Below are 56,577 nucleotides of genomic sequence, written 5' to 3'. Positions count from 1 at the left end.
AACTACAGCGCGGTCCGGGACGTCTTCCCCCCGGGGTCCGTCTTCAAGACGATCACGGCGGCGGCGCTGCTCGGGAGCGGGCTCGACCCGGCGGCGGAGGTCCGGTGCCCCGGCACGTACACCATCCCGTTCCACGCGCCCTTCAAGAACGACGGCGAGGTGGACCGCGGGCTCATCAGCTTCACCGACGCGTACGCGTACTCGTGCAACACGACGTTCGTCGAGCAGGCCACCACCAGGCTCACCGCGGACCAACTGCGTGAGACGGCGGACGAGTGGGGGTTCAGCCGGCAGATCGCGACCGGCATCGGCGGCACCTGCGGGGCCATGCAGGAAACCGACGATCCCGACATGTTCGGCCTCGACGCGATCGGCCAGGGCCAGGTGGTCGCGACGCCGCTGTGCATGGCCGCGCTCGCCGCCGCCGTGCAGAGCGGCACCTGGCGCTCGCCCCGGCTGCTGTCGGACGCGGAGGTGCGCCGGATCGACGGCATCCCGCACAAGGACGTGCGGATGGACGAGGGGATCGTGGCCTCGCTCAGGGACATGATGGCCGCCGTGGTCGATCACGGCACGGCGAGCGACATGGGGCTGCCGGCGGGCGTGGCGGGCAAGACGGGGACGGCCGAGGTGCCGGACGAGGAACTGTCGCACGCGTGGTTCATCGGTTACCGGGACGACCTGGCCTTCTGCGTCTTCGTCCGGCACGGCGGCTCGGGCCGGCAGGCCGCCGTCCCCATCGCCGCGCGTTTCTTCAGCGGCCTCTGAGCTGCGAAAGGCCACCTCCGGCGGACGCCTCCGCCTTTTCCCTCAAAGGCCCCCGGCCCCTGACTGCGAGCACCTTGGGGTCGGTGAGAAGGCGACCCTAACCTACGGTACCGTAGGTTTCATGACGACCATCACCGTCAAGCCCAGGCTGCGAGGCTGGTTGCACACCGGGGCGCTGCCCGTGACGCTGGTCGCGGGGTTCGTGCTCGTGGCGCTCGGCCCGACCCTGCAGGCGCGGGTGGCCTCCGCCGTCTACGCCATCACGTCCGGTCTGTTGTTCGGGATCTCGGCGACCTATCACCGGGGCACGATGGGGCCGCGGCTGGCGGAGTTCCTGCGCCGGTTCGACCATGCCAACATCTATTTGATCATTGCCGGCACGTACACGCCTTTCGCCCTGCTCGCGCTGGACGGGGTGGCGAGGATCGCGGTGCTCTCCGTGATCTGGGGCGGCGCGCTGGCCGGGGTGCTGTTCCGGGTGTTCTGGATAGGTGCGCCGCGCTGGCTCTACACCGTCCTCTACCTGGCGCTGGGCTGGACCGCGATCTTCGTGATGCCGCAGTTGCTGGATGGCGCGGGCGTGGCCGCCGTCGTGCTGGTGGCCGTCGGGGGCGTCTTCTACTCGGCCGGGGCCGTCGTGTACGGCCTGCGCCGCCCGGACCCGTCGCCCCGCTGGTTCGGCTTCCACGAGGTGTTCCACGCCTTCACCCTGGCGGCGTACCTGGTCCAGTACATCGCGGTGTCGATTGTGGTTTATTCGCACGTGTGATGAACCTTGGGGCAGAGCAGTACATCTCGGTGACCACGTACCGGAGGGACGGCACCCCCGTCGCGACTCCGGTGTGGGCCGTGCAGGACGGTGACGCGGTGGTCTTCTGGACCGTCGCCGACTCCGGCAAGATCAAGCGGATCCGGAACAACCCCGAGGTCAGCGTGGCCGGGTGCGACGTGCGGGGCAAGGTGAAGACCGAGCCGGTCAAGGGCCGGGCCGTGGTGCTGGACGCGGCGGAGACCGAGCGGGTGCGCGGGCTGCTGCGGCGCAAGTACGGCCTCATGGGGCGGATCACGCTGCTCGGCAGCAGGCTCCGCAGGGGGAGCACCGGCACCGTTGGAGTGCGGATCACCGACATTTGACCCCACACTGGTCTGATTTCGGGCATTACCTGGAAATTAGATCAGTATGGGAGATATCACACGGTCGTGGTGGCTTCTACTCATACGCGGCCTAGCCTCGCTGATCTTCGGCATCCTGGCGCTGATCTGGCCGGCGATCACGCTGCTCGTGCTCGTGATCTTCTTCGGTGCGTACGCGCTGGTCGGCGGTGTGGCTGAGCTGTTCGCCGGGTTCCGGCACGGGGCCGAGTCGCGAGCCTGGCTGATCATCTCGGGAATTATCGGGATATTGGCCGGCATCGCGACATTTATCTGGCCGGGCATCACGTCACTGGCTCTGCTCTACGTCGTGGCCTTCTGGGCCATCTTCGCGGGCGTCTCGGAGATCATCGCCGGCATCAAACTCCGCAAGTCCATCGACAACGAATGGATGCTCATCGTCGGCGGTATCCTGTCGCTGATCTTCGGCATCCTGCTGCTCATCTGGCCGGCTGCGGGACTGCTCAGCCTCGTCTGGCTGGTCGGCATCTTCGCGATCCTGCACGGCATCGCCATGATCGCTCTGTCGTTCCGCGTGAAGAACTTCACTCGCAGGGTAGGTATGCCGTAAATTTTGCGTAGATGCCCGTGTTCCTCAAGAGGAACATCCGGTCAGACCGACGCACGTGGAGTCTTCATGGACGTACACGCCCGCCTCGCCCGCCACCTGCTCGTCGACGGATACCGGCTCGTGCTCGATCTCGAGCTCAGCCGCGGCTCCTGGCTCGTCGACGCCCGAAACGGCCGCCGCTACCTCGACTTCTACACGTTCTTCGCCTCGGCCCCGCTCGGGGTGAACCCGCCCTTCGACCCCGACTTCGCTCTCCTGCTCGGTCAGGTCGCCCGGAACAAACCGGCGAACCCAGACATCTACACCGAGCATCTGGCGGACTTCGTCGACACCTTCGTCCGCGTGCTGGGCGACCCCGACCTGCCGCACCTGTTCTTCGTCGAGGGCGGCGCCCTGGCCGTCGAGAACGCGCTCAAGACCGCCTTCGACTGGAAGAGCCGCCGCAACGAGGCCGCCGGACGCTCGCGTGAGCTGGGCACCAAGGTCCTGCACCTGGCCAAGGCCTTCCACGGCCGCAGCGGCTACACCCTGAGCCTCACCAACACCGAGCCGGGCAAGACCGACCGCTTCCCCAAGTTCGACTGGCCGCGGATCGACGTGCCCGCCATCCACTTCGGAGACGTGGAGGCCGCCGAGGAGCGCGCGCTGGCCCAGGCCCGTGAGGCGTTCGAGCGGAATCCGCATGACATCGCCTGCTTCATCGCCGAGCCCATCCAGGGCGAGGGCGGCGACAACCACATGCGGCCCGAGTTCCTGCAGGCCATGCAGCACATGTGCCATGAGTACGACGCCCTGTTCATCCTTGACGAGGTTCAGACGGGCGGCGGGACGACCGGGACGCCGTGGGCGTACCAGCAGCTGGGTCTCGCTCCGGACGTGGTGGCCTTCGCGAAGAAGGTGCAGGTGGGCGGGATCATGGCGGGTAGCCGGGTCGACCTGGTGCCGGACAACGTGTTCCGGCAGAGCGGGCGGATCAACTCGACCTGGGGCGGCGGCCTGGTGGACATGGTGCGCAGCCGGGGCATCCTGGAGATCGTCGAACGCGACGGCCTGATCGCCCGCGCCGGCGCCCTCGGCAACGTGCTGCTCGAAAGCCTCACCAAGCTGGAGGCCGAGCGCCCCGAGTCGATCTCGAACGTCCGCGGCCGGGGCCTGATGTGCGCGTTCGACCTGCCCGACCAGGCCGAGCGCGACGCGCTGGTGACCCGCCTCAGGGAGGAGCACGGGGTGCTGGTGCTGCCCTGCGGGCCCCGTTCGGTCCGCCTGAGGCCCGCGCTGAACATCCCGGAGGCCGACGTCGACCACGGCCTCCGGGCCCTGTCGGCGGCTCTTACTGCGTGACGCTGGTGGCCGCGCGGCGCGGCCCGAAGTAGCGCCAGAAGAAGTTCAGCAGAACGGTCATGCGGTTGCGCCCGCCCAGCAGGTACGCCACGTGGACGAAGATCCACGCCAGCCAGGCGGGCAGCCCGTACATGATCAGCCCGTTGGACAGCTGCAACACGGCCTCCGCCTTGCCGACGGTGGCCATGATGCCCGGATCGTGATACTTGAACGCCGCCGGTGACCGCCCCTGGTGCACCGCGACGATCTGCCGCCCCACGTGCTCGCCCATCTGGATCGCCGGCTGGGCGAGCTGGGGGAGCGGATTGGGCGGCCCCGCCAGGTCGCCCGCCACGAAGATCTCGGGATGGTCCGGTACGTTCAGCGCCTGCGTGACCGTGATCCGCCCGCCCTTGCCCTGCGGCAGGCCCCAGTCGCCCGCCTGCTTGGGCGCGGTGACGCCGAGCGCCCACACGGTGACGTCGGACGGCAGCCGCGTGCCGTCCGACAGCACCACGGCGTCCGGCTCGACGGACGCCACCGTGGCGCCCAGCCGCAGGTTCACCCCCCTCTTGCGCAGCGCGGCCGCCGCCCTGTCGCGCAGCCGCGGCTTGTACGGCGCCAGCACGTAGTCGAACCGCTCCACCAGCGTCACGCTGGTCTGCTCCGGCTTGATCTCGGGATGCGTCAGCGGCAGCGTGCGCCGCCGCAGCTCGGCCAGCGTGCCCGCCATCTCGACCCCGGTCGCGCCCGCGCCGACCACCACGACGTGCACGCTCTCGCGCCGGCCCGCCGCGGTGTCCTCCAGGTAGTCCTGGAACCGGCGGCGCAGCACCGCCGCGTCGCCGAGCGAGTAGATGGGCAGCGCGTTCTCCTGCGCGCCCTCGATGCCGAGCCAGTTGGTGGTGACGCCGGTGCCCAGCACGAGGTAGTCGTACTCGATCCCGCTGCCGTCGTCGAGCTCCACCCGCCGCTCGCCCGGGAGGATCTTGCTCAGCGCGGCCCGCCGCGCCCGCACGTTGGGCCACCTGGCGGCGAACGTGCGGATCGGGTACGACACGTCCGCGCTGCCCATGCTGGCGGTGGCCACCTGGTAGAGGAGGGGTTGGAAAGTCGCGTACGGGTTGCGGTCGATGAGCGTCACCAGCGCTCCGGCCTTGGCCAACTCCTTGGTGGCGGCCAGCCCGGCGAATCCGCCGCCCACCACCACGACTCGCGGTCTCTGAACCATGCCATGGGGTCTGCCCCTGAATGCGCTCACGGAACCGGCGGCTCAGGCCTGTAGACGGCCCGCCGGATCGGGAGGCGGGTCGCTCGTGACGGGGTCGCGGAAAGCGGGCTACTCCTGGCGGGACCGCCACAGGCCGATGGCGGTGACCCGGGAGTCCACCCCTAGCTTGGCGTAGATGCGATTGACGTGGTTCTTGACCGTCTTCTCGCTGAGGAACAGCCGTTGAGCGATCTGCCCGTTGGACTGACCGGTGGCGATCAGGTCCATGACCTCGGCTTCACGCTTGCTCAGGGACGTGAACACGCTATCGAACGCTGCGTCGTCGACTCTCATCCGGCCTCCGGGTGGCGCGCAGACGGTCAGATCGCCGATGGCCCCCGCGCTTCCGGCGTTAGCGGTAGACAGCGAGCATAACTCGCAATGTCATGATTTGGGGCCGTTGTTGGGAGAAAACGACAACGGCCGGCCCCGAAGGACCGGCCGTGCCTCGTTGGGGTGAGTGAAGGGACTTGAACCCTCGACATCCAGGACCACAACCTGGCGCTCTGCCAACTGAGCTACACCCACCATGGCCACCGCTGTGTGGTGGCACAGGAAAAGTGTAGCGGGGTTCGGGAGTCTTTACGCCACTCCTTTAGCCGCTGACACGCTCAGCCAGGGATCTCGCGGTCGCCGAATCGGGCCCCGGCTGGGCGACGAAGATCGCCGCGCGGTAGTAGCGAAGCTCCCTGATGCTCTCCGTGATGTCCGCCAGAGCCCGGTGTCCGCCCTGCTTCTCGGGTGCCGCGAAGTAGACGCGGGGGTACCAGCGGCGCACCAGCTCCTTGATCGACGAGACGTCGACCATCCGGTAGTGCAGATAACCATCGACCCCGGGCATGTCGCGCGCGATGAACGTGCGGTCGGTGCCGATCGAGTTGCCGCACAGCGGCGCCTTCTTCGCCTCGGGGACGTGCCGCCGGATGTAGTCGAGCACGACCGACTCGGCCTCCGCCAGCGTCACACCGCCCGCCAGCTCGGGCAGGAGCCCCGAGGCGGTGTGCATCTCGCGTACGACCTGCGACATCTGCTCCAGCGACTCCGGCGGCGGCTTGATGACCACGTCGACGCCCTCGTCGAGCTGATTGAGCTCGCTGTCGGTGATGACGCACGCCACCTCGATCAGCGCGTCGCGACCCAGGTCGAGCCCGGTCATCTCGCAGTCGATCCAGACCAGCAAGTCACTCATTCGATCTCCTCGCCCAGCGGCTCGGAGCAATCCGCCCGCTTGTTACCCCACCAGCCTAGTGCCACTGATTAGGCGGGCTTGAGCGAGCCGAGAACCTTGGCCAGCACGTCGGTGCCCAGATTGTCGGGAATGGAGGCGTACATGATGGCCGGACGCTGCCCGTCGCCACGGTCCATGAGCACGATCGCGCCGTTCTCCTTCTTCCATTTGTAGCCCTTCTCCTCCGAGACCTTGGAGAAGTCGAGCTGGAACTGCAGCACCCAGGCGTCCTTGTCGCCGATCTTCATCGCCTTGTCCTCCACCACCTTGGTCTCGTGAGCGACCTGGTAGAACTTGGTGGAGAAGTCGACGAACACCGCCTTGGCCGTGTCGCCCATGCCGGAGGCGCCGGAATAGGGATAGAGCTCGTTGAGCAGGCCCGTGTAGATGTTGCCGATCCAGTCGCCCTCGCCGTCGTACTTCGCCTGCGAGACGGCCTGCGCCCCGCCCGACCACAGCTGCTGGGTCGGGGCCGGGTTGGAGCCGTTGACCTCGGCGGACTTGGGCACCGTCCAGCTGTCGGGCACCTGGAAGGACAGGCCGGCCTTCGGGTCGGTGATGCGGCCGCCGACCGGCTGGGGCAGCTCGGTGACGCCCTGGGAGGGCGGCTCGTTGGACGGGGGCTCCTGGCTCGGCGGGTCCTCCTGCTCGAAGGTGTCGGCCGGTGTCGGCAGCGACGCCGTCGGGCTGGTGCTCCGGTTGACGAAGAAGATGCCGGCCACCACGATCAGCGCGACCACCACCAGGGCCGCCAGACCCCCGAACACCCAGGGCAGCGGGTTGGACTGCTTGGGCGGCGGGCCGTAGTTCACGCCGGGCAGGGGCGGGCCGCCCCACTGGGTGGGCGCCGTCGGCTGGCCGTAGCTTCCCTGCCCGTACGTCGGCTGGCCGAACTGGAGCGTGGGGTTCGCGGGCGTCGCCGACCAGTCGGGGCTCGGCTGTGACTGGGGCTGGGGCTGGGGCTGCGACGGGGGCTGCGGCTGCGGCCCGGAGGGCTGCTGCGGGGGTCCGCCCGGCCCGGGCTGCTGCTGCGCATGGAGGGCGTCGGTCCACTGGGTGCCGTCCCACCAGCGGAGCTGGGGCTCTCCGTACGGGTCCGGGTACCAGCCCGCGGGGGTCTGCGTGGTCATGTTCGCCAGATTAGTAAGAACCTCATTGATATGCATTGTCGCGAGGGCATCAGCACTTGTACGTGAAGCTGGCCTTGTCGCTGCGGACCGGGCCGGGCGTCAGGATCCGCAGCGTGGCGGTGGCCTTGACGTTGCTCCTGCCCTGGAGCGTCCACCGGAGCGGCACCTCGTACGTCGTCTGGTCCGCCTTCGTGCGCAGCGTCCCCCTGACGACCTCCTTGTCCAGGTTCTTGCGCCACTCGTAGGTGATCTCGCCAGGCGCTCCGTTGGTGACGACCGTTCCGGTGATCAGGACGGCCTTGTCGCAGCCCTGGGTCTTCTTCGGCGCCACCACGTCGATCGACTCGACCGCCAGCTCCGGCGTCTTCCCCACGTAGAACCAGGCCAGGACCGCCCCCGCCATGATCACCGCGAAGAGGGCCGCGGAGGTGATCGTGCGCCGCCGCCGCGCCCGCGAGGCCTTGGCGAGCCTGACGCCGGGACGGTGCTCGGTGGCGGCCTGGTCGCGCCCGGCCCGCCAGATCCGTTCGGCCGTCGTCTCCGGCCGCTGCTCCTGCGTGCCGATCCCCGGTCCGAACTGCACCGGCCCCGACGACCGGCCCGGGACGTGCAGCAGCGTGACGATGTCGCCCTCGTCCCTGGGCGGCAGGACGGGCGGCGGCGCGTACGCCCGTGCCTGGGCGAACGCCGACCTCCCGCGGGCGGCCTGCGCCAGCTCCTCCCGGCCGGTGGCCTGGCCGGCAAGCAGGTCGCGGGCGGCGGCCAGGCCCAGGGTCCCGGCCGTGGCCGCGGCGCGTTCGAACAGCTCGGCCTCCTGCCGGCCCTGCCCGAACGAGGCGGCCAGCCCGCGCGCCAGCGACGCCCACCCGGCCGCGTCCCGCTCGCGAGGCGCGACCCGGCCGCGGATGGCGTCGGACAGCCCGCGCTCGGACAGCAGCGGGGCCCCCTCCGCCGTGATCACCACGGTGCCCGGGTGCACGGACCCGTGCGTGACCCCGGCCGCGTGCAGCGCGATCAGCGTCTGGGCGGTCTCCACGAGTACGGACGCCGCACCCGCCGGGCCGATCGGCCCGGCGGCGAGCAGATCGGACAGAGTGGGGCTGACCGCCTGCGCGGTGAGCAGCCACACCTGGTCGCCCGCCGCCACCACGTCGGCCACCGGGATCAGCCCGGTCAGCCCGCCCAGCACCAGCCGCTGGTCGGTCATGACCGCGTGCACCACCCGGTCACGCACGCCGGGCAGGGCGATGATCTTCGGGTCGAACAGCAGCGCCCCCGCCCTGCGGCCATCGGGTGAGATCGCGTCGATCCAGTTGCCGAGCTCGGTCATCCAGGTGTGTTCAGTGAGCCGGAAACCGGCGATCCCGTGTCCAGGGTTGTTCATCCGCCGTCCCCCCGGCGCGTCTCAGCGCTTCCTTCTGTGGCGTCCCGCCATACGGCGTCTCACCGCAAGTGTGACCGGAACCGCGCCGGACGTCATCAGGCCGAAGGCGACCAGCGCGGCCTGCGCGTCACTCCCGCGATCGATCCGAGGCTGTTCCGGCGACGGCTCCCCTTCGCCTCCGCTTCCGCCCTCGCCGCCGTCGCCGGGAGGCGAGCTGGGCGTCGGGGCGGGCCGGGTCGGCCGGGTCGGCGGGGTCGTGGTGGCGGGAGGAGGCGTCGGGGTGGGCGCGGCCGTGGTCGGCGGGATGTCGCCCTCGGGGTCGTGGGGTGTGCCGGTGATCCGGGACTGCTCCGGAGACGGGGTCGGGGTCGGCTTCTTGATCTTGGGAGGCGTCTTGACGGGGGTGGCGACGGCCTTGGGCGTGGGCTTGCGCGTCGGCCGCCGCGTGGGGCGCGTGGTGGCGGTCGGCTGTACGGGCGGCGGCGCGGCGCTCTGCGTCGGCGTCGCCTCCGGGGTGGTCGCCTCGGCCGAGGGAGTGGGCGTCGGCTCCTCGTCGGTCTCCACGGGCTCCGGCGTCGCGGGCACGGCCGTGGTCGGGGAGACCGTACTGGTCTGCGCCCGCAGCACCGGCGTGTCCGACGAGGCGTTGGCGATGACCACGACCACCGCCACCAGCACGCCGACGGCGGTCGCGCCGATGGCGATCTTCGCGGGCAGCTTGCCGAGGACGCGCGACGGGTCGCGGAACCGGGTCTCGGCCAGCGAGGTCTGCGTCTGGGCGGGCTCGTCGAGGGCGGTCGGGAAGAGCAGGACCAGCAGGCCGGCGAGCGCGGCCAGGCGGCGGCGTCCGCGCTCCTCCCAGTCGGGCCCGTACCCCTCGGCCGCGACCGCCTCCAGCTCGCTCAGGAACGCCTCCGCGGACGGCGGCCGCTGGGCCGGGTCCTTGGCCAGGCCGCGTTCGACGAGGCTCTGCAGCGGCGCGGGCACCTCGTCCACCGGCGGCGGCGAGCTCTGGTGCTGGCGGGCCAGGGCGGCGACGTTGGGGGCGCGGAAGGGCCTGGTGCCGGTCAGGCACTCGAAGAACACGACGGTCGCCGCGTACACGTCGGTAGGGGGCGCGGGAGGACCGCCCGCCCACTGCTCGGGCGCCATGTACGGCGGCGTGCCCGCGGCGCTCGCGCCCTCGCCCGCCTTGACCGCGATGCCGAAGTCCACGAGCTTGCTGGTGCCGTCGCCCTGGACCATGACGTTCTCGGGCTTGAAGTCGCGGTGGACGACGCCGAGCGCGTGCGCCGAGGCCAGACCCTGGAGCGAGCCCTTGAGGACGGTCAGCGCCGCCTCAGGGCCGGTCGGGCCCTCGGACCTGAGGATCTCGCGCAGCGACACCCCTCTGATCAGCTCCATGACGATCGCCGCGCCCCGGCCGGACTCGACGTAGTCGATCAGCCGGGCGTGGTACTGGCTCTGGAGCGTGCCGAGCAGCCGGGCCTCGTGCCGGAAGCGCGCGACGAACCCCACGTCGGTCTTCAGTTCGTCGCTGAGGTACTTGATCGCGACCTCGACGCCGTCGAGGTCGCGCCTGGCCAGGACCACACGCCCGGACGCACCCGAGCCCAGGTCGCGGATCTCGGTGTAGCCGGGGACCCCCCACTGGCCTTCACCGTGCATAACGGTCTCCTCTGGAGTCTGCCGGGCCCCCACCCTCATCAAACGGCCGTAGCTTAACCAGAGGGAACCGCTTTCCCGCTACCGATATCCCTATTAGTCAACAATGTCACCCAATGTTGTCGTCTGTGCCGGGGCTAGGTGTCTTGCTGGGCTCCTCCTCTTTGGGAGGTTCCTCCTCCCTTGGGCACTCCTGGGTGGCCCCGCTCGCGCTGTCGCTCCCGTTGCCGGCCGCCGGGTCGGTGGAGGCCGTCACGGACCACTTCGTGCCGCAGGGGAGCTTGACGGAGTGGCTCAAGGTCCTGGTGTACGACGTGTCGCCGGACAGGGTGACCGACTCCGTGCCCCCGCCCTCGCCGGCCGAGAACGACACGACGAGGCGTACCGGCTCGGTGCTCGACGTGGTCACCGAGACGGTCGCGACGAGCCCGCCCTCGCCTTGACCGGCCCTGACGATCGAGACCCGCTCCACCCGCGGCGGGCAGGGCACCGAGGCCCGCGCGGTGGCGGTCCGGTCACCGGCGCGCACCCGCACCGACAGGATCGCGCCGCACGGGCGGGACCTGAAGGTGTGGGCGAACGAGCGCGCATAAGAGGTCCGGCCGGACAGGGTCGCGGAACGGGTGCCGACCGGATCGCCGTTGACCGCGAACTGGGCCTCGACGGGGATCTCCCCGGTGCCGCTCGCGGTCACCCGCACCGCCGCTTCCGCGGTGCGGCCCGGCGCGTCCGGCAGGTCCAGAGAGACGCGCAGGCCGGTCACCCTCGTCGGGCAGGGCGGCACGGCCAGCGAGGCCGTCCTGGCGCCTCCTGGGGCCGCAGGAGAGGTGGCGACGGTCAGCGTCACCGTCCTGCCGCACGGGCGCTCGCCGATGGACCAGGAGAGCGTGCGGGTGTAGGACCTGGCGCCGGCCAGGCGCAGGCGCTGGGTGCGGCCGCCCGCGCCGGGTGCCGACCAGGTCGCGGTGGCGATGACGGCGGCGGTGCCGTCGGTGCGTACGGTGACCGTGGCGGTGGCGTCGCCGTCCTCGTCGACCGTGAGGCCGCCCACGTTCACCCCGAGCACGTCGGTCACGGGCTCCGGGGTGGGAGTGGGAGTGGGGGTGGGCGTCGGAGTCGGGGTGGGGGTCGGGGTGGGAGTCGGCGTCCGCTTGGGGGTGGGGGTCGGGGTGGCCTTCTTGGTGGGCTTGGGCGTCTTGACCGGTTTCGTGGCGGTCGGTGTGTTGACCGGGGTCTTCACGGGGGTGTGTATGGGCGTCTTTATCGGGACGACCGCCTTGGGGGTGCTCGCGGGCGTCGCCTTCGGGGTGACCTCAGGTGTGGTCTCGGGCGTCGGCTCCGGCGTGGTCGGGGGATCGGCCGCCGGCTCCGTCGTGAACTGCGAGGGCGGGACGGCCGCCGCCGCGCCGAGTTCCTCCGTGGGCGGCGACTGGCGGTTGGCCAGCACGACCACCACCGCCACGGCGGTCGCCACGGCCACGGCGCCGGCCATGGCCATGCGTGCCGCGTTCGAGCGCAGGCCGCGGAAGACCGTCCGGGCCAGCGAGGTCGTCACCTCGGGGACGGGCGTCTGCGCCGTGGGCAGCAGCAGGGCCAGCAGGGCCACGAGCGCGGCCAGGCGGCGCTTTCCGCGCTCCTCCCAGTCCTCGCCGTACGCGGCCCTGGCCATGGCCTCCAGCTCCGCCACGAACGCGTGCGCGCTCGCCGGTCGCCGCGCCGGGTCCTTGGCCAGCCCGCGCCTGACCAGCTCGCGCACCGGCTGCGGCGCGTCGTGGAACGGCACAGGGGCGTGCACGTGCTGGTAGCCGAGCACGCTCGGCTCGGTGGAGCGGTAGGGCCGGTGCCCCGTCAGGCACTCGAAGAAGACGGCGGTGGCCGCGTACACGTCGGTCGCGGGCGAGGCGGGCAGCCCCTCCCACAGCTCGGGCGCCATGTACGGCGGCGTGCCCTCGGGGTGCGTGAGCGTGCCCTGCCGAACCGCGATGCCGAAGTCGACGAGCTTGCTGACCCCGTCGTCCCTGACGATCACGTTCTCGGGCTTGTAGTCCCTGTGCACCAGCCCGAGGTCGTGCGCCCTGGCCAGCCCGAGCAGCGACCCCTTCAGCACCACCAGCGCCGCCTCGGGCTCGGTCGCGCCGTTCTCGCGCAGCAGGGCCCGCAACGAGACGCCGTTGACCAGCTCCATCACGATGGCCGCGCCACCGGTGTCCTGGACGTACTCCCACATCGTGGCGATGTTCGGGTCGCGCAGGGTGGTCAGCAGCCGTGCCTCGGCCTGGAACCTGCCCAGCGCGGCGGGATCGCGCAGCAGTCCCTCGGAGAGGTACTTGATGGCGACCTTGACGCCGGTCTCGTCGTGGACGGCCATCGCCACGCGCCCGCTGGCGCCCGCGCCGAGTTGCTTGACTTCCGTATATCCGGGAGCGCTCCACTCCATCGCCGTCTCCCATCACCATCAGGAGCAGGTGTTGCCTGCTCAATGGAACTACTCCCGATGGAGGATGTGAACAGGCGCGTCGATACCTTCTGGGAGCATCGGATCTGGCTCGGGTTCGCCCCACGTGGTGACCAGGGGCAGCACCCCGGCCCAGACCGGCAGGTCGTAGTCCTCTTCCTCGTCCTTGGGCGCCCCGCGCCTGATCTTGACCGACGCCTCCTCCAACGACAGGGCCAGCACGGCGGTGGCGGCGAGCTCCTTGCGGTTGGGCTGCCGGACGTAGTCCCACTGTCCCGGCGCGAGCTGCTCCGACAGGGCCCGCAGCCCCGCCATCCGCTCCTCCGGGTCCGTCACGAGCCTGGCGCGGCCGTAGATGACCGCCGAACGGTAGTTGACCGAGTGGTGGAAGACGGAGCGGGCCAGCACGATCCCGTCCACGTGCGTGACCGTGACGCACACCTCGCCGCCGTCGGCGGCGCGCAGCGTCGTGGCCCCCGTGGAGCCGTGCAGGTAGAGGGTCTCGCCGATGCGGCCGTAGCCCGTGGGCACGACCATGGGGTGGCCGTTCACGACCACGCCCAGGTGGCAGACCAGACCGGTGTCGAGCACCTCGAAGAGATCGTTCCTGTCGGTGCTGCCCCGCTCCTTCGAGCGGCCGAGCGTGGTACGGGAAGTGGTGGAGAGCATGATTCGACCGTAACCAGGAAGTGGACCTATTCTGTAGGGCCACTATCGAGCCCTTCGCGGAGACCACTTCCGTGCGTACCCATGTTGACCTGCCCGTTTCCCTTTCCCGCGACTCGGACGCGCCGCTGACCGCGCAGCTGGCCGACTGGCTGCGGCGCGCCATGCTGGACGGCACGCTGGCGCCCGGCGAGCGGCTGCCGTCCACGCGTTCCCTGGCGACCCAGCTCGCGGTGAGCAGGACCGTGATCACGGAGGCGTACCAGCAGCTGTACGCGGAGGGGTGGCTGGACGGGCGGCACGGCTCCGGGACGTTCGTGGCCGACATGGAGGTGGCCCCGCCGCCGCGCGAGCAGACGCCGTACGTGCCCGCGCCGCCGCCCGCCCCCGCCGACTGGATCGACCTCACGCCGGGCCAGCCCTGGGTGCGCGACTACGACCTGGCGGCGTGGAAGCGGGCCTGGCGCAGGGCCGCCGACCTGCCGCCGGGCGCCGATCCCACCCCGTACGGCCTGCCGCGCCTCAGGGAGCTGCTCGCCGACCACCTGAGACGGGCCAGAGGCATGGCAGTCGGCCCCGAGAACATCCTGGTCACCCGGGGCACCGGCAACGGGCTCGACCTGTGCGCGCTGGCCCTGCTCGGCAACGGCACGCGGGCCGGCGTCGAGGACCCGGGCTACCACGTGGCGCGCACGGTCTTCGCGGCCAGGGGCGCCCAGGTGGTGCCGTGCCCGGTGGACGAGGACGGCGTGATCGTGGACGGGCTGCCCGGCGACCTCCGCGTGCTCTACACCACGCCCGCGCACCAGTACCCCCTGGGCGGGCGGCTCCCGATCCCGCGCAGGGAGCGGTTGCTGGCCTGGGCCAGGAGCACGGGCGCGACGATCGTCGAGGACGACTACGACGCGGAGTTCCGTTACGACGTCGCCCCGCTGCCCGCCCTCTACGGCCTGGACCCCTCGCGGGTCGTGCTCCTCGGCACGCTCTCCAAGACGCTCGCGCCCGACGTGGGCGTCGGCTGGCTCGTCGGCGATCCCGAGCTGGTCGCCGCGATCGCCCGCCTGCGGCGCAGCGTCGGCGACCGTACCAGCGGGCCCGTCCAGCAGGCCGTGATCAACCTGCTGGAGTGCGGCGACCTCGACCGGCACCTGCGCAGGATGCGCCTGGAGTACGCCCGCCGCCGCGCCGCGGTCGTCGAGCTCCTGGGGCCCGTCTGCCGCCTGCGCGGCGACACGGCCGGGCTGCACGTGGTGGCCGAGCTGCCGTCGTCGGTCGAGCCGTACGTGGTCGAGCGGGCCAGGGAGCGCGGGGTCCTGCTCGACTCCATCGGCCGCCACCACCACGGGCGGGCGCGGCTGCACGGCGTGGTGATCGGCTACGGCTCCGCCACGCTCGCCGACGTCCGCCGCGGCTGCCGCATCCTCGCCGACCTCATCCGCTCCACCCACCCCCACTGACCCCCGCCCACTCCTCAAGCGGCCCCGGCCCTCCGCTCCCCGAGGGACCCCAGCCGGAGTGCGGCGGGTCACGTCGGGTGCTCAGGGTGGATTTGAGTAGCCGAGCTCTCGCCCCCCACCCCACCCCCGAAGCATGCTGAACCCCATGAAATGGTGGCTACTCCTCGCGTCCTTGATCGTCACCCTGCTCACCGTCTGGCTGATCCTCTACGCGGGCGTGGCGCCGTCCACGCTCCTCTCCCTGGGCGCCGGCGCGATCAGCCTGCTCTGGCTGGTCGTCGTCCTGACCGTCCCGTGGAACCTGTGCCTGGCCGCCCGCCACGTCCTCCACGAGATCCAGGTGTCCAGGGAGGCCGGCATCGAGGTGGCCCAGCACCGCGAGGACGAGGCGCGGCGCATCGCCCGGCGCATGCTCGTGCTCGCGATCTCCGGCCACGTCGTCTCGGCCGCCGTGATCGCGGTCGTCACGTTCTTCGCAGGAGCCCAGCTCGGCTACTACTTCTCCGGGTTCTACCTGCTCGCCACCGCTTTCCGGCCGATCACGGCGTACACGAAGCACCTGCGTGACCGGGTCAGGACGCTCGGGCAGGAGGTGCGCTACCCGCGCGCGGACGTGATCTCCCTGCGCGACCGGGTCTCCGAGCTGGAGACGGTCATGAAGGGCCTCAAAAGGGACATCGACGACCTGAACGCCGCCCGCCAGGGCTTGGAGCTGGCCGACCACGATCTGGGCCGCCGGATGACGCTCATGGCGCGCCGGTTCGACGAGACCGTGGACGGGTTGAACGACAACCAGGAGGTGATCACGGGGCTGAAGGCGTTCCTGCGGCTGATCAGGGCGGACCCTGCGTAGGAGGCTCGAGGTCGCGCAGGACGGGCAGGGCGCGGGAGGCGTACACCGGGTCCACGGGCAGCACGTGCCGCGCCCACCAGCGCGCGGGGCCGGGGTCGGGGGAGGGCTCGGTGAAGGCGGGGGCGTAGTCGTCGTACGGCGGGTCGTACAGGTAGCCCGTGGCCACCCCGCGCCGCTCCAGCTCGGCGATGGCCGCGTCCCTGTCGCGCACCAGGAGCGGCACGCGGAACAGCGGCCGGCGCACGTCGTCGCGCACGGCGGGCGCGACCGTGGGCAGCTCGGCCAGGGCCGCGACGCCCGAGAGTCGCCGTCCGCGGTCGGCGGAGACCTTGGCCAGGCGCCTGGACTGGTACCAGCGGGCCACGCGGCCGCGGCGGGCGCGGTAGTCGTGCAGGTCGGCGCGTACCCAGGGGTCGAAGGGCGGCAGCTCGGGGATCCGCTCGAGCGCCTGCTTCAGGGCCTCGGGCTCCAGGGCGATGCGGTAGCCCTCGCGGTCCTCCTGCATGCCGAGTGCCCGCATGAGCCTGAGCGCGGGGCGTACGAGGTCGAGCCTGAGCGCCACCTGGCGGGCCATCGAGGTGGCCACGCCGGTCAGGTCGGCCCGCAGGGAACCGGGGGCCAGCAGGGCGTCACGGGCACGCTGGAGCGCGCGCAGGTCGGACTCGTGCTCGACGACCAGGACGCCGCCCGAGCCCGCCCCCGGGTGCTTGGAGAGGCTGAACACCCCGGCCTGGCCGAAGGTCCCCAGCGGCCGGCCGCCGATGCTCGTCTCCATGGCGTGCGCCACATCCTCGATCAGGATTTTTCCGGACAAGGAGGGGGCGTCGTCGGGCAGGCCGTACAGGTTGGTCGTCAGGACGGCGTCCACCGCGGCGAGGTCGACGCGGGAGACGTCGATGTTGCCGTCGCGCGGGGACAGCGGCGCGATCACCGGGCGCAGGCCGGCCGCGAGCACCAGGAACAGGATCTCGTCGGCCGAGATCGGCGACATGAGCAGCCGCTGGCCCGGCTCGCACCAGTGGCGTAAGGCCAGGTAGAGGCCGAGGCGGTTGGAGGGGAGCGCCAGGCAGCGACGGCCGGTGCGCTCCTCGACGAGCCTCACCCCTGCAGGACGGTACGGAGCCGTCCGTAGGTCTTCAGCGCCCTGTCGGCGGTCTTGAGCAGGAACGGGTTGGCCATCACCGTGGCGCGCGTCTTGCGCACCGGCACCCGCATCATCCAGTGGACCCCGGCGGCCGCGCCGATCCTGGCCACCCGCCCCTCGGCCACTTCGAGCTGGCCCGTCTTGAGCTTGTCCTTGTACTCCTTCTCACCCCGGCCCATGTCGATCACCTCGATGCCGTTGGCGGCGGCCTGCTCGGCCATCGCCAGGTGGTGGATGAGGCCGGGGGAGTACTTGGCGAAGTGGGTGTCGTAGGCGGGGAACCACCCGGCGAGCGTCGTACGCGTGCGGAGACCGAAATGCCCGGCCACCGGCCGCCCGTCCACGGAGACCATGTCGAGCACCCCGGCGAAGCTGTCCGACTGGGTGGCCAGCAGCCGCTCGACCAGCTCCACGATCCACCGGTGCGCGAACCTGTCGGTGCGCCCGGTGCGGCGATATTGGTCGGTCTTCCAGCCGAGCAGCGTGTGCAGGGGCGTCAGGTCGGTGGTCGCGTAGTCGTGACGCATCGTCCCGGCCTCGCGCTGCAGCTTGCGGGACTTGGCCAGGGTGGTCTTGTACGTCTTGCCGGAGTGCTCCCGGAGGATGTCGGTGTAGTGCTCGTAGCCTCCGCGCAGGTCGATGATCGGCGACGGATGCCTTTCGTGCCGCTCGTTCAGCAGCGGCTGGCCGGAGACCAGATGGTCGAACTCGTACACCGCCAGCCCGCACTCCTTGAGGAGGCGGCGCGGATCGATGGGGAGCTCTTTGGCACGTACCATCCCCTGCGCGTCGGTCAGCCCCGCGGCGACCGGTTTGCCGATGCCGAGGGGATGTCGTTCGAAGGGGAAGAAACCGACGATGTCCGGGCCGTCGTAGAGGACCGCGACCTGTACGACATTTCGGAGTTCGCCTACCGCGATGGTGAATTCCGGGGACAAGAAGGGGCTGTCGAGCGCGGGGTCCGCCTCCTGCAGCTCTCTCCAGCGGCTCACTTCGGATTGTCCCAGCTCACGGGGCAGGGCAAGGGTGACGCGCATGGGCTCCTACCGTCGGCATGCCACTGTGTTTCAAGCTTGAGGGGGGACCTGTACAGCCAGGGTAAAGGCTATTACCAGAGCAGTCGTAACCGCAGGTCCCGAACGTTACCGAACTCTCAGGTGGTGTTCAGGACCGAGTGTCGTTCTAATGTGTGTTCATGACCGTACCTGGCATCGACTGGCCTGCACTGATCACGTGGATGGGCCGGAACGTGCCCGATGCGGGCGAGCCGCTGTCCGTCTCGCTGATCTCGGGCGGCAGGTCCAATCTCACCTACCTGATCGAGGCCCGCGACCGCCGCCTGGTGCTGCGCCGGCCGCCGCTCGGCCACGTGCTGCCCACCGCCCACGACATGCGGCGCGAGTGGCGGGTCATCTCGGCCCTGTCGGGCACGCCCGTGCCGGTGCCCTCGCCGATCGCGTTCTGCGCCGACGAGTCCGTCGTCGGGGCGCCGTTCTATCTCATGGGGTACGTGGAGGGCGCCGCCGTACGGACCCGGGAGGAGCTCGGCTCGCCGTCGCCGGCGCAGACGCGGCGGCTGTCGGAGCGGCTGGCCGAGGTGCTGGCGGCCATTCACGCGGTGGACTACCGCGAGGTGGGGCTCGGGGACTTCGGGCGGCCCGAGGGCTATCTGGCCAGGCAGCTCGAACGGTGGGGGCAGCAGTGGGAGCGGTCGAAGACGGCAGACCTGCCCGAGTACGACCGGCTCGTGGAGCGGCTGCGGGAGCGGTTGCCCGCCGCCTCCGACAGCACGCTGGTGCACGGTGACTACCGGCTGGACAACACGTTGATCCGGTTCGGGGAGCCGATCGAGATCATGGCCGTGGTGGACTGGGAGATGTCCACGCTGGGGGATCCGCTGGCCGACCTGGGGCTGACGCTGACGTACTGGCACGATCAGGGGGACGAGGAACGGGCGCGGATCCCCGTGGCGGGGGACGTGACGGTGGCGCCGGGTTTCATGAACGCGGCGGAGTTCGCCGCGCACTATGCCAAGGTCTCCGGCCGGGATATTTCGGATCTTGGGTTTTATGTGGCTTTCGGCAACTTCAAGCTCGCTGTCATCGTGGAGGGTATCCACGCCCGGTTCCGGCAAGGTAAGACCGTTGGGGAGGGATTCGACCGCATAGGGTCCGCGGTGCCCACGCTGATCTCCCGTGCGCATCGCATGCTCGACCAGCCCTGACGGTCGGCCTTCGCGAAGGACACCCCCGACGCAAGGAGCACGCCATGAGCACAGTTGCACTCATCACCGGAGCGGCCAGCGGCATCGGGGCGGCGGTGGCGCGGCGGCTGTCAGCGGGCGGCGTCAAGTGCGTCCTCGTCGACCTCGACGGGGAGGGCGCCGAGAGGCTGGCCAAGGAGGTGGACGGCGCGTGGCTGGCCGCCGACGTCAGCCGCGAGGAGGCCTCGCTGGAGGCGGTGGCGCTGGCCGAGCGGCGCTACGGACGGCTCGACCTGGTCCACCTGAACGCGGGGATCTCGGGCCGGGTGGACCTGGCGGACTTCGACCTGACGCGTTACCGCCAGGTGGTCGGGGTGAACGTGGACGGCGTCGTCTTCGGCGTCCAGGCCAGCCTCCCGCTGCTCAAGCGATCGGGCGGGGGCGCCATCGTGGCCACCTCGTCGCTGGCCGGGCTCGTGGGCTTCGCCGGCGACCCGATCTACACGATGACCAAGCACGCCGTCGTCGGCCTGGTCAGGGCGCTCGCCGAGCCGCTGGCCGCCCAGAACATCCGCATCAGCGCCGTCTGCCCCGGATTCACGGACACGCCGCTGGTGGCGGAGTCGCGGGAGATGTTCCTCAACGCCGGGTTCCCCCTGCTCACGGCCGAGGACGTGGCAGCCGCCGTCGAGTCCGCCTTCTACGCCGACACCCCCGGCACGCTCCTGGTCGTGCAGCCCGGCCGGCCGCCGGTCCCGTACCGCTACGCAGGGGTTCCGGGCCCCGTGGGAGGCCAGCGTCCCCCTGTCTCCTGAACGGAAACGGCAAGTGCCTTGCAAGTGGGGCGATTAGCCTATTAAGGGTCAGGCTCTTGTACGTTTGCAGTCTCTTGGAACGTTCGCAGCCCTCGCAGAATCCAGAGCCCTTGTAGGTTCGTGAGTCCTTGTACCTTTGCCGCAGCATGAGGAGCATTCGGTGATTCCGACTGACGGCCGGCACGCACGAAGACGATCGCCGTGGCCGCTCGCGCTGGGAGCGGGCGTCCTCGCCGTCGTCCTGGTGGCGGGCATCATGGTCTACGCGTCGATGCGCAGCCAGTCACGCAGCGTGTTCAAGGGCGAGGACGTCGCCACGACGCTCCCCAGCGAGCCCGCGCCGCAGTTGGAGCAGCCGCCCGCGCTCGACAACTGGCCGCGCTGGGGCATCACCCACACCCAGTACAGCGCGGACAACGAGCCGCCGCAGGTCGTGGAGGAAGCCAGGGGCGTGCTCGGCCGGGTCCCCATGCTGCAGAACCAGCACATCATGGGCTGGGGCGTCGGCAACCCGGAGCCCAGTCCCGGGCAGTTCAACTTCCGTGACCTGGACCGGCGGCTGAAGTTCATGGCGTCGTCGCGGGCGGTGCCGGTCATCACGCTGTGCTGCGCGCCGGACTGGATGAAGGGCGGGCAGGCCGGGCGTACGGACTGGAGCAAGAACCACACGGTCGCGCCCAAGCGCGAGCATTTCGACGACTACGCCAAACTGGCCGCCACGGTCGCCAAGCAGTATCCGACGGTCAAGCACTACATGGTGTGGAACGAGTTCAAGGGCTTCTGGGACCCGTCCACGAACCGCTGGGACGCCGAGGGGTACACCGAGCTGTACAACAAGGTCTACGCGGCCTTGAAGAAGGTGAACAAGGACATCCAGGTCGGCGGCCCGTACATCCCCATCGAGACCAACTCCAAGGGCGGCCCCTCAGAGCTGAGCGGCCCGTGGGGCACGGTGGACCAGCGGGCGCTGGACGCGATCACGTACTGGCTGGAGCACAAGAAGGGCGCCGACTTCGTCGTGGTGGACGGCGCGTCCATGACGAACGACCGGGGCAACGTACCCGACGATTTCGCCGCCCAGGCCAAGTTCGCCGCCATCACGACGTGGCTGCGGCAGCAGAGCAAGGACCTGCCCGTGTGGTGGGCCGAATGGTACGTCGAGCCGGAGAACTCCGGCTGGTCGGAGGCGAAGCGCACGGCGGTGCAGGCGACGGCGCTGATGGAATTCGCGAAGAGCGGCGTGACGACGGCCCTTTACTGGAACCCGCAGCAGAAGAGCGAAGGCGACTGCGCCGGCTGCCTCTGGAGCCCCAAGGTGGGCGGGGAGATGCCGATGGCGGGCCTGCTCAGCGGCTTCACCAAATGGTTTCCGGCAGGCGTACGCGTCGAGCCCGTGACAACCTCGGACCCCAAGATCAAGGCAATCGGCCAGGAACGCCAGGTGGTCATGGTGAACACCTCGGACCGCGAGGTCACGGCCACGGTCGACGGCCGCCAGGTAACCCTGAAACCCCACGAAATCAAATGGTCGGGCCGCGGCGGCACCTAAAAGCACGGCCTTCCATCGGGAGCGCTTCGCGCACGAAATTCCAGACAGCGCTGCCCAAGGAGGGCTCCGCCCCCCTTTCGATCCCCCCTTAACCCCCCGCCCGTTGCCCTGTTACCGGCTGGGCCTGCTGGAGCCCACCCCGAAATCCCGCTCGCTTCGCTCGCTTTGGGGCTCCGCCGATGCTGCGCTTCCTCGGTACCCGAGTCCCAGGCCGACTCGCGATCCAGCGAGGGCCGCGCACATGAGCTGTCACGGCCAGAGGCGAACCGCTAGGGCTTGGACGGAGTTGAGACGGGGTGGAAGCCGAGGGCGTCGGCGATGATCGGGGGGGCGTGGAGGTGCCGGGGGAGAGCGGCTCCGCGGTCGGTCAGTACCAGCGCTGCCAGGCGTTGGGGTTGCTGACGTTGCAGCTCCACAGGCCCACGGGGCTGCCGTTGCCGCGCCAACTGCTGGCGTAGCCGTCGAGGCAGACGGCGTCAGCGGTGTGCTCGGATGAGAGCCAGAAGTCGGAGCCGCCGATGTAGATGTGGAAGTTCTGGCCGGACCAGCCGCCGTCTCGGCAGTCGTAGACGTTGAACTGACGACCGGTCTGGCCGCCGGCGGAGGCCGGATAGTCCAGGCAGCGTCCGGAAGCGTTGTTCACCAACTCGGTGCCGTAGAAGCGGTTGCTGTCGAAGACCCGCCACCGCCACAGCAGGGTCCCGCCGCCGTTGCACTGCCAGAAGCCGACAGGGGAGTTGTTCTGCCCTCCGCCGGAGGCGAAGTTGTCCAGGCAGTAGCCGCTACCGTAGGAGCGGACGCGCATGAGGAAAGGTGCGGAGTCGTACACGGTGGAACCGTCGGCCAGCTTCCGACCGCCCTCACCGGCGGCAGCGGCTTGCTGGACCTGCTTGTAGGCTTCGGCCGCGGTGACGACGGCGGGTTCGGCCGCCGAGGCGGGGCTCGTGATGAGCGCGGTCATCGCAGTGAGTAGAACCGCGACGGTGATGCATAAGCGCCGCATTACTTCCTCCCTGGGAAAGAGAGCCTCTTCCGGCTCTTCGGGTGACAGTCCGTCTGCGGTCGAAGGTACTCACAAACGCTGTCATCGATCTGTCGGGAGACTTTCGTGATTCCGTGAGGGGGTTGCGGCAATGAAGAAATTTCCAACGAAGTACATCCTGGCCTGATCTGACAATGTGTCCTGCGGATGAGGTCTCCGTTCAATTACGGCGGTGGGCCGCGTGCTCATTGCTCGCGTCAGTGTCCTCGTTCGTGTGCGTTGCCTGTTCGAGGAGGATGTTCAGGCGCTGCAGGACTCGTAGCTGCGCGGGGTTGTAGAGCTCCACCGCCGCGTGGCCCATCGTGCTTTCGGCCAGCTTTGCTCCTCGTGGCGAATCCGCCACCGGGTCGTTCGACCACGGGTGCTCTTTCCGCATCTTGCGGACCAGCGGCAGAATTCGCTCGGCAATCCGGTCGACCGTGGCATCGTCGGCGTCCGGGGGAAGGGCGTCGAACTCGTCGCCGGTGTCGTCGCGCACGGCGATTATCTCACGGAATTCCGCCATGCCCTCCTCGCTGAAAAGCGTCGAGAAGACCATGAACAAGGATCGGTTTGTGTCGGAGAGGCCTTGAGAGATGGGAGCAAATTCGGGCGGCATATGCACCGGTGCGCGATGACGCAAGATGACGGCCAGCTCCGCACGTACGCGATTGAGCCGTTCGATCGTCGCCTCCAGCTCGGCATCCAGCGCCCGGATGGCCTCGTCCGGCTCCTCGTCGGCCCGCCCCATCGCGGCGACCTGCGACAGCGGCACCCCCAGATCACGCAACCGCTTGATCTGCAACAGCCGGATCAGATGCGCGACCTGGTACTGCTTGTACCCGTTGGCCGCGCGCTCGGGCAGATCCAGCAACCCGATCTCGTGGTAATGCCGAATGGCCTTCACCGTCGAGCCCGTAAGATCGGCAAGTTGCCGGGTGCTCCACGCCACTCTCTGTCTCCCTCGTCGTCCGCAGCCGTGGGCGCCCACGCCACGCGTCCCTGACTGCAGTTCACACCATGCCCCAAGGGCACAGTCAAAATGGGGGCCCAGACGTCTCGCGCGTCCGAGCCGGCATGGAGGCCCGGGGAGCGTGCTCGACGCCGGGAACGACAAGCATGTCGAAGTACGCCCAGGCTTCGAAGCCTCTCTCGAACCGCTCCGTGGCCGGATGCGCGACGCTCCTTGACTGTGCCCCAAGGGCACGCTGTTAGCTCGGTGTCGCAAACAGCACGACCAGGGAGCTACATGACGCCTGGCCCTGCGGTTTCGTCGCGAGCCGGCCGAGTGTCCGTGGCTGACCAGCCTGGAGTCACGCGTCCCGACCGGTGACGAACGCGCGGCCAGGACGGTGGCGCCGGCGCCGCGGGACCCGTACCACGAAAGTGCGGCTCGACGTGCTCCGACGCATGCACGTCCACGCCCTTGGCGGTGCCGCGCACCGGACGTGAGCCTGCTCGGCCCTCCGGACCCCCAGTTGACCATCACCTCCGACAATGGGAGAAAGCACATGCCCTACCGCAAGAGACCGGCCGTCGTCCTGGGCGCCGCGGCGCTGACGCTGCTGCTCGGCGCCTGCGCCGGCCAGGCCGGCACTCTCCAGGGCGGTCAGCAGCCCGCCTCCCCCGACACCGGCCTGGACCGCTTCTATGGGCAGAAACTCGCGTTCAAGCCCTGCGATCCGAAGCTGCCGCCGGGCGCGCCGGCCGTCGAAGCCGAGTGCGCGCGGCTCAAGGTGCCGCTCGACTACCAGGATCCGCAGGGTCAGCAGGCGGAGATCGCGCTGCTGCGCGTGCCCGCGCGCGGAAAGAATCCGATCGGGTCGCTTCTGCTGAACCCCGGCGGTCCCGGTTTCCCCGGCACCGATCACGCGGCCCTGACCGCCGCCGCGTGGGCGAAATCGCCGATCACCGAACGCTTCGACCTGGTCGGGTTCGACCCGCGCGGCGTCGGCGCCTCCAAGCCGGCGCTCGACTGCTACACCGACGCCGAGCGGGACCGCGATGCCAAGCTCTCCTCGATCCCCGCCGGTCTGGACGACTGGACCAAGCAGGAAACCCGCCGGCTCCTCCAGCAGTGCGCCGAGCGCTCAGGCGGCAAGCAGGTGCTCACGCACGTCGGCACCCGCGACGTCGCGCGGGACATGGACGTGCTGCGCCAGGCCCTGGGCGACGAGAAGCTCTCCTTCGCCGGCACCAGCTACGGCACCCGGCTCGGCGCCGTGTACGCGGAGATGTTCCCGAAGAAGGTCCGCGCGCTTGTGCTCGACGGGGCGATGGACCCGCTGGTGGGCACCCACGAGCGGCGCGTCCAGCAGGCCGCCGGGACGCAGGCCGCGTTCGAGCGCCTGGCCGCCTCGTGCGCCACCGAGAAGGACTGTCCTCTCGGCACCGACCCGAAGCGCGCCACCAAGGCCTTCCAGAAACTCGTCCGGCCGCTGATCGACAAGCCCGCGCGGACGTCTGACGGGCGCGGGCTGACGTTCGAGCAAGCGGTCGAGGGGGTGACGGCCGCGCTGTACAGCAAGGCGATGTGGCCCGTCGCGATCGCGGGCATCGCCGAACTGGAGGCGGGCAAGGGCGACAGCCTGCTGAAGCTGCGCGACAGCTATCACGGGCGGACCGCCGACGGCGTCTACCCCGACTCGCTCGAGGCCACGCTGGCGATCAACTGCCTGGACGAGGAGCGCCACACGCCGAAGCAAGAGACTGCGATGAACCGAGCGTGGTTCAAGGCGGCGCCGTTCACCGACCATGGCCGTCCGGTCAAGGAGGCGCGCGACGGCTGCGAGCAGTGGCCCGTCAAGCCGACGCTTGGCTACCCGTACGCCACCGGCGTCAAGGGCCTGGCCGACACGCTCACGGTCTCCGTCACGGGCGACGCCATCACGCCGCACGAGGGCGGCATCAACCTGGCCAAGGAGCTGGGCGGCAGCCTGCTCACCGTCGAGGGCGAGCAGCACGGCGCCCTCCTGGCCGGCAACGCCTGCGTCAACGAGGCCGTGGCCGCCTACCTCATCGACCTCAAGTCCCCGGCCGAAGGGGCCCGGTGCAAGCTCTGAGGCGGGTACCGGCACGTCGAAGCCTCCTCCGATCGGCCGGACCGCCCACTATCCCAACGACTCCGGGCCGTTCGCCAAGCCGATGAACGACATCCCGAAGGTCGTGGTTCTCGAACTCGCTCACGTCCGCCGACTGGGACGAGACGACGATCGCCGCCGGAGACCTGGCCGAATCCATCACACGGCTCAAGCGGGAGCGCTCCGACGGCTACCTGCTCGCCCACGGCGGGGCACGGTTCGCCCGGTCGCTGGTCGAGACCGGCCTGATCGACGAATACCGCCTTCTCGTCCGCCCGGTCGTCCTCGGCGCGGGCGAGCGGATCTTTCCGGCGGCGCTGACCCTCGAGCCGAAAAGCACGACCGCCTTCAGCGGCGGGGCCGTCGCCCACGTCTTCGCGGCGCAGCCGTGAGCGAGCCCGATCGGTGACCGCGGCCCATCCAGTACCCAAAGAACCGGGCCCTGACCAGCCGTAAGGCGATCAGGGTCCGGTTCTGCGCATCCGGTCGGCGGCGACTCCCGCGGCGGCCTGAACCCGTCGCCGGTTCTCCGTCCGACCGTCAAACTGGAGTAATAGTTGTCACATGAGCGGATACGAGGATCTCGTCCACGAAGCCCTCGCCGCCGAGGCGACGGGGGCCACGGCCCGCGCCGAGCGGGCCGTCCGCGACCTGCTCACCGCCGGCCCCGGGGCGCTGCGCCGCGTCCTCACCGTCGCCGAGGAACGCGCAAACCGCTATCACCCCCTGCTGTACGAGGTCGTCCGCCGCAGTACCGCCCCCGAGGCGGTCCCGGTGCTGCTCGCCCACACCGGTGCGGGACCTTTCGCCCTGGTCGCGGCCGTCCTGCACGCCCTGGCCCGCAGCGGCGGGAACGAGGGACCGGAACGGGTCGAGGCCACCCTTGCCGACCGCACGGCGCTGCCCACCACCCGGGCGGCGGCGGCCGAAGCCCTCCAGGGGACGACCCGTCCGGCGACGGCCGAGGTCCTTCGCGCGGTCCTCGCGGAACAGCGCCGCAAGCCGGACAACCCGGAGTGGCCCCTGCTCCTGGTCAACACGGCCATCGCCCTCGCCACGACCGGCGATCACAGCGGAGCGGCAGCCCTCCACCCCCTCCTCGCCGACTGCCCCGAATCGGGTCGGGCCCTCGCCGCCAGTGCCTTCCGGAGCGTCCTCGACGAGGACACCCTGCACCAGCTGGCGCGGGCGCTCGCCGACCCGGGCGTCGAGGTCCGCCGGGCGGCCGTGGACCCCGTCTTCCTCATCGGGTCGCCCGCAGCCGCCGCCCTGCTGCTGCGGAGCGCCCGGGAGGACCCGGATGACCAGGTCCGGTACAACGCCCTCATCCGCTTCGGCGACATCGCGGGCCTCGCCCTGAGCGGTGACCCGGAGGAACTGCCGTTCGCGGACGAGCAGTGGCGGGAACTGCGGGACGCTCTGGACCCGGCGGTCTGCCACCGCTTCGGCGTGCCCGTCGCCCTCACCGATCTGATCGAGGAGTTCACCGACGAGGAGCCCCTACGGGCCTCCGTCGCCGCGGAACTGCGCCTCCTCACCGGCGTCGACGTGCCCACCGCGTACACCCGGCACGGCCTCGACGCGGCCCTGCGCTCCGTACGCGAGGTCCCGTTCACACCCGGCCGGATCCACAAGTGGGGTCACCCCCGGCCGATGCCACCACTGGACCGGGAGTGAGGCCCAGGGCAGGACGGCGGCCGGCCCCGGTCAGCCGAGGGTACGGAACAGCTCCGGCGCTTGGCGGGTAAGCCGCTCGACTCTGTGGCCGAAGGCCTCGCCCACCGCCCACACGCGCCCAGTCCTGCATGTGCACCGGCGGGGCAGGCGAGGTCAGCCGGTTGTCCACCAGTGTCTCGATGCTAGCGAGGGTCGTGCTCGGCGAGGAATCGCAGACTATCCCGCAGATTCCGTGATATGCGAGGGCCATCGGGCTTTTCCGTCGATGGCCCTCGCCGTTGTGGCTGACGCGCACGACCGTCAGCTTTCCGATTCGGCGCCTGTGGTTCGGTGGGGTGGGGTTTCTCTTCGGGGCGCAGCGGGCGACTTTTCGGAGCGCCCTCTTCCTTGATTGCGGAGACTCTCATGGCAGAGACCTTTCTACGTCTTCCCACCTGCGACGTTACGGTCATCCGTCGTGGTCGGACATCCCCCGGGCATGTGTGGAGGCTTCCATCATCTCGATGTAGGGATCTTGGTGTGCGGGAGGAAGGAGGAGGGGCTTGGCAGGGATTTGAGCCCCTCCATGCTTCCGGTCAGAAGTCGAATTCGCCCTTGGCCATGCCGTCCTTGAAGGCGGCCCATTCTGATGCGGTGAATACCAGTGCGGGGCCCGTGCGGTCCTTGCTGTCTCGCACGGCGACCCGTCCGCCGCTGAGGGGGGCTACTTCGACGCAGCTGCCGCCGTTGTCGCCCGATGCCTTGGCTTTGCGCCACGCGGCGGTTACGAGTTCGTTGTCAGTCTCCATACCTCTCCATCACCTCGCGAATGACCTGCTCGCTGATGTTCACCGGATGGGCCATGCTGCTCAAGGCGTCCCAGCGCACGTTGAGGGCTCGGACGCCGTCGAAGTGAGTGATCACTTCTCCCGTCAAGGCGCTCTCCAGATAGGCGGTGTCGGGTGAACCGGCTATCTGGGCGATCTCGAATGCGCCCAGGAGACCGGTGGTGAGCCCTGCGGACAGCGGAACGATCCGCACCGTGATGCACGGGTGTCGCATGGCGGTGAGGAGGCGCGCGAGTTGTTCGCACATCACGGAGGCGCCGCCGACCGGTCGGGACAGGACGCTCTCATCGATGAGAGTCGAATACATGAGTGGGTTCGGTGAATCGAACACCGCCTGGCGCTTGAGCCGAATCTTGACGGCTTTTTGCGCCTCGTCGGGCGTGATCCCAGGTTTTCCAAGGAAGACCTGCTCCGCGTACCTCTCCGTCTGGAGGAGCCCGGGGATCAGGGACGGCTCGGACGTGCGGATGGTGTGGGCGGCGGCCTCGATGCCGGGCCATGGCCTGAACCACTTGGGGCCGAAGTCGTTGTGGATTTCCGGCAGCAGTTCCTTCAGCTCTCCGTTGAGCCCGAGAACGCGCTCGATCTCCTCCGTGAAAGCCTCGCTCGGCGTGCGCTTACCGCGTTCGACGGCCCCTATCTGGCTCTCGCTGTAGGTGATCCCGGGAGCTGCGGCAAGGCGTTCCTGCGACAGCCCTTGACGTGTCCGAAACTTCCGCATCCGCGCGCCATACTCCGCTCGTGCGCGTAGGCCAGGTTCTTCCCCGTTAACGGTCATATCACGACCCTTCGCTTCTGTCTCCGCACGTCCCTTCAGGACCTACATACACACTTCACCGGTGGTCGGCGGAAAGTGGAGCCGCCTTTTCGAAACACAACGTAATCGCATGACTCCATGCCGTGCAGTGGCTACAGAGTTTCAGGCATGTGTAGCCCTCACCTTCCGACCGCTCTTGTGCGCTTCGAGGTGATTCCCATGCGGCAAGGCGCGACAGCCGGAATGCCTGCCACTCCCGGCTGACTGGAATGACTGGATCCCGTATATGAGGCGGCCCGGAGGCATGGGTATCACCACAGTCGTCGCGATCTGCGAGGGAACGTCGTGCAATCGGGCCGGTGAACGGCTCCTGACCTTTGTTTATACATTTTCAGCTTCGTTGAAGAGGAGCCTCGTCCGGGTATCCGCGCGTTACGGTTCCGGCGGCGGTGACGGACGAGCGACGGGGAGCCGACGTGGGGCGCGAGTGGCGGATTCAGCCGGTCGCTCTGGAGGACGGGGCACGCCGGGTGGAGGAGACCGCGGGGATCATGACGGGGGCGGCCGCTGCGCTGCGGGCCGGGACCGAAGGGCTGGAACCGTGGGGTTCGGGGGCGGTCGGCACGGCGATGGCCGCCGTACGGGACCTCATGGGGGAGGCGGGCGCGCACCTGGGGGACAACCTGGCGGGGACGGGCGCGGCCATGCGGGCGATGGCGGTGGAGGCCGTCGATGCCGATGCCGCGGCGGCTCCCAAGCGTGACCTGTAGCGGGCTTCCGGGCACGGTCCGGGGAGGGCGTCCGCACTCAGCCTCGGCGAGGCGACGAGATGCGGCCTGGCGAGCGTGGCTGCGCTTGGGTTTGGCGAGGCGAGGTACGGCCTTGGCAGGGCGGTCCCGGTGGTGCTGACGGCTGGGCCGGGGCTTGAGGCCGGGCTTCGGTTGCTCGGCGTTCCCTGGCCGGACGAGGACGAGCATGCCTTACGCGAGGTCGCCGCCGCGTACCGGGCGTTTGCCGACACGCTCGACACGCAGGCCGTCCCCACCATGACGGCGGGTGTGGTGACGGCCGCCGCGGCCGGTGACGGCGACGACGTCGCGGCCATGCGGGCCTACACGGCCGACTACCACCGCGAGGGCGGGCACCTCACCACGCTCGCCTCCCTGTCGCGCCTGCTCGCGGACGGCCACGAGCAGGCCGCCACAGTCGTCGAGCACCTGAAGGTCTTCCTGGCCGCCTCCGCCGCGTACGTGGTGGCCGCCGTGGCGGCGGCTGCGATCGCGGGCGGTGCGGCGATGGTGGCCGCGTACCGGCAGGTGGCCGAGCGCCGGGTCATCGTGCAGCGGGCCGTCGCGGCCTTCCGCCGCACCCTCGAACGCCTCTTCGGCCGTACGCTCGCCCAGAAGGTGCGCGACCGCCTGCGACCGCTCCTCAAGGCTCGTGCTGATCGTGGCCAGGTCCGGGAACCGGGAGACGAAGCGCAGATCGGGCAGCGGGATGCTCGGAAGACGAAGGTCGGGTAGGCGGGGGTACGGTCCGCCGGTGTTCAGCATCTCCAGGCTTGCGCATGGCTCCAGGGAGAGCGTCTTCAGCGAGGGGAGAGCGTCGATGCCGTCGATCGAGGTGATCGGGGTGTCGGGGGAGCCGACGATGAGCTCCTGGAGTGCGCCGAGATCGCGTAGGCCGGTGAGAGCGCTGACCTTGGTGTAACCGAGGTCAAGGCTGTGCAACTCGGGCAGCCCGGACAGGGGGCGCACGTCGTCGAGCGACCGGCAGTGGGACAGGTCGAGCCAGTAGAGCAGGGGAAAGGCGTCGGCGAATCCGTCGAGCCTGGTCGCCTCGGTGCGAGAGAGGTTCAGCCAGCTCAGGTGGTGCATGCCCAGCAATGGGGTGAGGTCGCTGATCCGGGTGGCGGAGAGGTCGAGATGTTCCAGCCGTGTCAGGGCGGCCAGGGGCGAGAAGTCGGTCACGAGCCCGGCTGAGCTGAGATCGAGCTCGACCAGGCTGGTGAGGCCGGCGAGTTCGGCGAGTTCGGCGTAGGAGCCGCATTTGGGCAGGTCCACCGTACGCAGGTTGCTGAGATGGCGAAGGCCTGGGGTGAGGGATCTTTCGTTGACCCGAAGGTGGGTGCGCTCCTCGCGCACGAAGGCGGGCGCGAGGAGGAACTCGGCGAACCCGTCCATCCGGGGTCGCAGGCCAGAACTTGAGCAGCCGTTCCGTGGGCGGCAATGCGATCTCGGCGAATTCGGCGGCCAGCTCGAGCGCCGGCCGTGAGACCGTGGGGGCGACGATGGCGAGTTCGCGGATCGCTTTCCAGGCGCGTGTCGGGGTTGCCTTGGGCAGGAGGGTGCGTAAGGCCGCGAGGTTCGGTGCTGCGGAGCCGGTGGTCATGCCGCCGCACCCTAGTGGCCTCCGCCGACAAGATCAGCCCCGCGGGGTTAGGGGGGCTGCTCCCCGTCCCGGACGCCGTGGCGACCCGCCAACGCCCGCACACCATGACCTTCGTACGTTGGGTGAAATGTCCGTGGATAGGGTGTGCTGGTGGTGTCCTCTGATGCGCGGGTGCAGTATTCCGTCTCGACCTGGCAGCAGCCCTGTCCTGCCCCGGCCTCGCCGGAACGCTCCGCGCTCGTGAGGCGGGTCGCCGAGCAAGCGCTGGCCTGCGGCGGTGGACGGGTGCTGGTGGGGATCGACGGGTTCACCGCCTCGGGCAAGACGAGCTTCGGGCACGAGCTGGCCGAGGAGATCGTCAAGTCGGGACGGCCCGCGCTCCGCGCCACCCTGGACGACTTCAAGAAGCCGTGGAAGGACCGGCACCTCTACGACCGCGAGTCGGGCGAGGGCTACTACCGCAACGCCTACGACTACGAGGCGGTCACGAGGCTGCTGCTGGAGCCCGGCCGGTCCGTGGAGGCGGTGTCGTGCGCGCTGTGCGGCATCGATCCGCTGACGCAGATCGATCATTCCGGGACGACGGCGCCGCTGGCGGCGGACTCGGTGGTGGTCGTGGACGGGGTGTTCGCGTTCCGGCCGGAGATCGACAAGTACTGGGATCTCCGGATCTGGATGGACGTGGACGCCGAGCTGTCGGTGCGCAGAGGGGCCGAACGCGACCAGGACTGGGCCGGGTCGGAGGCCGAGTCGATCCACCGGAACCGGTACCTGGTAGCCGAGCGCATCTACCTCGAGGAGACCGACCCGCTGAGCCGGATGGACGTCGTCATCGACAACACCGTCTTCGACCGGCCTCGCATCAGGTGAGCCCGAAGAGCGGCAGGCAGGGCTCCAGGTTGTCGATCCGCACGGGGACGGGGTCGGTGAAGTCGTCCCGGCCGAGGCGGAGGCGCTGCTGGAACGCCCGCTTGCCGCGTACCTCGTCCACCATCACCCCGTCCGGCCGGTAGCCGAGCTTGCGGGAGACGCCCAGCGAGGCCCGGTTGTCCAGGTACGCGCTGGAGACCGCCGTCAGGGCCCCGAGCCCCGTGAAGGCCAGGTGGAGGACGGCTGCGCGCATCTCCGTGCCGAGGCCCTTGCCCTGATGGGCGCGGCCCAGCCACGAGCCCGTGTGCACCTCGCGGGTGACCCGGAAGCCGTGCCCGGACAGGTCCTGGGTGCCGATCACCCGCCCCTCGTGGACGACGACGAAGTTGCAGCACCACCGCTCGGGCTGCCACCGCGAGATGAGGCCGAGCTGGTACCGGACGACGTTCGCCGGCAGCTCGTCGGCGGGGACGTCCGTCCACGGCACGCCGAACGGCATCACGTCCGGATCGTGCACGCCTTCCACGGCCCGGTCGGCCAGCTCGTCGAGATCGTCCAGAGAGGGCATGCGCAGCTCTAGGCGGGGCGTGGTGAGGCGGAGGTTGAACACGGGCCAGTGACGCATAGTCCGTCATTTCTCCAAAGAGTGGCGCGCCTGGTGCGGGCGGCTGGGGCCTGGTTTGCGCCAGTACGTGAGGAAGCGCAGGAGCCACTCCACGGGCCCGTACCGGTGCCTCTTGAGCCACCAGTGGCTGTAGAAGACCTGGCAGACGAAGACGCCGAGCGCGATCAGCACCTCCAGCGGCGGGCTGACCCGGTCCACGAGCGCCAGCCCGTACCCGGTGAAGATCAGCGAGCAGATCAGCGACTGCGCCAGGTAGTTGGACAGCGCCATCCGGCCCGGCGCCGCGAGCGCCCGGGCGATGCGCGGCATGTACGGCAGCACCCGCAGGAACGTCGCCGCGTACGCCGCCGCCAGCAGCGGGGCCGTCACCAGGTCCACGGCCTCGCCCCAGAACTTGTGCATGGTGCCGTGCCAGGCCGACGTCGTGTAGATGAAGGCGCCCGCGAGCCCGACCGTGAACCCGGTCCACTGCAGCTTGCGCAGCGTGCCCGTGTGGGCCGACAGGTCGCGCATGGCGCCCAGCTTGCCGACCGCCAGGCCGATCAGGCACGCCGCCAGCACCGCCGGGCCCTGGAACAGCACCCGGAAGACGATGATCAGCGACAGCTTCCTGAGGTGCTCGGAGATGATCTGCAGGGCGGAGGCCGCCAGCGCCGTGTCCGCCTTGGTGGCCTCCGCGGCCGAGTCCGCCACCGTGCCGCCCATGTCCAGGCCGAACGTGGCGAGCAGGGCCAGCAGCACGAAGCCGAGCGCGAGCATCGCGGTCAACATGACCGCCAGCACCACCGCGGCCTTGGGCCGGAGCTTGCGGAAGATCAGCAGGGCCAGGCCCACGGCCGCGTACGTCGTCAGGATGTCCCCGGGGAACAGCAGCACGGCGTGCGCCAGCCCGATCAGCAGCAGCCCGGCCAGGCGGCGCAGGAACATCGGCCCGAACGGGCGACCCTGCCGCGCCGCCGAGTCGACCTGGAGGGTGAAGCTGTAGCCGAACAGGAAGGAGAACAGCAGGTAGAACTTGTTCTCCACGAGCAGCGTCACGGTGAACCGCACGGTCCAGTCCAGCGGGGACTGGAAGGCGGGTTCGGCCATCCCGGCCATCCGGTAGCCGGAGGCCAGGAAGGCGATGTTGACTACGAGGATGCCCAGAAGTGCGAAGCCTCGTAAGGCGTCCACGGAAGCGATCCTCGCAGCCGCGAGTCGTGCGTTCGGCATGGCGGGAAGCGTCTCCTGTGTCCTCATATGGAGAACATCATCCCGTACAAGCTGAGTGTTTCCTGTGAATTCAGTTATTTTGTGCGATATAGATGAATCGCTCGATGATCACCGCTAGCGCGACCACGAAAGCGGGCACGGCGAGGAAGAGCAGGCGCTTCCTGGCCTTGCGTGCCCGGTTGGGGCCGTTCAGCCGGATGACCTCGTACGCGAAGAGCGAGACCCATGTCACGGCCAGCGCGCCGATGCCCACGGGCGTCCACGGGGTGGTGGGGTCGCCGCGTCCCTTGTACGGCTGCGGTTCGGGGATCTCGGTGCCCCGGACGAACTTCTTCCAGGTGTAGAGGGCCGCGTCCTGGTTGGAGAACACCCGCTTCAGGTCCGGCGAGGCGTCCAGCGCCGCGCGGAACTTCGTCCCCCAGTCCTCCGGGAAGCCCTCGTTGAGCTGCAGGTAGCTCACCTGCCCGCGGCTCACGATCAGGTACGAGTTACGCGGTTGCTCCTTGAGCGCCGCGATCGCGTCCGCGACCTGCGTCGGGTCCTTGTGCACCAGGGCCTGCACGCCGAAGTTGACCAGTTCGACGTCCTTCTCGCCCCACGGCAGGGTCGGCGTGACCTCCGGCCCCGTCTTGGGGACCAGGTAGAGCACCTTGGCGCTCGGCTTGTCGTGCTGGTAGACGTAGTGCAGCGCGGCCACCTCACCCACGGTGACCCGCTCGAACTTCTCGTTGCCGTACCTGGCCAGCAGGAACGCGAACGCGAAAAGCACCGCGAAGCACGCCGCGAGCACGACCGAGAGCTTCTTGGTGAGCTGCGGGTTGAAGCGCACGTTCCGCTTGCGCAGCGGCACGGTCTCCTCGCGCACGTCCGCGCTGTCGGCCGGCAGGTTGGGGAAGAACGCGTACGCGGCCAGCAGACAGGCCCCGGGCAGCGCGAACATGTAGATCCGCAGCCCGATCTCGCCGCCGTAGCTCTGCAGCCCCAGCGCCAGCACCGGCACGCAGAGCAGGATCAGCGCCGACCGGTCGAACACCCCGCGCCGGAACCGCCGGAACAGTCCCGTGGCCGCCAGGCTGAGGATCACCACGAGGATGCCGAGCCGCGCCTGCAGCACCAGCGCGTGCGCGGGGTCGCTGCCCTCGATCCGGTCGCCGGTGCTGTTGCCGATGTTCTGCAGGATCCGGCCGAAGCCGCCGAAGATGGCGCCGATCTGGCTGGACCAGAAGCCCACCGTCATGTAGCTGATCCAGGCCAGCACGAGCAGCCCGAGGAAGAACGGCAACCCCCAGGTCAGCGACGTCCGCTTGAAGATGAGGAACGCCGTGACGACCCCGAGCATCATGAACGGGGTGATCTGGTGCGAGGCCACCGACGCGACGAACAGCGCCAGCAGCATCATCAGCATGAGCAGCTTGTCGGCCCGGTACGTGCCGGTGTTGGCCAGCTCGCCCGGGGTCATCGCGTCCAGCTTGCCGAGCAGCTTGCGCAGGCCCTTGGGCGGGATCGGCTTCGTCCGCTGTTCGACCCGTCCGAACCATCTGAGCAGGATCGCGATGAACGCCAGGTACAAGGCGAACGTGAAGCCCTGGGGCGAGAAGTAGTCCTGCCCGATCCACTGCACCAGCACGAAAAGCAGCGCCGCGAACCACCGCGCGCGCGTGGTGGCCACGACCTGGCGCAGGATCAGCACGAACGGGAGCAGGTAGAGCAGGTTCGAGACGAGCGGCGTCCACTGCAGGATCGGCGTCAGGTCGGTGATCCCGGCGGCCTTCGTCACGAAGGCGAACAGCGCGAAGAAGCCCGGCCAGCCCATGCGGGCGTCGATGCTGATGGCCGACTCGCCGGTCCTGCTGATGAACTCCACGAAACCGGCGTGGATGTACGCCGTGGGGAAGCGCGGCGCCGTGGCCACCAGCGCTCCCGCGCCGTGCAGGGCGAAGGTGATGGCGGCGATCTGGAACAGCAGGAGGAACTTGCGGTCGGTGCTCTGGGCGACCGTGACGAAGAACGACACGATCATGATGAGGATGGCGATGAACGCCGTCGTCGGGAGGGCCGAGATCAGGCCCAGGCCGTCGATCTTGTTGGGGTCCACGCCGCGCAGGGGTCCTGGCGCGACCTTGAGGGCCAGGATGTACATGACCAGGCCCTCGAGGACCAGCAGCACGGGCAGCCACTTGGGCGCACTGGCGACCAGCGCGCCGATCCGACCGCCGAGCGTGCGCGGCTTGCCGGGGGCCGCCTGAGGGGCCGGTTGGGGGGTCGCCTGCTGGGGCGGGGCCTGCTTCGTCGCGACCTGGGGGGCCGCGGGCTGCGGGGGCGCGGTGGGCGGGGCGGCGGGCATGGGCGAGGCTTGCGGCGCCTCCACAGGCGCGGCAGCCGACCCGCCGGCCGACGCGCTGGCAGCCGACCCACTCGCGGCTGACGCGCTGGAGGCCGAGCCACCGGCGGGCGTCATTCCGGTGGGCGTCGTTCCGGCCGGTGCTCCTCCTCCGGCGGAGGGCGCCGAGGCGGGACGGGCTATCGGCACGGGCACGGTCCCGGCGGCCGCGGTCTCGGTGACGGGCCGCTTGGCAGGCGCCGCACCCTTGGCGGGCGTCTTCCCGGATGCGGCGTCCTTGGCGGGCGCTTCGGCCGGCGACGCGCTCTTGGTGGGCGTCTTCCCGGGCGCGGCGTCCTTGGAGGTGCCGGGTGCGGCGGGGCTGGAGGTAGCGCCGCTGGGTGTGGTGGCGCCGGACTTGCCGTCCGACCCCTTGGCGGGCGCTTCGGCCGGCGATGCGCTCTTGGCGGGCGCCTTCCCGGGCGCGGCGTCCTTGGAGGTGCCGGGTGCGGCAGGGCTGGAGGTAGCGCCGCTGGGCGTGGTGGTGCCGGGTTTGGCGGCGGTGTCGGGCTTCGTGCTCGTCGCCTCCGCCGATGCGCCATCGGCCCGCGTCCCATCGGCCCGCGTCCCATCGGCCCGCGTCCCATCGGCCCGCGTCCCATCGGCAGGCTGCGGCCCGCTCGCCGGCTGCGACCGCAGTCCGGGCTTGGTCGCGGAGGTGTCAGCGGGTGGGGCGGTCTGCGCCGGGGTGGTCACCGTGCCCGTCGCGTCCGGGTCGGCGGCCTCCTCCACCGTGGGCGGGTGCCCGATGTGCAGGGCGGCCGGCAGCCGGATCATCGTCGTCGTGTCCGAATCCGGCTCGGCGTCCTCCGCGGGCGGATCCTCCGCAGGCGGGCCCTCCGGGGGAGCGGTGTCGAACGTCAGCTTCGGGATGACCCCGGTCGCCTCCGGATCGAAGGGCACGTCTGACTCCTCCTTGCCTCCGCGCACCTCCCCTCGCACCTCCGAGGAGCTTGCCACGCCATCGCCGTCCCGTTGCTTCACGTTGACCATCATGCGGCCCCGGACGACCCCTGGGTGACAACCGGCGTACGGGTTTCGCCGAACTTGAGAATTTTACGTAGATTCCCGAAGATCAAAACTGCCACGAGAAGTTCGCTGAAGAGCAGCCCGTACCCCACCGCGTTCACACCCGCGTACGGGAACAGCGCGACGGTGGACACCAGCACGAGCACGGCCAGCCCGATCTGCACGGTCGCCAGCGTACGGGCCCGGCTCTGCGCCCGCAGCGCGCTCAGGTAGACCTCGATCAGCACCCGCGGCAGCACGGCCAGCGACATCAGCCGCAGCAGCGTCGTGCCCTCGGCCGCGAAGGCCGAGCCGAAGATGGTCAGGATCAGCGGCGCCGCCAGGATCGCCACCGCGATGATCGGGGTGACGATCATGAAGGCCCGCCGCAGCGCCCGCCGGCAGTTGTCGGCCAGTTTGGCACGGTCGAAAGAGCCCTCGACGGTCAGCGAGACCGCCATGTTCATGGCCAGCAGCTCGATCATGCTCGCGAGCGTGTGCGCCATCGAGAAGCGGCCGAACGTGGCCTCGCCCACCTGCGTGGCGACCACCACGGGCACCAGGTAGACGATGCCGAGAATGGACAGCGTCCCGGGGAAGTCCCCAGCTAGGAACCTTCCAATTTCGCGCAGCCGAGGAGGCTCCTGCTCGGCGTCGCTCTTCTCCACGTGTCTGGGCACCACGACGGCGAAGATCAGCCAGTTGACGGGGATCAGCGCGAGGGCGGTCGGGATGACCCACGAGACGAAGATCCCGCCCGACGGCAGCGCGCCGGCCAGCGCGACCAGCAGCCCCATCTTGACGATGCCGAAGACCAGGTTGTTCAGGGGCACGAACGTGGCCCGCCGCAGCCCGGTCAGCACCACGTCCTGGAGCGTGAAGACGGCCCACACCAGCACGGACGCCAGGAAGAACAGCCCGGGCCAGAAGCCGCTCAGCACCGAGTACGTCTTGCCCCACATCGGCAGCGTCAGCAGGAAGCCGAGCGCCGCGACCCCGCCCGTGGCGGCGGCCAGGCCGTACCCGCGCAGGGCCAGCTCGGGGGTGCGGCGCCCGGCGACCGGCAGGAAGCGGGCCAGCGCGCCCACGAACCCCAGTGCCGTCAGCGACGCGAACAGCCGCATCGCCGTGATCACCGCCTGGCCGCGGCCGAACTCCTCCGGGGAGTAGAGGCGGGCGGCCAGCAGCCAGTAGCCCATGCCGAGCACGCCGGTGACCACGGTGTTCGCCATGAGCGCGTAGCCCTGGCGGAACAGCGGGTTGCGGAGGTCGTGGAGGATCTTCCCCCAGACGCTAGACATTTCCGCGCACCCGCTGCAGCCCGTACCTCGTCCTGCGCACGACCGCGTACCCCTTGGTGAGGATGCGTTCGCGCAGGTAGATGAGGGGTACGGCGTTGCCTTCGACGGCGCGCTTGAACATGCTGATGGTCGTGTGCTTGCCGACCGTCAGCCGGGGGATGGCGAGCATGTCGTGCCGGTCGGCGGCGATCGTGTTGCTCACGGCGCAGGCGGCGAAATAGCCGGCCTTGCGCACCTCGCGGCGGACGCGGGCGCTGGAGTAGCCGTAGGGGTAGGCCATGGTGGCGACCGGCGCGCCGATCTTCTCCTCCAGCAGGCCCTTGTTCTTGCGCAGCTCCTGCCGCAGGTCCTCGATGCGGAGCTGGTCGAGCTGCGGGTGGCTGTGGCTGTGGCCGCCGATCTCGATGCCGGTCTGGGCGATCTCGCGGGCCTGGCCCCAGGACAGCATGTCGTCCAGCGGCCGGCCCGCCGCGTCCTTGCCCGCGTCGGACACCCAGCCGCTGGTCAGGAAGACCGTGGCCGGGAAGTTGTAGCGCTCGAGCAGGGGCAGGGCGTGGCCGTGGAAGTCGGCGTAGCCGTCGTCGAACGTCACCACGATCGGCTTGTCCGGCATCGAGCGGCCGTTGTTCTGGTTGAGGGAGGCCACGAGGTCGCCCAGGGTGAGCGGGGTGAAGCCGCTCTCCGACAGGTACGCGAGCTGCTCGGCCAGGTCCGAGGGCCGCACGGAATGCGGCTTGGTCTCGTCGTTGGGCGTGTCGGTGACCGAGTGGTACATCAGGATCGGGATGCGGGTCATGATCGTGCCGCCTTCAGCCGTACGGAGCCCACCACGTAACCCCAGGTCGTCCAGGCCAGCCCGATCACGATCGCGGCGGCCCGGCCGAGCCCGCCCACGTCGCCGCGGACGGCCTCACCGACCCCGCGCAGCGCGCCGAGCGGCAGCGTCTTGAGCGCGTGCGCCCGCTCGCTGGCCAGCCCGTCCTGGGTGCCGACCTCCTTCGTCACCAGGGCCTTCGACAGCCCCTCCGCGTAGCACCTGGATCTGAAGTAGGCGAACCGTTCGCGCTGCTTCGACACCTTGTGCCCGATCACGGCACGCGGCTCGAACAGCATGACCGAGCCGGGCTTGCGCTGGCTCAGCCGGATGCAGAACTCCGTCTCCTCGCACCCCAGCGGACGCGACTTGCGCCCCTGCACGCTGCGCCCGATGCCGCTGTGGAAGCCGCCCACCTCGGACACGACGTCGCGCAGGAACGCGGCGTTGCCGCCCATGACGTTGCGGATCGGCGCGCGTACCGCGGGCATGCCGCGGTAGGTGCAGCCGACCGTCCAGTCGAACTCGTACGGGAACCACCGCGGGCGTCGCTCGGACGCCCACAGCGGCTCCGTGCGACCCCCGACGCCCACCACACCGGATTCCTGGAAGCCCTCCTCCAAAGCCTCCAGCCATCCGGCGTCGGCGACCGCGTCGTCGTCGAGGAACGCGACAATTTCACCGTTGGCCGTGGCCACTCCGGTGTTCTTGCCCCCCGACAGCCCTTTCTCATGCGTGTTCTCCACCACAATGGCCTGCGGATACGCGCGCTTGAGCTTGAGGTGCAGGTCGGTGTTGTGGTCGACCACCAGGATCAGCTCGTGTGCCGGGCTGGTCTGGTTCTCGACCGACTCGATTGCCTGCCTGATGTCCTCCCACCGCTCTTCGGTGTAGACGCAGATGACAACAGACGTGTTCACAGCGTTCCTTCTTAAGCGACGCCTCGGTCAGCGGCAGGAGTGGCGGTCGGCTCAGGCTGAGCGGGAGCGGGCTGGCGACGCCACTCCCTCAGGATGGTCTTGAGCACGCGGAAGCCATCTCGTACGGCGTGCAGGTTGCTCTCGCCGTGAATGCGGTTGCGCTCGTGGCTGGGCACCTCGTGCACCTTCAACCCGGCCTTGGCCGCGCGCACGTTCATCAGCGTCTCCACCTCGAAGCCGTCGCAGTCGAGGTTGAGCGCGTCGAGGTGACGGGCCCAGAAGGCGTTGTAGCCGTAGCACAGGTCGGTGTACTTGGTGTTGTACATGACGTTGACCATGCCGGTGAGGACCTTGTTGCCCAGCCGGCGGTTCAGCGTCAGGTCGTCGCTGCCGCCACCGGAGGCGTAGCGCGAGCCCTTGACGAAGTCGGCGCCCGTCACCAGAGCGCCCACGAAGTTGATGATCTCGCGGCCGTCGGTCGAGCCGTCGGCGTCGATCATGACGATGATGTCGCTCGTGCACGCGGCGAAGCCGGCGGACAGGGCGTCACCCTTGCCCTTGCCGGTCTGCGTGACGATCTTCACGTTCGGCCGCAGTCGCTTGGCCACGGCGACCGTGTCGTCGACGGAGTTGCCGTCGACGAGCACGATCTCGTCCACCCACTGGGGGATGGTGGCGAAGACGTGCGGCAGGTTCTCGGCCTCGTTCATCGCCGGCACGACCACACTGACCGTCGGCGAAATGGCCAGGTGCGGGGTGACGGGCGTGAAACTCGAAGGGGGCGGCATCGACCGCAAGGGCGAGGCTTGCAGTTTGCCGTTGTGCTTGGCTATCTCGGGACTCATGGCGAGGGAAATCCTTCCGGGACCCCGCCCTGCTGCGGTCCGGTCGCGGCCACCCCCGGGTGCTGCGGGAATGACGAAGCCGGTGAACGGTGCATTGAAGGGTCCTGTGCTGTGAGGGTGTCTGCCGGGACTTGGGAGCGCTCAGCGTGCTCCCGTTGGTTCTTTGACTACTCCGTTGGGTGACTCCTGCTGCTGCATGGAGGTGCGCACCCGACCGAAGCCCTTGAGGACACGGTCGGCCGCCCTATAAAGAGACGGTCGGTCCATGACAATTGTTCGGGCTTTGTTGAAAGGAGTTCGGCCCATCCAGTGAACGGCCGCGGCGGCGGACGGTCGCGAGATGCGGCCTTCGGCAACGTACAGGACCCCGCTCTTCAGCCAGTCTTTGTACTCCTTGCCGCCCTTGCCCATGTCCACCATGTGCAGGCCGTCGTTCGCAGCGGCCTCGGCCATCTGCAGATGATGGACGATGCCCGGCGAGTAGCGGCCGAACTCGGTGTCGTAGGCGGGGAACCACCCTACAAGCGTGGTGGCCGTGCGGAGGCCGAAATGTCCGGCTACCGGGACGTCCCCGGCATAAAGCATGGTCAGGACGCCCCCGAAGTCCGATGACTTTTCGGCATGCATCATGTCCGTCAATTCGACGATCCACGGCTGGGCGAACCTGTCCACGCGGCCAGTTCTTCGATACTGGTCGGACTTCCAGTTCAGCAGCGTGCGGAGCACCTCGGGGTCGGCCGAGGCCCACTCGAAGCGCAGTTCGCCCTGCTCCCTGCCGAGCTTGCGCTCCTTGTAGCGGACGGTCTTGAGGTTCTTGGGGGAGTTGGTCTTCACCTGTTCGATCCAGGCGTCGTACCCGGCGGTGAAGTCCATGACCGGCGCGGGCCGGACATCCTGCTCGTACGGGGCGAAAGTGGGCTGCCCCGCCACCAGGTGGTCGAAGTCGAACACGCTGAGCTTGCAGGCCCGCAGCAGGGCCTTGGCGTCGAGCTTGAGGTCCGGGCCGGCGATCAGGCCGTGGCACGTGGTGAGGAAGCCGCCGAGCGGCTTGCCGATGCCGAAGCTGTGCCGCTCGTACGGGAAGAACCCCACGATGCCGCTCGCGTCGGAGATGACCGCCACCCTCACGTAATCGCGCAAGCGGTCCATCGCCACGGCGAACTCGACAGACAGGAACGGGTTGTCCAGACTCGGGTCGGCCTTCTGCAGCTCCCGCCATCGTGCCCGCTCGGAGTCCCCGAGCTCTCTGGGCCGAACTACCTGGATGTTCACCTGGCCCCCTGTTGGGTCTGCATGCTCTTCCCCCGGTACAACACGCGAAGCACGTACATGAACCCTCCGAGCACGGCGACCGTCGCGACGCCCGCCCGGGGCGACCACGCGCCGAAAAGCAGCATGGCCTGAGCGAGGAGCACGTTCAGCACGAGACTTGCCGCGGCTCCTACTGATAGTGCGGCAAGGGGGTCACGATCACGCAACAGTCCCACCACTGCCGCCCCTGGGACGACGAGAAGGAACAGAGAGATCAAGAACGGGCGCAGCGGTGTCTCTATGTCGAACAGCGCGACGACCGCTCCCGCTATGCAGGCGAGCGCCAGCAGCCAGGCCAGCGCTCTCCGGTGCTTGAGCATCTCCCTTTTCTCTCCTGCTTCTGCTGGTTAAAGCACGATTGATCGCAGTTCATGGGACCAATCTGCGCCAGGACACGTCAATGCCGACGCTTGAGGACGCATCCCGGTTTACCGGCAGGCAGAGATTTCTCGTGTGATGTTCAACACACGGTCAAGTGACTCCGGCCCGGACGTGGCCCCCAAGCACACCAGAATGCCCTATGTGACCGAGGTTCTTCGAGCCAGGGTCCGATTTATCCGGGTTTGTTGGCAAGAAAAGTTGATCTACTCCGGCTTGGCGTCCGTTTTACCCCTCCAGCGTCTCCGTATTCTCGGCTGACGCGGTTACGGAGGGTGACGGATTCGGTTCGCTGGAGTTCGTCGGCTCGTCGGTCGGGTCGGAGGTCTCGGGACCGTCGCCGTCCCAGGACAGCGAGCAGCTCGCGCTCCCGCCGTTCGACGTGAACGCGACGCGGCCGCGGCCTGCGGCGTTCGGGTCGACGATCGTGACCCAGATCGCGACCGACCCGCCCGCCTTGATCGACCCGCTCGCGGGGAACACGTCCAGCCCCTGCGAGGCGGTCGCCACCCACGAGACCGTGGCGTTGCGGGCGCCGAGGCCGATCTTGGCGGCGCCGTCGATCGCCTTCGGGCAGGAGGTTCGGAGCCGGGCGCCGGGCGCGGGCCTGCGGCGGGTGGGCGTCGGCCCGGCGGCGTGCCGGGCGCTGGGCCGCTCGACCGGCGTGGCGCGGGTGCCGGGAGTGCGGCTCGGGGTCGGGGTGGGGGTGGGGGCCGGCGTGAGCTCGTCCTCTTCCGGTGAGGGATCGGGCGACGGGCTCTCCTCGCCCGGGTCGAGCGAGGCGGCGGGGGAGGAGGGGGAGGGCGCCGATCGCAGAGGCGTGCCGGTCGAGACGTCGCGGCCGTTGATCACGACCATGGCCCCCGTCGCGGCCAGCACGCACGCGCCCGCCAGCAGCACCGGCGCGAGGCGGCGCGGCCTGCGCCGCCGCGAGCGGTTCTCGACGGCCACGGGGAACCCGGTCCGGTCGAAGCTGTCGCCGCGATCGGTGATCAAGGTGCGGGTCTGGTCGCGCTCGGGGTTGACGCACGTGTCGATCACCCGGCGGCGCAGCGAGATGGGCGGGTACGCGACCGGGACCAGGTCCAGGAGCCTGGTCGCCGAGACCTGCCGGTGCCGGCCCTCGGTGCACACCTCGCACCCGCCGATGTGGCCCGACAACCTGCGCCGCAGCAGCGGGGTGAGCGGGCCCTCACACCCGTCCAGCATCGCCGACAGGTCGGGGCAGTGCGCCCGGCCCGTCCTGGCCAGCACCACGGCCGCGGCGGCGTTCTCCAGCTGGTCGCGGGCCCTGGTGAGCCTGCCGGTCGCCTGCCGCGAGGTCAGCCCGAGCACCGCGCCGACCTCGGCCGGGGTCAGCCCGTGGCGCAGCGACAGCTCCAGGACCTCGCGCTCGTTCCTGCTCAGCTCGCCCAGCGTCTCGTGGACGAGGTCGGTCAGCTCGGGGTCCCCCTGCGCCTCGAGCTCCGGCAGCGGCACGCCGTCCACGGGGGTCCGGCGGGACATCCTGGCCCGCACCTGGAACCTGGTCAGCGCGTACAGCCAGGCCCGCATCCTGGCCGGCTCCTTCAGCCGGTGCACGCACCCCTGCGCGGTGACCAGGGCGTCGTGCACGGCCTCGGCGGCCAGGTCCTGGGCGAAGGAGGCGGCGTAGTCGTGCAGCCGCTCGCCGTAGCAGTCGTACAGCTTGGCGGGAGCGTCGGTGTCCGCGCGCCGCAGAGCCTCGAACAGCTCATGATCCTCGGCGCGACCGACGGACGGCCATCCAGGCACGAATTCCTCCCCCGCGGGTAGAACGGGCTCTCAAGCCCCACGCGGAGAGGACGCGGCCTCATTGTGATGGGTTCGCCCCTTATGCCCATCGGGCATGGCTCCATGGCGACTGAGCCCGCCTCACGAAGTGAGGCAATAAGCAGGGTGCACCTCGGTCGGCTCTCAGCCGTCGCAGCCCGGCATGCAGAGGCGGCGTTCCATGCCCTGGAGGAAGAAGTCGCGCACCTGCAGGACGTTCTTGGCGATGTACGCCTCGCCGCCCGCGGCCTTGGCCAGGGCGTCCATCTGCTGCTTGCCCTTCTCGGCCTCCGGGCCGAAGGCGATGAGCAGGATGCTGATGGGCCGCTTCGGGTTGTAGGTCTTCTTCAGGAACTGCAGGATCTCGCTGTTCTTGACGCCGCCGTCCGGGTCGTCGTTGCCGGCGCCGTCCGTGAGGACCAGCAGCGTGTTGATCTTGTCTTCCTGGTACGTCTTCGTCAGCTGCGTGTACGCGGCCTTGATCGTGTCGTTCAGCCCGGTGTCGCCCGTGGGCTTGGCCTGGATCGAGGAGAACGCCTTGCCCAGCATGTCCTTGCGCAGCGTGCCGTTGACCGACTCGCTGACCGGTCCGATGGAGACGAGCTCCTTCCAGTCCTTGCCCTGTCCGTCCAGATGCGTGGAGAACGTCCACAGACCCAGCTCGGAGTCGGCGGGGAACAGGCTCAGGCCCTCGGTGGCGATCTTGTTGATGGCCTGCATGCGGGTCATGCCCGTACCGGGGACCGGCAGCGCCATCGTGCCCGAGACGTCGAGCAGCGTGAGCAGGCGGCTGCCGAGGTTCAGCCGGGACCAGGTCTGCACCATCCTGGCCACGGTCTTGCCGTCCGGCGGCTCCAGCGCGGTCGGGGTCTCCTGCTTGAAGCCCTTGTCCGTCGCGAGCGCGTCGCCCGCCTTGCCGTCCGTGCTGCGGAAGCCCGCGTCGCGCAGGGTCTTCTTGGCCGACTCCGTGGCGAGGTCCTGCTTGAAGTCCGCCGCCGCCTTGAGCACCGCCGGGTCCTTGGTCAGGATCGTGACCGGGTAGTCGAGGTTGAGCGTGCCTTCCTTGGGATAGAGCGCGACCACCGGCGCTTCCGGCTTCTTCGCGTTGTGGGCGTAGATGGCCTGCTCGGAGGTGACGCCGATGGGCACCCTGCTGCCGGACTTCACGGTGAGGCTGGCCAGCAGCGCCGTGGGGTCGGAGGCGAGCTGGCCCGACAGCTCCTTCATCGCGCCCACCAGCGCCTTGTCCAGCCCGGCCTCCTTCGCCGTGCCGGCGGCGGCCAGCAGCGCGGCCAGCCCGGCGGAGTTCTTCTGCGGGTCGAGAGCGAGGACGCGGACCTTCTTGCCCGGCCCGTCCACGTTGGCCACGTTCGCGGCCGAGATCATGGCGGCCCAGCTCGGCTGGAGGGCGCCGCTCAGCTTCGACGCGAACGACTTCGCCGTCGCCAGCACCACGGGCGAGGTCGCGATCGACCCCTCGATCTGCGGCAGGGCCTGGCCGGCCGGGGTGTTGCGCAGGCTCTCCATGAGGAGGCTGGAGTCCGCCACCCAGAAGTCCGCCTTGGCCTTGCCGGCGGCCACCGCGTTCGCGGTCCTGGCCGCGGCCTCCTTGGCCACCGTCACCTCGACGCACTTGCTGTCGATCGAGTGCATGGCCTTGTTGTAGTTGCCGGCGACCTTGTTCAGCGCGGGCTGGATGTCGGGCGTCGCGACGACCCGCAGCGCCAGCTTGCCGCCCGAGCAGTCGTGGTCGCGGTTGAAGATCACGAACGCGGCGACACCGAGGAGCACGGCCAGCGCGACGGCACCGGCCAGCGGTACGAGAACCCTGCCGCGGCCGTTCGACCTTCTGCGGGCTGGGGGTGGTTCGTGCGCTCTGTATCCGCCATCAAGCTCGTCTGTGCGGTGTCGCCCCACGATGTCCTCTTAGGTGTGCTTGAGACCTTCCGGAGACCCTAGCGGGAGATGCTCCGCAATACTCCGGGAACGATACTCGGTGTGGCGAGTGCGGGAAAACAGCCCTTTTGGTGCGGTGATTACCCTGTGTGGGTGGTGTTGGCCGCGTGCGTGACGGTTTCTGAGAGATATGCATGATCGGCGAATCGGGGGCTAATGGCAGCACTGATGGCCGCGCCACGCCCGGCTTCCCTCCCGTACGGCGACCGCCGCCAGCACCACCGCCACGACCGGATCGACCCACCACCACCCCAGCGTGTTGAGCCACAGGCTCGCCAGCACCCCCGCCGCCATGGCCGCGCAGATGAGGTTCTGCGTCCCCTCGCCGGACGTGGCCTCCGACGCCAGGCGCGCGCCGAGCCGCCGCTTGGCGATCCCCAGCGCCGGCATGCTGACCAGGCTGAACGTCGTCACCACGATCCCCAGCACGCTCGGCGTGGCCCGGTGCCCCGCGTCCAGGTCGTGCGCCACGTGCAGGACGAGGTACGGCGCGAGCAGCCAGAAGCTCACCGCGACCGCCTTCCTGGCGGTGTTCTCCGCGTGCGGCGAGAGCGTGCGGGCGCCGGTGAACCGCCACACCACGATCAGGCTGGCCGCCGCCTCCACGAACGCCGACAGCCCCCAGCCGATCAACGCCAGCGAGTGGGCCGCGAAGCCGGCGGCCAGGCCGAGCGTGCTTTCCACGCTCAGCCAGACCAGGGTGGCGACGGAGAGCGACCGGGCGGCGCGGGCTGCGCGCAGCCAATCGGCTGACGCGGCCGGACGCTCATGAATCCGCTGGTCAGGCACCATGACCCCCCGCACTCCCGGCTATCCGGCCGTCGACAGCGATACGTACCGTACCCATTACAGACAGTAGCGTAGTTTCGTCCGGGCAAAGGATGGTCAAGCTTGCCCGCATAATGAGCGTTGATCGCCAGGTCGCGAAGGTTGCCCGGAACGCCGAGGGAGGGCCGGTTGCCGTTCACGCCCAGTCATGTGGCCGCGATGGTGCCGCTGATTTCGTCACAGCGCGTACGCAGGTTCGCCGATCCGTGGGCGATGGCGTTGGGGTCGATGGTGCCCGATCTGCCGATCTTCCTGCCGTTCCTGCCCGACTACGGCAACTGGCACTCCTGGCTCGGTGTCGTCACCATCGACCTGGCCGCCGTGCTGGTGCTGCTGCCGCTCTTCCACGGCGTCTTCAGGGACCCGCTGATCTCGCTGCTCCCGTCCTCGCTGGCCGGCCGTGCCGCGCTCCTGGCGCCGTCCCGGCTGCGGCTGCTCCCCATGGCGGTCGGGGGCGTGATCGGCGCGGCCAGCCACGTCCTGTGGGACTCCTTCACCCACTCCACCGGCCCGGTGGAGTGGGGCGGCTGGCTGGCGGTCTCGGTCATGGGCGTGATCAGGCTCTTCCGGCTGCTGCAGTACGTCTCGTCCGTGATCGGCCTGGCCGTCGTGGTGTGGTGGGGCTGGCGCGGTCTGTCCCGGATGCCCGCGGCCCCCGTACCGGAACGCCTGCGGATCGCCCCGCGCGTGCGTGCGGTCGTCATGACGCTGTGCTCGATCGGCACGGTGGCTGGAGCGTTCCTCTGGCCCCTCGTGGACGAGCCCGTCCCGCACCTGGGCCTGCCCAGCGTGATCACCAAGACGGGCGCCGGAACGCTGATCGGCCTGTGCCTGGTGCTCGCCTCCTACGCGGCGGTCTGGCAGGTCAGGCGGCGCATGGCAGTATCGGAAGGTGCTTGAGTACGTAACCGACGCCGACGACCCACGCCTGTCCGACTACACCCGGCTTCGGGACGTGGAGCTGCGCAAGAGCCTGGAGGCGTCGCGCGGCCTGTTCCTGGCCGAGGGGGAGAAGGTGATCAGGCGGGCCATCGGCACCGGCCACCCGATCCGCTCGGTCCTGACGACGCCTCGCTGGCTGGCCTCGCTCGAGGACGTCCTGGACGACGCGACGGTCTTCGTGGTGAGCGACGAGATCATGTCGGGCATCGTCGGCTTCCAGGTGCACCGCGGCGCCCTCGCCTCGATGGAACGCCTCCCGCTCCCCGCCGTCGAGACCCTGCTGAAGGGCGGCGCCCGGCGGCTGCTCGTGCTGGAGGACCTGGTCGACCACGCCAACATCGGCGCCATCTTCCGCAGCGCCGCCGCCCTGGGCGTGGACGGGGTCGTGCTGTCGCCCCGGTGCGCGGATCCGCTCTACCGGCGGGCGGTGAAGGTGTCGATGGGGGCGGTGTTCTCGATCCCGTACGCGCGGATGGACGACTGGTTCGGCGGGCTGGCGCAGCTGAGGGAGGCGGGCTTCCAGACCCTGGCCCTCACCCCGGACCAGGCGGCCACGCCCCTGGACACCGTCGAGCTGGCGGAGCGGGTCGCGCTGCTGCTCGGCGCCGAGGGCGACGGGCTCTCCTCCCACTGGCTGCACGAGGCCGACCGGGCGGTGTGCATCCCGATGAGCCGGTCGGCGATGGCGGCGGGCGTCGACTCGCTCAACGTGGTGGCCGCCGCGGCGATCGCCTGTCATGGGTTGATGCGATCTGCGGGCTGATTGAGCCGGTTTTGTCCGTCTTGTGTACTGTCGAGACGCTGTTTTCATGATCGGAACATAAGGAGAGCCGTCCGAGATGTCCTTGTGGAAGGCGCTGGAAGGGGCGCGTGTCCTTGATCTCGCGCAGCCGATGCGCAAAGGCATGCCGCAGTCACCGAACCACCCCCCGTTCCGGATGGCGCTGGAGCGCAGGCACGGCGACATGGTCAGGCCGGACGGCGGCTCCGCCGCCAACGAGATCATCGTCACGGGCGGCCACGTCGGCACGCACGTCGACGCGCTCGCGCACGTCTCGCAGGAAGGGCTCCTGTACGGCGGGCGGCCCGCGTCCGAGGTGATGTCGCACGAGGGGTTCGGCGCGCTCGGCATCGACACCTTCGAGCCGTACGTGGGCCGGTGCGTCCTGCTCGACGTGGCCGCCGTGCACGGCGTGGACACGCTGCCGGCCGGCTACGAGATCACCGCCGACGACCTGTCGCGGGCCGCCGGCGACCTGGAGATCCGCGCCGGCGACGCCGTGCTCATCGGCACCGGCTGGTCGCGGCTGTGGTCGTCGGCGGAGGAGTTCGTCGGGCAGCGGGGCGGCGTTCCCGGGCCGGGCGTCGAGGCGGCGCGCTGGCTGGCCGAGCGCCGGCCGCGCGTGGTGGGCGGCGAGTCCATCGCCTTCGAGCACATCGCGCCTGGTCGCGGGCATGCCACGCTGCCCGTGCACCGGATCATGCTGGTGGAGTCGGGCATCAACATCGTGGAGACCATGCGGCTGTCCGAGTTGCTGGACTCGGGGGCACGCGAGTTCGTGCTGGTGCTGAACCCGCTGCCGGTCGTCGGCGCCACCGGCGCCCCCGTCCGTCCGCTCGCCGTGATCGACTGACCTGAGAGGGACCATGACAACCCATGTCCAGCGGCTGGCCGAGTTCGCCGTCGCCTGCCGTGACAAGGGCGTTCCCGACCGGGTGCGCGACGATGTGACCGGACGGGTGCTCGACGTGCTGGGCAACTGCCTGGCCGCCTACGCCGAGCCGGAGGGCGACGCGGGACCGGCCGTGCTGCGGGCCGTACGCCGGTGGGGCGGCGTCGAGGAGTCGAGCGCGATCGGCAGCGGCGACCGGCTCCCCGCGCCGGCGGCGGCGCTGGTCAACGGCACGCTGGCGCACGCGCTCGACTACGACGACACGCACCTGCCGTCGGTGCTGCACCCGAGCGCGTCCGTGGTGCCCGCCGCGCTGGCCGTCGCCGAGGCGACCGGGGCGAGCGGAGCCGCGCTGGCCGCGGCGATCGCGGCGGGCGTCGAGGTGTGCAACCGCCTCGGAATGGCCTCCTACCTGCCTGAGGCGCGCAATTCGCTCTTCTTCGAGAAGGGCCAGCACGCGACGTCCATCTGCGGCACGCTGGGCGCCGCGGTCGCGGCGGGGCTGCTGTTCGACCTCACGGCGGACGGCATCGCGCACGCGGTCGGCGTGGCGGCCAGCATGGGCGCGGGCGTGATCGAGGCCAACCGCACGGGCGGGACGATCAAGCGGGTCCACTGCGGCTGGGCCGCGCACGCGGGCGTCTCGGCCGCGGTGCTCGCCCTGGAAGGCGTGACCGGGCCGCCGACCGTGCTGGAGGGCCGGTTCGGGTTCTTCCAGGCCTGGCTCGACGGCCGGTACGACGACGCCGCGCTGCTGTCCGGCCTGGGCGAGCGGTGGGAGCTCCTGCGCACGGTCTACAAGCCCTACCCGACGAACCATTTCACCCACCCGGCCATCGACTGCGCCCTGGCGCTGCGGGCCGGCGGCCTGTCCCCGGACGACGTCGAGGACATCGAGCTGGGGGTGCCCGCCCCGGTGCTGCGCACGATCGCGGAGCCCAGGGAGGAGAAGACCGCGCCCAGGTCGCCGTACCACGCGAAGTTCTCCGGCCCGTACACGGTCGCGGCGGCGCTGCACGGCGGCGGCGGGCTCGGGCTCTCCCTGGACGACTTCGCCGCCCTGTCCCCGGAGCGGCTGGAGCTGGCCAAGCGGGTGCGTTGCGTGGCGGACGAGCGGGCGTCGGAGATCTTCCCGCGCGCGTTCGCGGCGGTGATGCGGGTACGGCTGCGTGACGGCTCGACCCTGGAGCACCGCGTGGACTCCTCGCGGGGCGGGCCGGAGCACCCGTTGACGGCGGACGAGCTGGGGGTCAAGTTCCGCGCCAACGCGGGACGGGCGCTGCCGCCGGACAGGGTGGACGCCCTCCTGGCGGCGGTCGGGGACCTTCCCTCGGCGCCTTCGGCGGCGCCGCTGCTCCAGCTGACCGTCGCTATGTGAAGTTGATCCCTCTCCTTCGGCGATCGGGCTAATGTGGTGATTCGACACGTCTGATCGCGGACCCTGGGGAGGGCGCGTGTCCGTGTTCGAGGTGCTGCGGCCGGAGGATCCGCGGAAGGTGGGACCGTACCGGATCGAGGCGAGGCTGGGCGCCGGCGGGATGGGGCGGGTCTTCCTGGGGCGGTCGAAGAGCGGACGCGCGGTGGCGGTCAAGGTCGTGCACCCGGAGCTCGCCGCCGACCGGGACTTCGGGCAGCGGTTCGCCCGCGAGATCTCCCTGGCCCGCACGGTGAGCGGGTTCTTCACGGCCGGGGTGGTGGACGCCGATCCGGAGGGGGCGCCGCCGTGGCTGGCGACGGCGTACGTGCCCGGCCTGTCCCTGGACGAGGCCGTCGCCGAGCACGGGACCTGGCGCGAGGAGGCCGTTCTCGCGCTGGGGGCCGGGCTGGCCGAGGCGCTGGAGTCGATCCACGCGGCGGGGGTGGTGCACCGGGACCTGAAGCCCTCCAACGTGCTGCTGGCCGTGGACGGGCCGCGGGTCATCGACTTCGGCATCTCCGTGGCGGTGGAAGGCAGCAGGCTGACGCGGACCGGCGTGTCCGTGGGAACGCCGGGGTTCATCTCTCCCGAGCAGTTGACGGGGGACTCGGTGGGGCCGGCCAGTGACGTGTTCTGCCTGGGGGCGGTGCTCGCGTACGCCGCCACGGGGACCGGGCCGTTCGGGGGCGGGTCATGGCAGGGGCTGTGGTACCGGACCGTGCACGAGGAGCCGGACCTGGAAGGGCTCCCGCCCCGGCTTCGCTCCATCGTGCGCCGGTGCCTCGAGAAGCGGCCCGAGGAGCGGCCGGGCGCGACGGCGCTGCTGGACGAGCTGTCGGACGGTGCCACGGGGGGTGGCGCGCTCGCCGAGCTGTACACCGAGGCCCGGTGGCTGCCCGACCCCGTCGCCGAGGCCGTCCGCACCCTTGTCGCCGAGTCCGCCCCACCCCCGGAGCAGCCGGACGACGTGCCCGCCGTGGCGGAGCCGATCGCCGGTGCGCCCGCCGGTGCGTCCACCGTGGTGGAGCCGCCGAGCCCGAGGTTCACGAAGGCCGGGAGTGCCGGGCTTTCGGCGCACGAGCAAGAGACGCGGCTGTCGCCCGTACGGGGCCGGGAGGTCCCCGCGCCGCCGCGCCCGGCGAAGGCCGTGGACCCGACCTCTCGGAGGTTACGCGACCGGATCATGGTGGCCCTCTTCGTGAGCCCCTTCGTGGCACTGGCGATCATCGCCCTCTCCCCGGGGAGTTCCGAAATGCCGGACTTCTCGGACCTCTCGGACTCCGAGTTCACCGCGAGCCCGACGCCACAGGAGAGCGGCCGGTTCTCCCGGCCCATCGACTACTGCGCCCTCCTCGAACCGGGTCAGGTACGGCGACTCGTCCCGCGGCCGCGCGAACGGTACGACGACAAGACCGGCGGCTGCACCTGGACGTCACAAGGCCGGGCCCTCGACGTGACACCGCTGGGGCCCGAACCGGACGCCGCCAAATCGTGGCACCCCAGGACATCGGCGGCGCGCCAGGAGTTCCTCCGGCGGCAGGAGCTCGCCCCCGACGCCTCCTCGGGGGTCGAATGGCGGCGGGACGACATCGGGGTCGAGCGGGTGTTCAGGGACTCGACCACGGGGTCACGGGACGTGCCGGGCATCGGCGAGGAGGCCTTCGCCGCCGACGTCGGCCCCCGCGCGGGTGGCGTGCACTACACGAAGCTGACGTTCCTCCGGGACAACCTCGTCATCGAGGTCACGTACACCGCCGTGGACGCCAAGGTGAGCGACCGGGGCATCCGGACCGGCGCGGTGCGGGCTGCCGAATGGGTGGATACCGCCCTCGAACGAGGAGGCGCGTAGCAGGGCTCAGAGCCAGTCGGGGTAGCCGTCGGCGTCGGGCGAGACCGGCCGGCTGGTGACGGAGCAGCCGTCGGCGGTCTCCCTGATGCGCCGTTCGAGCGTGGTGACCTGACCGTCCGTCGTGATGAGCGTGAGCTCCCAGACGGTCGTGTCACGGCGCGGGGACGGCACTTCGGCGATGTCGATCGAGGCCGCCAGGCCGGCGCTGAAGATGCCCTTCGCCAGGGCGGCCGCCCTCTCATGGCCCTCGACCGTCGCTCGGACCTCGATGAATTGCGCCATGGGGCTGTCCTTCGGGAGAGGTGTGAGGGCAACCTTACCTACGTGACTCCCGGTCGGTAACCGATTTCCCGCGGCCGGGCCGGACTCGACCCGAGGAGTGCGGATGACGAGCAGAGCAGTGGTTCTGGGTGGTGGCGGGGTGCTGGGGATCGCCTGGGAGACGGGTGTCCTGGCCGGGCTCGCCGCGAACGGCGTCGACCTGCGGGAGGCGGACCTGGTGGTGGGCACGTCCGCCGGCGCGCTCGTGGGCGCGCAACTCGCCTCCGGGCTCGATCCCGAGCACCTGTACGCCAGGCAGCTGGAGCCTCCGACCGGGGAGAGCAGGCCGACGTCGTCGCCGCTGGGCCTGTTCCGCATGGTGTGGAACCTGTCCAGGTCCAAGACGTCCCAGGAGTTCGGCGCGCGGATGGGGCGGCTCGCGCTGGCCGCGAGGACCGTACCGGAGGCGGAGCGGCGCGCGCAGGTGGCCCGGTGGCTCGGCGACGAGGTGCGGGAGTGGCCGAATTGGGCCGGTCGCAGCGGATCGCCGAGGAGGTGGCCGCGGTCTGGCATGACTAGGCGACCAGTTTCTAGCACTGCTAGACATCGAGTCGTCGCTAGGCTAGCGTTGCTAGCACTTCTACCGATGACTCTCGCTTGGAGTGCACAAGATGGTCACCACCGCTTATGTGATCGCAGCCCTGGTCGGCATCGGCCTCGTCGTGGTCAGCCTGCGCTTCTTTTTCGTCCCCGAGGCCGCGGCCAAGGCGTACGGCGTGCCGGGCTCGGCCTCGGGGATGGACACGGGCGCCTACTTCTCCGTGAAGGCCGTTCGTGACCTCGGCACCGCCCTGGCCATCTTCGTCATGATCGCCGTGGCGGACGCGCACACGCTGGGGTGGGTCATCCTGGTTATGAGCGTCATCCCCGTCGGCGACGCGCTCATCGTGGCCAGGCGCGGCGGCCACCCCAGCCTCTCGTGGGGCATACACGGCGCCACCGCCCTGGTCAGCGCCGCGGCGGGCGTGCTGCTCCTCCTGGGGTGACCTGGTTCGTCAAGCGTGTGCCGGGGGAGCGGTCGAGGCGCGGACGATCAGCTCGTGCGGGAACACCAGCCGCTCCGGCTCCGCCGCGGCCCCCGACAGCAGCAGCCGCCCCGCCGCCGCTCCCATCTCCTGCTTGGCCTGCCGGATCGTGGTGAGCCCCGCCTCTTCGGCCGCGCTGTCGGAGAACCCCACCACCGACAGCTCCCCGGGCACCTCCAGCCCCAGGTCGGCGGCGGCGTCGAGGACTCCAAGCGCCAGCACGTCCGTGTTGGTGAGGATCGCCGTGGGGCGCGGGTCCCGCCCCAGCAGCGCGTGCCCCGCCTTCCTGCCGGCCTCGCGGGAGTTGCGCGCCACCTCGTAGAACGGCACCCCTGACCAGTCGATCCCGGCCTCCTCGCACGCCTGCCGGTAGCCGCCGGCACGCCGCCGCATGGCCTCGAACACCGCGCCCTCCTGGCGCTCCGGGGAGGCCCAGCCGGTGTGGCCGTCGTCGTGCAGCCCGACCATGGCCACCCCGATCCGCCGGTGCCCGAGCTCGAGCACGTGCCGCGCCGCCGCCGCCGCGGCCGCCGGCTCGTCGGTCCCCACGAACGGATGCCCCGGCACGTACGGCTCGTCCACCACGACGACGGGCAGCTTCCTGGCCAGCACCTCCGCCAGCGCCGGATGCCCGTCGGGCAGCGACATCACGCAGAACGCGTCGACCACCGCGTCCCTGACCGTCTCGCTGCGCCGGTCGCCGTGCGGCAGCGGCAGGATGAGCAGCCCCACCCCCGCGTCCTCGGCCGCCGTCGCCAGCCCCTGGAAGAAGCCGATCGCGTACGGGTCGGCGAACGCGTAGGCCAGCGTCTCGCTGAACAGCAGCCCGAGCGCCCCCGCCCGCCCCAGCCGGAGCGATCGCGCCGTCGGGTTGGGCCCCGCGTAGCCGAGCTCGTCGGCCACCTCCATGATCCGCTGCCGCAGCCCGTCGCTGAGCTGGTCGGGCCGGGAGAACGCGTAGGACACGGTGGCCCGGGACACGCCCAGCCGGTCGGCGATCGTCTGCAGTGTCACCCTGGCCATCGTCCCACCGTACCGAAGAGCTTGCCCGGCTTGTCTTAATCGATTAAGGTCTTAATTGATTAAGGAGGGTTTATGGATCCCATGCAAGTGCTCGCTCACCAGACCGCGATGGGCTACCGGGAGTCGCTCGGCGAAGCCCTGCCGGGCGCACCTCGGCAGCCGCACCGCGCGAGGGCCAAGGTGCGCGTACGGGTGGCGCACTCGCTCAGGTGGACCGCGGATCGGCTGGATCCGGCGTGCCGTACCGCGTGATGCAGCACAATGTGAGGTGCTGATTACGTACAGCAGCCAACGGGGAAGGCTTATGTACCTGGACTGGATCATCGCGATCGCCACCTCGGCCCCGGCGGGCCTCCCGGACCCGGCCCTGACCTGTGCCGTCGCCACGCCGTCCGAGCGGCCGCTGGCGTTCACGCCGCAGGTCGGCCTCACGCCGCGGCGCGTCGCCGCCCGGGGGAACCTCCAGCTCACCGACTGCACCTCACCCGACGGCTCGGCCCCGTCCCTCCGCTCCGCCTGGGTCGCCGTCAAGGCGACCGCGGAGGCCTCGTGCACAAGTGCCCGCGAGGTGCGCGGGGGTGCCGTCATCACCTGGTTCGGCGGGGACGGCCGGCCCGTCGGCACCTCGAGGCTGCGCATCAAGGCCGACCGGCTCGCCACCCAGCATCCGGCCGACGCCCTGCTCACCGGCACCATCGCCGCCGG

General features: G+C 70.2%; 52 protein-coding genes, 1 tRNA gene and 1 pseudogene (2 of these 54 only partly in view). 25 read left to right on the top strand and 29 right to left on the bottom strand.

The annotated features are described in order from the left end of the window. The 5 genes from ACWEPL_RS05005 to lat all read left to right on the top strand — a co-directional run. Positions 1-768, top strand: the 3' portion of a protein-coding gene (locus tag ACWEPL_RS05005; protein ID WP_452435252.1) for a penicillin-binding transpeptidase domain-containing protein. It extends 747 nt beyond the left edge of the window; the window shows 768 of its 1,515 coding nt (coding positions 748-1,515); the start codon falls outside the window, past its left edge; the stop codon is at positions 766-768. Positions 769-889: 121 nt separating this feature from the next. After that, positions 890-1,537, top strand: coding sequence for a PAQR family membrane homeostasis protein TrhA (gene trhA / locus ACWEPL_RS05000; protein WP_452435251.1), 648 nt, complete (start codon positions 890-892; stop codon positions 1,535-1,537). Beyond that, complete coding sequence (locus ACWEPL_RS04995; protein WP_449959782.1) at positions 1,537-1,902, top strand: PPOX class F420-dependent oxidoreductase; 366 nt, start codon at positions 1,537-1,539, stop codon at positions 1,900-1,902. Before trhA ends, ACWEPL_RS04995 begins: the two co-directional genes overlap by 1 nt. 46 nt (positions 1,903-1,948) lie before the next feature. Next, positions 1,949-2,491: an HdeD family acid-resistance protein gene (locus ACWEPL_RS04990; RefSeq protein ID WP_363981756.1), complete on the top strand. Its 543-nt coding sequence runs from the start codon at positions 1,949-1,951 to the stop codon at positions 2,489-2,491. Between the two features lie 66 nt (positions 2,492-2,557). Further along, complete coding sequence (gene lat, locus ACWEPL_RS04985; RefSeq protein ID WP_452435250.1) at positions 2,558-3,832, top strand: L-lysine 6-transaminase; 1,275 nt, start codon at positions 2,558-2,560, stop codon at positions 3,830-3,832. On the opposite strand, the gene ACWEPL_RS04980 is transcribed toward lat, so the two are convergent. The 9 genes from ACWEPL_RS04980 to ACWEPL_RS04940 all read right to left on the bottom strand — a co-directional run bounded on the left by ACWEPL_RS04980 (position 3,822) and on the right by ACWEPL_RS04940 (position 13,612). Then, a complete protein-coding gene (locus tag ACWEPL_RS04980; protein ID WP_452435249.1) occupies positions 3,822-5,042 on the bottom strand; it encodes an NAD(P)/FAD-dependent oxidoreductase in 1,221 nt (406 codons plus the stop codon). The two genes, lat and ACWEPL_RS04980, sit on opposite strands and share 11 nt — an antisense overlap. Before the next feature lie 108 nt (positions 5,043-5,150). After that, the gene (locus ACWEPL_RS04975) at positions 5,151-5,345 is read right to left on the bottom strand and encodes a helix-turn-helix domain-containing protein (protein WP_235030925.1); all 195 of its coding nucleotides are present in this window, start codon (positions 5,343-5,345) and stop codon (positions 5,151-5,153) included. A gap of 188 nt (positions 5,346-5,533) precedes the next feature. Then, positions 5,534-5,609 (bottom strand) — tRNA-His (locus ACWEPL_RS04970). A 67-nt stretch (positions 5,610-5,676) separates the two neighbouring features. After that, positions 5,677-6,270 (bottom strand): oligoribonuclease, encoded by a 594-nt coding sequence (gene orn / locus ACWEPL_RS04965; protein WP_363981766.1) that lies wholly within the window; start codon positions 6,268-6,270, stop codon positions 5,677-5,679. A 68-nt stretch (positions 6,271-6,338) separates the two neighbouring features. After that, on the bottom strand, positions 6,339-7,439 hold the full coding sequence (locus ACWEPL_RS04960) for a DUF2510 domain-containing protein (RefSeq protein ID WP_452435248.1): 1,101 nt from the start codon (positions 7,437-7,439) through the stop codon (positions 6,339-6,341). A gap of 49 nt (positions 7,440-7,488) precedes the next feature. Beyond that, complete coding sequence (locus ACWEPL_RS04955) at positions 7,489-8,823, bottom strand: protein kinase family protein (RefSeq protein WP_363981772.1); 1,335 nt, start codon at positions 8,821-8,823, stop codon at positions 7,489-7,491. A gap of 21 nt (positions 8,824-8,844) precedes the next feature. Then, positions 8,845-10,491 carry a protein kinase domain-containing protein gene (locus tag ACWEPL_RS04950; RefSeq protein ID WP_452435247.1) on the bottom strand — a complete coding sequence of 549 codons (1,647 nt, stop codon included), beginning with the start codon at positions 10,489-10,491 and terminating at the stop codon, positions 8,845-8,847. Between the two features lie 106 nt (positions 10,492-10,597). Then, positions 10,598-12,925: a serine/threonine-protein kinase gene (locus ACWEPL_RS04945; protein WP_452435246.1), complete on the bottom strand. Its 2,328-nt coding sequence runs from the start codon at positions 12,923-12,925 to the stop codon at positions 10,598-10,600. A 48-nt stretch (positions 12,926-12,973) separates the two neighbouring features. Then, positions 12,974-13,612, bottom strand: a complete 639-nt coding sequence (locus ACWEPL_RS04940; RefSeq protein ID WP_363981781.1) for a pyridoxamine 5'-phosphate oxidase family protein — start codon at positions 13,610-13,612, stop codon at positions 12,974-12,976. A 71-nt stretch (positions 13,613-13,683) separates the two neighbouring features. Between ACWEPL_RS04940 and pdxR the strand changes: the two genes are divergently transcribed. Together pdxR and ACWEPL_RS04930 are read left to right on the top strand one after the other, a co-directional pair. Beyond that, a complete protein-coding gene (gene pdxR / locus ACWEPL_RS04935; protein ID WP_452435245.1) occupies positions 13,684-15,066 on the top strand; it encodes a MocR-like pyridoxine biosynthesis transcription factor PdxR in 1,383 nt (460 codons plus the stop codon). A gap of 145 nt (positions 15,067-15,211) precedes the next feature. Continuing rightward, positions 15,212-15,919, top strand: coding sequence for a hypothetical protein (locus tag ACWEPL_RS04930; protein ID WP_452435244.1), 708 nt, complete (start codon positions 15,212-15,214; stop codon positions 15,917-15,919). Here the strand turns inward: ACWEPL_RS04930 and ACWEPL_RS04925 are convergent. Then, complete coding sequence (locus tag ACWEPL_RS04925; protein WP_452435243.1) at positions 15,900-17,021, bottom strand: DegT/DnrJ/EryC1/StrS family aminotransferase; 1,122 nt, start codon at positions 17,019-17,021, stop codon at positions 15,900-15,902. The two genes, ACWEPL_RS04930 and ACWEPL_RS04925, sit on opposite strands and share 20 nt — an antisense overlap. Then, entirely contained in the window at positions 17,018-18,100 is a 1,083-nt protein-coding gene (locus tag ACWEPL_RS04920; protein WP_363981794.1) for a GNAT family N-acetyltransferase, read from the bottom strand. The genes ACWEPL_RS04925 and ACWEPL_RS04920 overlap by 4 nt, the downstream gene beginning before the upstream one ends. Positions 18,101-18,258: 158 nt before the next feature. Between ACWEPL_RS04920 and ACWEPL_RS04915 the strand changes: the two genes are divergently transcribed. From ACWEPL_RS04915 to ACWEPL_RS04905, 3 genes are all read left to right on the top strand, one after another. Further along, positions 18,259-19,287, top strand: coding sequence for a phosphotransferase family protein (locus tag ACWEPL_RS04915; RefSeq protein ID WP_350728159.1), 1,029 nt, complete (start codon positions 18,259-18,261; stop codon positions 19,285-19,287). 44 nt (positions 19,288-19,331) lie between these two features. Beyond that, entirely contained in the window at positions 19,332-20,081 is a 750-nt protein-coding gene (locus ACWEPL_RS04910) for an SDR family oxidoreductase (protein ID WP_452435242.1), read from the top strand. 160 nt (positions 20,082-20,241) lie between these two features. After that, positions 20,242-21,630 (top strand): GH39 family glycosyl hydrolase, encoded by a 1,389-nt coding sequence (locus ACWEPL_RS04905; protein ID WP_363981800.1) that lies wholly within the window; start codon positions 20,242-20,244, stop codon positions 21,628-21,630. Positions 21,631-21,997: 367 nt separating this feature from the next. On the opposite strand, the gene ACWEPL_RS04900 is transcribed toward ACWEPL_RS04905, so the two are convergent. Both ACWEPL_RS04900 and ACWEPL_RS04895 read right to left on the bottom strand, forming a co-directional pair. Continuing rightward, entirely contained in the window at positions 21,998-22,591 is a 594-nt protein-coding gene (locus ACWEPL_RS04900) for an RICIN domain-containing protein (protein ID WP_452435241.1), read from the bottom strand. A gap of 241 nt (positions 22,592-22,832) precedes the next feature. Further along, positions 22,833-23,603, bottom strand: a complete 771-nt coding sequence (locus tag ACWEPL_RS04895) for a helix-turn-helix domain-containing protein (protein ID WP_452435240.1) — start codon at positions 23,601-23,603, stop codon at positions 22,833-22,835. A gap of 559 nt (positions 23,604-24,162) precedes the next feature. Here ACWEPL_RS04895 and ACWEPL_RS04890 point away from each other — a divergent pair. The 3 genes from ACWEPL_RS04890 to ACWEPL_RS04880 all read left to right on the top strand — a co-directional run bounded on the left by ACWEPL_RS04890 (position 24,163) and on the right by ACWEPL_RS04880 (position 27,408). After that, entirely contained in the window at positions 24,163-25,713 is a 1,551-nt protein-coding gene (locus ACWEPL_RS04890; RefSeq protein WP_452435239.1) for an alpha/beta hydrolase, read from the top strand. Positions 25,714-25,862: 149 nt separating this feature from the next. Continuing rightward, the gene (locus tag ACWEPL_RS04885) at positions 25,863-26,123 is read left to right on the top strand and encodes a dihydrofolate reductase family protein (RefSeq protein ID WP_452435285.1); all 261 of its coding nucleotides are present in this window, start codon (positions 25,863-25,865) and stop codon (positions 26,121-26,123) included. A gap of 172 nt (positions 26,124-26,295) precedes the next feature. Beyond that, a complete protein-coding gene (locus ACWEPL_RS04880) occupies positions 26,296-27,408 on the top strand; it encodes a HEAT repeat domain-containing protein (protein ID WP_452435238.1) in 1,113 nt (370 codons plus the stop codon). A 575-nt stretch (positions 27,409-27,983) separates the two neighbouring features. On the opposite strand, the gene ACWEPL_RS04875 is transcribed toward ACWEPL_RS04880, so the two are convergent. Together ACWEPL_RS04875 and ACWEPL_RS04870 are read right to left on the bottom strand one after the other, a co-directional pair. Then, the gene (locus tag ACWEPL_RS04875) at positions 27,984-28,196 is read right to left on the bottom strand and encodes a DUF397 domain-containing protein (RefSeq protein WP_364758519.1); all 213 of its coding nucleotides are present in this window, start codon (positions 28,194-28,196) and stop codon (positions 27,984-27,986) included. Then, the gene (locus tag ACWEPL_RS04870) at positions 28,186-29,013 is read right to left on the bottom strand and encodes a helix-turn-helix domain-containing protein (protein ID WP_452435237.1); all 828 of its coding nucleotides are present in this window, start codon (positions 29,011-29,013) and stop codon (positions 28,186-28,188) included. The genes ACWEPL_RS04875 and ACWEPL_RS04870 overlap by 11 nt, the downstream gene beginning before the upstream one ends. Before the next feature lie 428 nt (positions 29,014-29,441). Here ACWEPL_RS04870 and ACWEPL_RS04865 point away from each other — a divergent pair, with 428 nt between their 5' ends. From ACWEPL_RS04865 to ACWEPL_RS04855, 3 genes are all read left to right on the top strand, one after another. Beyond that, positions 29,442-29,762: a hypothetical protein gene (locus ACWEPL_RS04865; protein ID WP_452435236.1), complete on the top strand. Its 321-nt coding sequence runs from the start codon at positions 29,442-29,444 to the stop codon at positions 29,760-29,762. Positions 29,763-29,837: 75 nt separating this feature from the next. Further along, the gene (locus tag ACWEPL_RS04860) at positions 29,838-30,515 is read left to right on the top strand and encodes a WXG100-like domain-containing protein (RefSeq protein ID WP_452435235.1); all 678 of its coding nucleotides are present in this window, start codon (positions 29,838-29,840) and stop codon (positions 30,513-30,515) included. Between the two features lie 1,018 nt (positions 30,516-31,533). Further along, positions 31,534-32,253 carry a uridine kinase gene (locus ACWEPL_RS04855; RefSeq protein ID WP_452435234.1) on the top strand — a complete coding sequence of 240 codons (720 nt, stop codon included), beginning with the start codon at positions 31,534-31,536 and terminating at the stop codon, positions 32,251-32,253. On the opposite strand, the gene ACWEPL_RS04850 is transcribed toward ACWEPL_RS04855, so the two are convergent. The 12 genes from ACWEPL_RS04850 to ACWEPL_RS04795 all read right to left on the bottom strand — a co-directional run bounded on the left by ACWEPL_RS04850 (position 32,246) and on the right by ACWEPL_RS04795 (position 47,586). After that, complete coding sequence (locus ACWEPL_RS04850; protein WP_452435233.1) at positions 32,246-32,878, bottom strand: GNAT family N-acetyltransferase; 633 nt, start codon at positions 32,876-32,878, stop codon at positions 32,246-32,248. The genes ACWEPL_RS04855 and ACWEPL_RS04850 overlap by 8 nt on opposite strands. Positions 32,879-32,884: 6 nt before the next feature. Beyond that, positions 32,885-34,051 (bottom strand): DUF418 domain-containing protein, encoded by a 1,167-nt coding sequence (locus tag ACWEPL_RS04845; RefSeq protein WP_363981824.1) that lies wholly within the window; start codon positions 34,049-34,051, stop codon positions 32,885-32,887. Positions 34,052-34,160: 109 nt separating this feature from the next. Further along, complete coding sequence (locus ACWEPL_RS04840; RefSeq protein WP_452435232.1) at positions 34,161-37,373, bottom strand: hypothetical protein; 3,213 nt, start codon at positions 37,371-37,373, stop codon at positions 34,161-34,163. An 89-nt stretch (positions 37,374-37,462) separates the two neighbouring features. Continuing rightward, a complete protein-coding gene (locus ACWEPL_RS04835; RefSeq protein WP_363981830.1) occupies positions 37,463-38,779 on the bottom strand; it encodes a lipopolysaccharide biosynthesis protein in 1,317 nt (438 codons plus the stop codon). Further along, positions 38,772-39,575, bottom strand: coding sequence for a polysaccharide deacetylase family protein (locus ACWEPL_RS04830; protein ID WP_363981833.1), 804 nt, complete (start codon positions 39,573-39,575; stop codon positions 38,772-38,774). Before ACWEPL_RS04830 ends, ACWEPL_RS04835 begins: the two co-directional genes overlap by 8 nt. Next, positions 39,572-40,513, bottom strand: coding sequence for a glycosyltransferase family 2 protein (locus ACWEPL_RS04825; RefSeq protein ID WP_363981836.1), 942 nt, complete (start codon positions 40,511-40,513; stop codon positions 39,572-39,574). The genes ACWEPL_RS04830 and ACWEPL_RS04825 overlap by 4 nt, the downstream gene beginning before the upstream one ends. Before the next feature lie 11 nt (positions 40,514-40,524). Continuing rightward, on the bottom strand, positions 40,525-41,358 hold the full coding sequence (locus ACWEPL_RS04820) for a glycosyltransferase family 2 protein (protein ID WP_350728138.1): 834 nt from the start codon (positions 41,356-41,358) through the stop codon (positions 40,525-40,527). Positions 41,359-41,499: 141 nt separating this feature from the next. Next, positions 41,500-42,630, bottom strand: a complete 1,131-nt coding sequence (locus ACWEPL_RS04815; RefSeq protein ID WP_350728137.1) for a GNAT family N-acetyltransferase — start codon at positions 42,628-42,630, stop codon at positions 41,500-41,502. Then, positions 42,627-42,989, bottom strand: coding sequence for a hypothetical protein (locus tag ACWEPL_RS04810; RefSeq protein WP_350728136.1), 363 nt, complete (start codon positions 42,987-42,989; stop codon positions 42,627-42,629). The genes ACWEPL_RS04815 and ACWEPL_RS04810 overlap by 4 nt, the downstream gene beginning before the upstream one ends. 286 nt (positions 42,990-43,275) lie before the next feature. Next, positions 43,276-44,820: an RNA polymerase sigma factor gene (locus ACWEPL_RS04805; RefSeq protein ID WP_452435231.1), complete on the bottom strand. Its 1,545-nt coding sequence runs from the start codon at positions 44,818-44,820 to the stop codon at positions 43,276-43,278. Positions 44,821-44,982: 162 nt separating this feature from the next. Continuing rightward, complete coding sequence (locus tag ACWEPL_RS04800; RefSeq protein ID WP_363981844.1) at positions 44,983-46,629, bottom strand: substrate-binding domain-containing protein; 1,647 nt, start codon at positions 46,627-46,629, stop codon at positions 44,983-44,985. A gap of 318 nt (positions 46,630-46,947) precedes the next feature. After that, positions 46,948-47,586 carry a cation diffusion facilitator family transporter gene (locus ACWEPL_RS04795; protein ID WP_363981847.1) on the bottom strand — a complete coding sequence of 213 codons (639 nt, stop codon included), beginning with the start codon at positions 47,584-47,586 and terminating at the stop codon, positions 46,948-46,950. 165 nt (positions 47,587-47,751) lie between these two features. On the opposite strand from ACWEPL_RS04795, the gene ACWEPL_RS04790 reads away from it, so the two are divergent. From ACWEPL_RS04790 to ACWEPL_RS04770, 5 genes are all read left to right on the top strand, one after another. Then, a complete protein-coding gene (locus ACWEPL_RS04790) occupies positions 47,752-48,522 on the top strand; it encodes a DUF4184 family protein (protein ID WP_452435230.1) in 771 nt (256 codons plus the stop codon). Next, complete coding sequence (locus ACWEPL_RS04785) at positions 48,515-49,327, top strand: TrmH family RNA methyltransferase (protein WP_452435229.1); 813 nt, start codon at positions 48,515-48,517, stop codon at positions 49,325-49,327. Before ACWEPL_RS04790 ends, ACWEPL_RS04785 begins: the two co-directional genes overlap by 8 nt. 76 nt (positions 49,328-49,403) lie before the next feature. Beyond that, positions 49,404-50,198: a cyclase family protein gene (locus ACWEPL_RS04780; protein ID WP_363981856.1), complete on the top strand. Its 795-nt coding sequence runs from the start codon at positions 49,404-49,406 to the stop codon at positions 50,196-50,198. 13 nt (positions 50,199-50,211) lie between these two features. After that, entirely contained in the window at positions 50,212-51,615 is a 1,404-nt protein-coding gene (locus tag ACWEPL_RS04775; protein WP_452435228.1) for an MmgE/PrpD family protein, read from the top strand. 76 nt (positions 51,616-51,691) lie between these two features. Then, positions 51,692-53,503 carry a protein kinase domain-containing protein gene (locus tag ACWEPL_RS04770; RefSeq protein WP_452435227.1) on the top strand — a complete coding sequence of 604 codons (1,812 nt, stop codon included), beginning with the start codon at positions 51,692-51,694 and terminating at the stop codon, positions 53,501-53,503. A gap of 6 nt (positions 53,504-53,509) precedes the next feature. Here ACWEPL_RS04770 and ACWEPL_RS04765 read toward each other — a convergent pair whose 3' ends face one another. Then, entirely contained in the window at positions 53,510-53,785 is a 276-nt protein-coding gene (locus tag ACWEPL_RS04765; RefSeq protein WP_363981865.1) for a hypothetical protein, read from the bottom strand. A 103-nt stretch (positions 53,786-53,888) separates the two neighbouring features. Between ACWEPL_RS04765 and ACWEPL_RS04760 the strand changes: the two are divergent. Next, positions 53,889-54,077: pseudogene (locus tag ACWEPL_RS04760) on the top strand (patatin-like phospholipase family protein); the annotation flags it as partial. 358 nt (positions 54,078-54,435) lie between these two features. Then, a complete protein-coding gene (locus ACWEPL_RS04755; protein ID WP_452435226.1) occupies positions 54,436-54,810 on the top strand; it encodes a DUF4267 domain-containing protein in 375 nt (124 codons plus the stop codon). A gap of 9 nt (positions 54,811-54,819) precedes the next feature. Here ACWEPL_RS04755 and ACWEPL_RS04750 read toward each other — a convergent pair whose 3' ends face one another. Then, complete coding sequence (locus ACWEPL_RS04750; RefSeq protein ID WP_449899201.1) at positions 54,820-55,872, bottom strand: LacI family DNA-binding transcriptional regulator; 1,053 nt, start codon at positions 55,870-55,872, stop codon at positions 54,820-54,822. 72 nt (positions 55,873-55,944) lie between these two features. On the opposite strand from ACWEPL_RS04750, the gene ACWEPL_RS04745 reads away from it, so the two are divergent. After that, on the top strand, positions 55,945-56,124 hold the full coding sequence (locus tag ACWEPL_RS04745; RefSeq protein WP_363981873.1) for a hypothetical protein: 180 nt from the start codon (positions 55,945-55,947) through the stop codon (positions 56,122-56,124). A gap of 52 nt (positions 56,125-56,176) precedes the next feature. Continuing rightward, positions 56,177-56,577: the 5' portion of a hypothetical protein gene (locus ACWEPL_RS04740; protein WP_363981876.1), read on the top strand. Its footprint extends 115 nt past the window's final position; 401 of the gene's 516 nt are visible here — the first part of the coding sequence; the start codon lies at positions 56,177-56,179; its stop codon lies off the right edge, out of view.

The organism is Nonomuraea sp. NPDC004186 (assembly GCF_053603495.1).
The sequence above is the reverse complement of the archived record's forward strand: the minus strand, read 5'-3'. Positions and strand labels throughout refer to the sequence as shown.

Excerpts from the sequence above, each read along its gene's own strand:
- trhA (WP_452435251.1), top strand. The coding sequence starts at position 890 with ATGACGACCATCACCGTCAAGCCCAGGCTGCGAGGCTGGTTGCACACC.
- ACWEPL_RS04995 (WP_449959782.1), top strand. The coding sequence starts at position 1,537 with ATGAACCTTGGGGCAGAGCAGTACATCTCGGTGACCACGTACCGGAGG.
- ACWEPL_RS04990 (WP_363981756.1), top strand. The coding sequence starts at position 1,949 with ATGGGAGATATCACACGGTCGTGGTGGCTTCTACTCATACGCGGCCTA.
- lat (WP_452435250.1), top strand. The coding sequence starts at position 2,558 with ATGGACGTACACGCCCGCCTCGCCCGCCACCTGCTCGTCGACGGATAC.
- ACWEPL_RS04980 (WP_452435249.1), bottom strand. The coding sequence starts at position 5,042 with ATGGTTCAGAGACCGCGAGTCGTGGTGGTGGGCGGCGGATTCGCCGGG.
- orn (WP_363981766.1), bottom strand. The coding sequence starts at position 6,270 with ATGAGTGACTTGCTGGTCTGGATCGACTGCGAGATGACCGGGCTCGAC.
- ACWEPL_RS04960 (WP_452435248.1), bottom strand. The coding sequence starts at position 7,439 with ATGACCACGCAGACCCCCGCGGGCTGGTACCCGGACCCGTACGGAGAG.
- ACWEPL_RS04955 (WP_363981772.1), bottom strand. The coding sequence starts at position 8,823 with ATGAACAACCCTGGACACGGGATCGCCGGTTTCCGGCTCACTGAACAC.
- ACWEPL_RS04950 (WP_452435247.1), bottom strand. The coding sequence starts at position 10,491 with ATGCACGGTGAAGGCCAGTGGGGGGTCCCCGGCTACACCGAGATCCGC.
- ACWEPL_RS04945 (WP_452435246.1), bottom strand. The coding sequence starts at position 12,925 with ATGGAGTGGAGCGCTCCCGGATATACGGAAGTCAAGCAACTCGGCGCG.
- ACWEPL_RS04940 (WP_363981781.1), bottom strand. The coding sequence starts at position 13,612 with ATGCTCTCCACCACTTCCCGTACCACGCTCGGCCGCTCGAAGGAGCGG.
- ACWEPL_RS04930 (WP_452435244.1), top strand. The coding sequence starts at position 15,212 with ATGAAATGGTGGCTACTCCTCGCGTCCTTGATCGTCACCCTGCTCACC.
- ACWEPL_RS04920 (WP_363981794.1), bottom strand. The coding sequence starts at position 18,100 with ATGCGCGTCACCCTTGCCCTGCCCCGTGAGCTGGGACAATCCGAAGTG.
- ACWEPL_RS04915 (WP_350728159.1), top strand. The coding sequence starts at position 18,259 with ATGACCGTACCTGGCATCGACTGGCCTGCACTGATCACGTGGATGGGC.
- ACWEPL_RS04910 (WP_452435242.1), top strand. The coding sequence starts at position 19,332 with ATGAGCACAGTTGCACTCATCACCGGAGCGGCCAGCGGCATCGGGGCG.
- ACWEPL_RS04900 (WP_452435241.1), bottom strand. The coding sequence starts at position 22,591 with ATGACCGCGCTCATCACGAGCCCCGCCTCGGCGGCCGAACCCGCCGTC.
- ACWEPL_RS04890 (WP_452435239.1), top strand. The coding sequence starts at position 24,163 with ATGCCCTACCGCAAGAGACCGGCCGTCGTCCTGGGCGCCGCGGCGCTG.
- ACWEPL_RS04880 (WP_452435238.1), top strand. The coding sequence starts at position 26,296 with ATGAGCGGATACGAGGATCTCGTCCACGAAGCCCTCGCCGCCGAGGCG.
- ACWEPL_RS04875 (WP_364758519.1), bottom strand. The coding sequence starts at position 28,196 with ATGGAGACTGACAACGAACTCGTAACCGCCGCGTGGCGCAAAGCCAAG.
- ACWEPL_RS04870 (WP_452435237.1), bottom strand. The coding sequence starts at position 29,013 with ATGACCGTTAACGGGGAAGAACCTGGCCTACGCGCACGAGCGGAGTAT.
- ACWEPL_RS04850 (WP_452435233.1), bottom strand. The coding sequence starts at position 32,878 with ATGCGTCACTGGCCCGTGTTCAACCTCCGCCTCACCACGCCCCGCCTA.
- ACWEPL_RS04835 (WP_363981830.1), bottom strand. The coding sequence starts at position 38,779 with ATGTCTAGCGTCTGGGGGAAGATCCTCCACGACCTCCGCAACCCGCTG.
- ACWEPL_RS04830 (WP_363981833.1), bottom strand. The coding sequence starts at position 39,575 with ATGACCCGCATCCCGATCCTGATGTACCACTCGGTCACCGACACGCCC.
- ACWEPL_RS04820 (WP_350728138.1), bottom strand. The coding sequence starts at position 41,358 with ATGAGTCCCGAGATAGCCAAGCACAACGGCAAACTGCAAGCCTCGCCC.
- ACWEPL_RS04810 (WP_350728136.1), bottom strand. The coding sequence starts at position 42,989 with ATGCTCAAGCACCGGAGAGCGCTGGCCTGGCTGCTGGCGCTCGCCTGC.
- ACWEPL_RS04795 (WP_363981847.1), bottom strand. The coding sequence starts at position 47,586 with ATGGTGCCTGACCAGCGGATTCATGAGCGTCCGGCCGCGTCAGCCGAT.
- ACWEPL_RS04780 (WP_363981856.1), top strand. The coding sequence starts at position 49,404 with ATGTCCTTGTGGAAGGCGCTGGAAGGGGCGCGTGTCCTTGATCTCGCG.
- ACWEPL_RS04775 (WP_452435228.1), top strand. The coding sequence starts at position 50,212 with ATGACAACCCATGTCCAGCGGCTGGCCGAGTTCGCCGTCGCCTGCCGT.
- ACWEPL_RS04765 (WP_363981865.1), bottom strand. The coding sequence starts at position 53,785 with ATGGCGCAATTCATCGAGGTCCGAGCGACGGTCGAGGGCCATGAGAGG.
- ACWEPL_RS04755 (WP_452435226.1), top strand. The coding sequence starts at position 54,436 with ATGGTCACCACCGCTTATGTGATCGCAGCCCTGGTCGGCATCGGCCTC.
- ACWEPL_RS04750 (WP_449899201.1), bottom strand. The coding sequence starts at position 55,872 with ATGGCCAGGGTGACACTGCAGACGATCGCCGACCGGCTGGGCGTGTCC.
- ACWEPL_RS04745 (WP_363981873.1), top strand. The coding sequence starts at position 55,945 with ATGGATCCCATGCAAGTGCTCGCTCACCAGACCGCGATGGGCTACCGG.